The 55,453-nt window shown below is 73.8% G+C and carries 54 protein-coding genes, 1 pseudogene and 1 riboswitch (1 of these 56 cut by a window edge); of the genes and pseudogenes, 38 read left to right on the forward strand and 17 right to left on the reverse strand.

Going from position 1 to position 55,453, the window contains the following annotated elements:
• Positions 1-194: 194 nt before the first annotated feature.
• The 9 genes from mltG (ACZ4UX_RS35125) (at position 195) to ACZ4UX_RS35165 (ending at position 10,120) form a co-directional block, all read left to right on the forward strand.
• Positions 195-1,451, forward strand: a complete 1,257-nt coding sequence (gene mltG, locus ACZ4UX_RS35125; protein ID WP_465709606.1) for an endolytic transglycosylase MltG — start codon at positions 195-197, stop codon at positions 1,449-1,451.
• A gap of 151 nt (positions 1,452-1,602) precedes the next feature.
• Positions 1,603-3,561 (forward strand): endolytic transglycosylase MltG, encoded by a 1,959-nt coding sequence (gene mltG / locus ACZ4UX_RS35130; protein ID WP_465709607.1) that lies wholly within the window; start codon positions 1,603-1,605, stop codon positions 3,559-3,561.
• A gap of 34 nt (positions 3,562-3,595) precedes the next feature.
• On the forward strand, positions 3,596-4,426 hold the full coding sequence (locus tag ACZ4UX_RS35135) for a shikimate dehydrogenase (protein WP_465709608.1): 831 nt from the start codon (positions 3,596-3,598) through the stop codon (positions 4,424-4,426).
• A gap of 393 nt (positions 4,427-4,819) precedes the next feature.
• Positions 4,820-6,004, forward strand: coding sequence for a chorismate synthase (aroC, locus tag ACZ4UX_RS35140; protein WP_329486794.1), 1,185 nt, complete (start codon positions 4,820-4,822; stop codon positions 6,002-6,004).
• Positions 6,001-6,522, forward strand: a complete 522-nt coding sequence (locus ACZ4UX_RS35145) for a shikimate kinase (RefSeq protein WP_352293308.1) — start codon at positions 6,001-6,003, stop codon at positions 6,520-6,522. The genes aroC and ACZ4UX_RS35145 overlap by 4 nt, the downstream gene beginning before the upstream one ends.
• On the forward strand, positions 6,515-7,603 hold the full coding sequence (aroB, locus tag ACZ4UX_RS35150; protein WP_329486792.1) for a 3-dehydroquinate synthase: 1,089 nt from the start codon (positions 6,515-6,517) through the stop codon (positions 7,601-7,603). Before ACZ4UX_RS35145 ends, aroB begins: the two co-directional genes overlap by 8 nt.
• An 8-nt stretch (positions 7,604-7,611) precedes the next feature.
• The gene (aroQ, locus tag ACZ4UX_RS35155) at positions 7,612-8,040 is read left to right on the forward strand and encodes a type II 3-dehydroquinate dehydratase (protein WP_329492047.1); all 429 of its coding nucleotides are present in this window, start codon (positions 7,612-7,614) and stop codon (positions 8,038-8,040) included.
• Between the two features lie 142 nt (positions 8,041-8,182).
• On the forward strand, positions 8,183-9,145 hold the full coding sequence (locus ACZ4UX_RS35160) for an AAA family ATPase (RefSeq protein ID WP_465709635.1): 963 nt from the start codon (positions 8,183-8,185) through the stop codon (positions 9,143-9,145).
• Positions 9,146-9,310: 165 nt separating this feature from the next.
• Positions 9,311-10,120, forward strand: coding sequence for an Fpg/Nei family DNA glycosylase (locus ACZ4UX_RS35165; RefSeq protein ID WP_465709609.1), 810 nt, complete (start codon positions 9,311-9,313; stop codon positions 10,118-10,120).
• Positions 10,121-10,193: 73 nt separating this feature from the next.
• Here ACZ4UX_RS35165 and ACZ4UX_RS35170 read toward each other — a convergent pair whose 3' ends face one another.
• Positions 10,194-10,646, reverse strand: a complete 453-nt coding sequence (locus ACZ4UX_RS35170; RefSeq protein ID WP_329486789.1) for a DUF3995 domain-containing protein — start codon at positions 10,644-10,646, stop codon at positions 10,194-10,196.
• Positions 10,647-10,785: 139 nt separating this feature from the next.
• Here ACZ4UX_RS35170 and ACZ4UX_RS35175 point away from each other — a divergent pair, with 139 nt between their 5' ends.
• Together ACZ4UX_RS35175 and ACZ4UX_RS35180 are read left to right on the forward strand one after the other, a co-directional pair.
• A complete protein-coding gene (locus ACZ4UX_RS35175; protein WP_329486788.1) occupies positions 10,786-11,304 on the forward strand; it encodes an RNA polymerase sigma factor in 519 nt (172 codons plus the stop codon).
• On the forward strand, positions 11,301-11,792 hold the full coding sequence (locus tag ACZ4UX_RS35180) for an SRPBCC family protein (RefSeq protein WP_465709610.1): 492 nt from the start codon (positions 11,301-11,303) through the stop codon (positions 11,790-11,792). The genes ACZ4UX_RS35175 and ACZ4UX_RS35180 overlap by 4 nt, the downstream gene beginning before the upstream one ends.
• Before the next feature lie 173 nt (positions 11,793-11,965).
• On the opposite strand, the pseudogene ACZ4UX_RS35185 reads toward ACZ4UX_RS35180, so the two are convergent.
• Positions 11,966-12,304, reverse strand: a pseudogene (locus ACZ4UX_RS35185) (ArsR/SmtB family transcription factor); the annotation flags it as partial.
• A gap of 81 nt (positions 12,305-12,385) precedes the next feature.
• A riboswitch (cobalamin riboswitch) is annotated at positions 12,386-12,577 on the forward strand.
• A gap of 33 nt (positions 12,578-12,610) precedes the next feature.
• Between ACZ4UX_RS35185 and nicT the strand changes: the two are divergent.
• Complete coding sequence (gene nicT / locus ACZ4UX_RS35190; RefSeq protein ID WP_465709611.1) at positions 12,611-13,783, forward strand: Nickel transporter NicT; 1,173 nt, start codon at positions 12,611-12,613, stop codon at positions 13,781-13,783.
• A gap of 113 nt (positions 13,784-13,896) precedes the next feature.
• Here nicT and rpmG read toward each other — a convergent pair whose 3' ends face one another.
• Positions 13,897-14,061, reverse strand: a complete 165-nt coding sequence (gene rpmG, locus ACZ4UX_RS35195) for a 50S ribosomal protein L33 (RefSeq protein WP_329486785.1) — start codon at positions 14,059-14,061, stop codon at positions 13,897-13,899.
• A gap of 381 nt (positions 14,062-14,442) precedes the next feature.
• On the opposite strand from rpmG, the gene ACZ4UX_RS35200 reads away from it, so the two are divergent.
• The 5 genes from ACZ4UX_RS35200 to ACZ4UX_RS35220 all read left to right on the forward strand — a co-directional run bounded on the left by ACZ4UX_RS35200 (position 14,443) and on the right by ACZ4UX_RS35220 (position 18,774).
• Positions 14,443-15,549: a M24 family metallopeptidase gene (locus ACZ4UX_RS35200; protein WP_329486784.1), complete on the forward strand. Its 1,107-nt coding sequence runs from the start codon at positions 14,443-14,445 to the stop codon at positions 15,547-15,549.
• Between the two features lie 82 nt (positions 15,550-15,631).
• A complete protein-coding gene (efp, locus tag ACZ4UX_RS35205) occupies positions 15,632-16,195 on the forward strand; it encodes an elongation factor P (RefSeq protein ID WP_329486783.1) in 564 nt (187 codons plus the stop codon).
• Positions 16,196-16,199: 4 nt separating this feature from the next.
• On the forward strand, positions 16,200-16,637 hold the full coding sequence (nusB, locus tag ACZ4UX_RS35210; protein WP_329486782.1) for a transcription antitermination factor NusB: 438 nt from the start codon (positions 16,200-16,202) through the stop codon (positions 16,635-16,637).
• A gap of 158 nt (positions 16,638-16,795) precedes the next feature.
• Positions 16,796-17,623, forward strand: coding sequence for a thioesterase family protein (locus ACZ4UX_RS35215; RefSeq protein ID WP_465709612.1), 828 nt, complete (start codon positions 16,796-16,798; stop codon positions 17,621-17,623).
• A gap of 206 nt (positions 17,624-17,829) precedes the next feature.
• Entirely contained in the window at positions 17,830-18,774 is a 945-nt protein-coding gene (locus tag ACZ4UX_RS35220; RefSeq protein WP_465709613.1) for a hypothetical protein, read from the forward strand.
• Positions 18,775-18,931: 157 nt separating this feature from the next.
• Here ACZ4UX_RS35220 and bldD read toward each other — a convergent pair whose 3' ends face one another.
• Positions 18,932-19,435, reverse strand: a complete 504-nt coding sequence (bldD, locus tag ACZ4UX_RS35225) for a transcriptional regulator BldD (protein ID WP_031072501.1) — start codon at positions 19,433-19,435, stop codon at positions 18,932-18,934.
• Between the two features lie 328 nt (positions 19,436-19,763).
• On the opposite strand from bldD, the gene pyrR reads away from it, so the two are divergent.
• From pyrR to ACZ4UX_RS35295, 14 genes are all read left to right on the forward strand, one after another.
• The gene (pyrR, locus tag ACZ4UX_RS35230; RefSeq protein WP_329486779.1) at positions 19,764-20,411 is read left to right on the forward strand and encodes a bifunctional pyr operon transcriptional regulator/uracil phosphoribosyltransferase PyrR; all 648 of its coding nucleotides are present in this window, start codon (positions 19,764-19,766) and stop codon (positions 20,409-20,411) included.
• A gap of 5 nt (positions 20,412-20,416) precedes the next feature.
• Complete coding sequence (locus tag ACZ4UX_RS35235) at positions 20,417-21,397, forward strand: aspartate carbamoyltransferase catalytic subunit (RefSeq protein ID WP_329486778.1); 981 nt, start codon at positions 20,417-20,419, stop codon at positions 21,395-21,397.
• A complete protein-coding gene (locus ACZ4UX_RS35240) occupies positions 21,394-22,698 on the forward strand; it encodes a dihydroorotase (RefSeq protein ID WP_329486777.1) in 1,305 nt (434 codons plus the stop codon). The genes ACZ4UX_RS35235 and ACZ4UX_RS35240 overlap by 4 nt, the downstream gene beginning before the upstream one ends.
• Positions 22,695-23,261 carry a PH-like domain-containing protein gene (locus ACZ4UX_RS35245; protein WP_329486776.1) on the forward strand — a complete coding sequence of 189 codons (567 nt, stop codon included), beginning with the start codon at positions 22,695-22,697 and terminating at the stop codon, positions 23,259-23,261. The genes ACZ4UX_RS35240 and ACZ4UX_RS35245 overlap by 4 nt, the downstream gene beginning before the upstream one ends.
• Entirely contained in the window at positions 23,258-24,448 is a 1,191-nt protein-coding gene (gene carA, locus ACZ4UX_RS35250; RefSeq protein WP_465709614.1) for a glutamine-hydrolyzing carbamoyl-phosphate synthase small subunit, read from the forward strand. The genes ACZ4UX_RS35245 and carA overlap by 4 nt, the downstream gene beginning before the upstream one ends.
• Positions 24,441-27,752: a carbamoyl-phosphate synthase large subunit gene (gene carB / locus ACZ4UX_RS35255; protein ID WP_329486774.1), complete on the forward strand. Its 3,312-nt coding sequence runs from the start codon at positions 24,441-24,443 to the stop codon at positions 27,750-27,752. Before carA ends, carB begins: the two co-directional genes overlap by 8 nt.
• 115 nt (positions 27,753-27,867) lie before the next feature.
• Positions 27,868-28,968, forward strand: a complete 1,101-nt coding sequence (locus ACZ4UX_RS35260; RefSeq protein ID WP_465709615.1) for a quinone-dependent dihydroorotate dehydrogenase — start codon at positions 27,868-27,870, stop codon at positions 28,966-28,968.
• A 47-nt stretch (positions 28,969-29,015) separates the two neighbouring features.
• The gene (gene pyrF / locus ACZ4UX_RS35265) at positions 29,016-29,849 is read left to right on the forward strand and encodes an orotidine-5'-phosphate decarboxylase (protein WP_465709616.1); all 834 of its coding nucleotides are present in this window, start codon (positions 29,016-29,018) and stop codon (positions 29,847-29,849) included.
• 374 nt (positions 29,850-30,223) lie between these two features.
• Positions 30,224-30,550 (forward strand): integration host factor, actinobacterial type, encoded by a 327-nt coding sequence (gene mihF, locus ACZ4UX_RS35270; protein WP_030056187.1) that lies wholly within the window; start codon positions 30,224-30,226, stop codon positions 30,548-30,550.
• 49 nt (positions 30,551-30,599) lie between these two features.
• Positions 30,600-31,157, forward strand: coding sequence for a guanylate kinase (gene gmk / locus ACZ4UX_RS35275; RefSeq protein WP_352290776.1), 558 nt, complete (start codon positions 30,600-30,602; stop codon positions 31,155-31,157).
• A 36-nt stretch (positions 31,158-31,193) separates the two neighbouring features.
• Positions 31,194-31,460 (forward strand): DNA-directed RNA polymerase subunit omega, encoded by a 267-nt coding sequence (gene rpoZ / locus ACZ4UX_RS35280; RefSeq protein ID WP_030056185.1) that lies wholly within the window; start codon positions 31,194-31,196, stop codon positions 31,458-31,460.
• A gap of 152 nt (positions 31,461-31,612) precedes the next feature.
• Positions 31,613-32,848 (forward strand): bifunctional phosphopantothenoylcysteine decarboxylase/phosphopantothenate--cysteine ligase CoaBC, encoded by a 1,236-nt coding sequence (coaBC, locus tag ACZ4UX_RS35285; protein WP_352290777.1) that lies wholly within the window; start codon positions 31,613-31,615, stop codon positions 32,846-32,848.
• Positions 32,849-32,998: 150 nt separating this feature from the next.
• A complete protein-coding gene (gene metK, locus ACZ4UX_RS35290; RefSeq protein ID WP_329486768.1) occupies positions 32,999-34,207 on the forward strand; it encodes a methionine adenosyltransferase in 1,209 nt (402 codons plus the stop codon).
• Positions 34,208-34,340: 133 nt separating this feature from the next.
• Positions 34,341-36,431 (forward strand): primosomal protein N', encoded by a 2,091-nt coding sequence (locus ACZ4UX_RS35295; protein WP_465709617.1) that lies wholly within the window; start codon positions 34,341-34,343, stop codon positions 36,429-36,431.
• Positions 36,432-36,614: 183 nt separating this feature from the next.
• On the opposite strand, the gene ACZ4UX_RS35300 is transcribed toward ACZ4UX_RS35295, so the two are convergent.
• Positions 36,615-37,226, reverse strand: coding sequence for a hypothetical protein (locus ACZ4UX_RS35300; protein WP_329486766.1), 612 nt, complete (start codon positions 37,224-37,226; stop codon positions 36,615-36,617).
• A 393-nt stretch (positions 37,227-37,619) separates the two neighbouring features.
• Between ACZ4UX_RS35300 and def the strand changes: the two genes are divergently transcribed.
• The 3 genes from def to ACZ4UX_RS35315 all read left to right on the forward strand — a co-directional run bounded on the left by def (position 37,620) and on the right by ACZ4UX_RS35315 (position 40,858).
• Entirely contained in the window at positions 37,620-38,165 is a 546-nt protein-coding gene (gene def, locus ACZ4UX_RS35305) for a peptide deformylase (protein WP_352290778.1), read from the forward strand.
• Positions 38,166-38,218: 53 nt separating this feature from the next.
• Positions 38,219-39,166, forward strand: coding sequence for a methionyl-tRNA formyltransferase (gene fmt, locus ACZ4UX_RS35310; RefSeq protein WP_465709618.1), 948 nt, complete (start codon positions 38,219-38,221; stop codon positions 39,164-39,166).
• 258 nt (positions 39,167-39,424) lie between these two features.
• Complete coding sequence (locus tag ACZ4UX_RS35315) at positions 39,425-40,858, forward strand: RsmB/NOP family class I SAM-dependent RNA methyltransferase (RefSeq protein WP_329486763.1); 1,434 nt, start codon at positions 39,425-39,427, stop codon at positions 40,856-40,858.
• Between the two features lie 71 nt (positions 40,859-40,929).
• On the opposite strand, the gene ACZ4UX_RS35320 is transcribed toward ACZ4UX_RS35315, so the two are convergent.
• The 11 genes from ACZ4UX_RS35320 to ACZ4UX_RS35370 all read right to left on the reverse strand — a co-directional run bounded on the left by ACZ4UX_RS35320 (position 40,930) and on the right by ACZ4UX_RS35370 (position 51,143).
• Positions 40,930-41,394, reverse strand: a complete 465-nt coding sequence (locus tag ACZ4UX_RS35320; RefSeq protein ID WP_380382588.1) for a hypothetical protein — start codon at positions 41,392-41,394, stop codon at positions 40,930-40,932.
• Positions 41,382-41,534 (reverse strand): hypothetical protein, encoded by a 153-nt coding sequence (locus ACZ4UX_RS35325; RefSeq protein ID WP_465709619.1) that lies wholly within the window; start codon positions 41,532-41,534, stop codon positions 41,382-41,384. Before ACZ4UX_RS35325 ends, ACZ4UX_RS35320 begins: the two co-directional genes overlap by 13 nt.
• A gap of 7 nt (positions 41,535-41,541) precedes the next feature.
• On the reverse strand, positions 41,542-42,015 hold the full coding sequence (locus tag ACZ4UX_RS35330) for a MarR family winged helix-turn-helix transcriptional regulator (RefSeq protein WP_329486761.1): 474 nt from the start codon (positions 42,013-42,015) through the stop codon (positions 41,542-41,544).
• A gap of 89 nt (positions 42,016-42,104) precedes the next feature.
• The gene (locus ACZ4UX_RS35335; protein WP_359809638.1) at positions 42,105-42,458 is read right to left on the reverse strand and encodes a DUF6204 family protein; all 354 of its coding nucleotides are present in this window, start codon (positions 42,456-42,458) and stop codon (positions 42,105-42,107) included.
• A gap of 121 nt (positions 42,459-42,579) precedes the next feature.
• Entirely contained in the window at positions 42,580-43,842 is a 1,263-nt protein-coding gene (locus ACZ4UX_RS35340) for an MFS transporter (protein WP_465709636.1), read from the reverse strand.
• A gap of 2 nt (positions 43,843-43,844) precedes the next feature.
• The gene (locus ACZ4UX_RS35345) at positions 43,845-44,492 is read right to left on the reverse strand and encodes a GNAT family N-acetyltransferase (protein WP_465603803.1); all 648 of its coding nucleotides are present in this window, start codon (positions 44,490-44,492) and stop codon (positions 43,845-43,847) included.
• Positions 44,489-45,736 (reverse strand): type III PLP-dependent enzyme, encoded by a 1,248-nt coding sequence (locus ACZ4UX_RS35350; RefSeq protein WP_465709620.1) that lies wholly within the window; start codon positions 45,734-45,736, stop codon positions 44,489-44,491. The genes ACZ4UX_RS35345 and ACZ4UX_RS35350 overlap by 4 nt, the downstream gene beginning before the upstream one ends.
• A gap of 21 nt (positions 45,737-45,757) precedes the next feature.
• Positions 45,758-47,071, reverse strand: a complete 1,314-nt coding sequence (locus ACZ4UX_RS35355; RefSeq protein ID WP_465709637.1) for a DUF6271 family protein — start codon at positions 47,069-47,071, stop codon at positions 45,758-45,760.
• A 14-nt stretch (positions 47,072-47,085) separates the two neighbouring features.
• On the reverse strand, positions 47,086-48,192 hold the full coding sequence (locus tag ACZ4UX_RS35360) for a phytanoyl-CoA dioxygenase family protein (protein ID WP_465709621.1): 1,107 nt from the start codon (positions 48,190-48,192) through the stop codon (positions 47,086-47,088).
• 881 nt (positions 48,193-49,073) lie between these two features.
• On the reverse strand, positions 49,074-50,009 hold the full coding sequence (locus ACZ4UX_RS35365) for a helix-turn-helix transcriptional regulator (RefSeq protein ID WP_465709622.1): 936 nt from the start codon (positions 50,007-50,009) through the stop codon (positions 49,074-49,076).
• A gap of 42 nt (positions 50,010-50,051) precedes the next feature.
• Positions 50,052-51,143, reverse strand: a complete 1,092-nt coding sequence (locus ACZ4UX_RS35370) for a GlxA family transcriptional regulator (RefSeq protein WP_465709623.1) — start codon at positions 51,141-51,143, stop codon at positions 50,052-50,054.
• Positions 51,144-51,305: 162 nt separating this feature from the next.
• Between ACZ4UX_RS35370 and ACZ4UX_RS35375 the strand changes: the two genes are divergently transcribed.
• From ACZ4UX_RS35375 to ACZ4UX_RS35385, 3 genes are all read left to right on the forward strand, one after another.
• Positions 51,306-52,142: a S1 family peptidase gene (locus tag ACZ4UX_RS35375; RefSeq protein ID WP_352290788.1), complete on the forward strand. Its 837-nt coding sequence runs from the start codon at positions 51,306-51,308 to the stop codon at positions 52,140-52,142.
• Between the two features lie 109 nt (positions 52,143-52,251).
• Positions 52,252-52,722, forward strand: coding sequence for an NUDIX domain-containing protein (locus ACZ4UX_RS35380; protein WP_465709624.1), 471 nt, complete (start codon positions 52,252-52,254; stop codon positions 52,720-52,722).
• Between the two features lie 49 nt (positions 52,723-52,771).
• Positions 52,772-53,749, forward strand: coding sequence for a GlxA family transcriptional regulator (locus ACZ4UX_RS35385; protein WP_465709625.1), 978 nt, complete (start codon positions 52,772-52,774; stop codon positions 53,747-53,749).
• Here ACZ4UX_RS35385 and ACZ4UX_RS35390 read toward each other — a convergent pair.
• Positions 53,739-54,641 (reverse strand): phosphotransferase, encoded by a 903-nt coding sequence (locus tag ACZ4UX_RS35390; protein ID WP_465709626.1) that lies wholly within the window; start codon positions 54,639-54,641, stop codon positions 53,739-53,741. The genes ACZ4UX_RS35385 and ACZ4UX_RS35390 overlap by 11 nt on opposite strands.
• A 427-nt stretch (positions 54,642-55,068) precedes the next feature.
• Between ACZ4UX_RS35390 and ACZ4UX_RS35395 the strand changes: the two genes are divergently transcribed.
• Positions 55,069-55,453 carry the 5' portion of a beta-class carbonic anhydrase gene (locus tag ACZ4UX_RS35395; protein WP_465709627.1) on the forward strand. Its footprint extends 119 nt past the window's final position, so 385 of the gene's 504 nt are visible here — the first part of the coding sequence; its start codon is at positions 55,069-55,071; its stop codon lies beyond the right edge, outside the window.

The raw sequence follows: 55,453 nt of genomic DNA on the forward strand, positions 1-55,453 counted from the left end.
CCCACACCTACCGGTACGTAAGCGCCACCCCCCCCCCCCCCCCCCTCCCGCCCCCCCCCCCCCCCCCCTCCCCCCCCCCTCTCCCCCCCCCCTCCCCCCCCCCCCCCCCCCCCCCCCCACGGGGGGGGCCGCCCCCCCCCCCCCCCCCCCCCCCGGGCCCCTTCTGCTCGTTCCGGGACCGCCGAGGGGGCGCAATGACCGACCAGGACTTCACGCCCGGGCTCACACCCGGCCACCTCGGTGCGCCGGTGCTCGAACCCGAGGGCCGTCCGCCGGGCGCGCCCCGTCCTCGCCACGATGCGCCGGATCCGCACCGCCGGCGCAACGGGCTCGCCTGCGGGCTGACCGCGCTCGCCCTGGTGGTCGTCTTCGGCGGGGCCGGTCTGACCGGGTACACCTGGCTGCAGGGACAGCAGAAGCCGCCGGCCGCCGCCGACTACCACGGGGCGGGCACCGGCGACGTCCAGGTCTCGGTGCCCGAGGGCGCCGGGCTCACCCAGATCGCCTCCGCGCTGGTGCGCAACGGCGTGGTGGCCAGCTCGCTGGCCTTCACCCGGGCGGCCAAGGGCAGCGCGGCCGCCGCCGGGCGGATCCAGCCCGGCACCTACACGCTGAAGCAGAAGATGTCGGCGGCCGCCGCGCTGGCGATCCTGGTCGACCCCGCCAACGCCAACGGCCTGACCATCCCCGAGGGCTGGCGCGGCAACCAGATCTACGCGGCGATCGACAAGAAGCTGGACCTGCCCGAGGGCACCACGCAACGGGCCGCCCAGGAGCAGGGCGCCGAGCTGGGGCTGCCGGAGTTCGCCAAGGGCAGCCCGGAGGGGTACCTCTTCCCCGCGACGTACAGCGTGACCGACGGGACCACCGCGGTGGACCTGCTGAAGCAGATGGTGGAGCGGGCCGGCAAGGAGTTCGCCCGGGACGACGCGGAGGTCGTCGCGCAGAACCTCGGGCAGAGCCTGTACGGGCTGGTGACCATCGCCAGCATGGTGCAGGGCGAGGCGGACAACACCGAGGACATGGCCAAGGTGGCCCGGGTGATCTACAACCGGCTGGCCAAGAACATGCCGCTGCAACTGGACTCCACCATCAACTACGCGCTCGGGCGCTCGACGCTGAACACCACCGTCACGGAGACCAAGCTGGACTCCCCGTACAACACGTACCTGCACACCGGACTGCCGCCGACGCCGATCGGCAACCCCGGGCGGCAGGCGATCATGGCGGCGGTGGACCCGGCGCAGGGGGACTGGCTCTACTTCGTCACCGTGAAGCCGGGGGACACCCGGTTCACCGACAGTTTCGACGTGCAGCAGCGCAACGTGGCCGAGTTCAACGCCGCCCGGGCCGCGCAGCCGAGCCCGTCGGCGAGCGGTTCGGGCGGTGCCTCCGCGGGGGCGAGCGGCAGTCAGCCGACGGGTGCGCCGACCGCTCCGGGCGGGCAGTGAGGGCACATCGCCCCTGCCGGAGGCCAGGCTGCGGTACGGTAACGTCTCCCTCCAGGCGCTGCAGTAGCACGCCGGTTCGAGAATCAGCCGGGACGCCGTCCCGGACGGCCGGTCCGATCCTCCGGCCGTCTCCGTCGGTGTAAGGGGATCAATGACCGATCTGGGTCGGGGCTACGGCCCCCAGGGCTCCGAGCCGTGGCACCCCGGTGACCCCGGGTACGGCGGCCAGCAGCCGGTCCCCGGGCCGACGGACGACCAGTGGCAGCAGCCCCAGCAGTACGGCGGTCAGGCTTTCGTCGACCAGCAGGGGTACCCGCAGCAGATGCAGCAGGCGGCGCAGCAGCAGGGTTACCCCCAGCAGGGCTACCCGCAGCAGGCGTACCCGGGCGGCCAGCCCCAGCAGCCCCAGCAGTACGGGGGACAGCAGTTCGCGCAGGGACAGCAGCAGGCCCAGCAGTACGGCGGTCAGGCCTTCGGCGACCAGCAGGGGTACCCGCAGCAGGGGCACGGCGGGGGTCAGGGCTTCCCGGGTGGGCAGGGGTACCAGGACCAGCAGCAGGGATACCCGCAGCAGGGGTTCCCCGGGCAGCAGCAGAGCGCTCCCGGGTACCAGGGGCAGCAGCAGGGGTACTCGCAGCAGGGCATGCCGCAGCAGGGCATGCCGCAGTCGGGTATGAACCAGCAGGGCGCGCCCCAGCCCGGGATGCCGCAGCAGCCCGGTCAGCAGCGGGTGCCGGGCGAGCAGGCTCCGGGCGGGCAGGTGCCGGGCGGGCGGGCCTCGCGACGCCGGCGGCCCGAGCCCGAGCGGCCCGCCGGTCCCGGCCCGGACGGCATCGACTGGGAGGCGGAGGCCGCCGCGCTGGAGGCCGGCGGCCGGCCGGCGGAGGCCGAGCCCGAGCAGGCCGAGGCCGAGTGGGACGAGCACCAGGACGACTACGCCGAGGACGGCGGGGACGACCAGAACGGTTTCCTCGGCGAGGAGGACAACTCCCGCGAGGGCAAGAAGAAGCGCAAGGAGAAGGGCAAGAAGTCCGGCCGCCGCAACGGTGGCGCCTGCCTGCTGGTCGCGCTGGTGATGGTCGGCGGCGTGGCCGGCGCGGGCTGGTGGGGGTACGGCTTCTACCAGGACCACTTCGGGCCGCCCCCGGACTTCACCGGCCAGGGCAGCGGCTCGGTCATGGTGGAGATCAAGAAGGGTGCCGTCGGGGCCGAGATGGGCAAGACGCTCAAGGAGGCCGGCGTGGTCAAGAGCATCGAGGCCTTCACCCAGGCGTGCGGGAAGAACCCGAAGTGCACCACCATCCAGTACGGCACTTACACCATGCCCAAGGAGATGTCGGCCGAGGCCGCCGTCACCAACCTGGTGGAGGCGAACGGCGGTGAGAAGCTGATCGTCCAGGAGGGGCTGACGGCCGCCGCCACCTACGCCAAGATCGACGACAAGCTGCAGCTGGCCAAGGGCACCACGGCCGAGGTGGCCAAGGCGCAGCTGGGCAGCCTCGGTCTGCCCGCGTACGCCAACGGCAACATCGAGGGCTTCCTCTGGCCGGCCCGCTACTCGATCGCCTCGGGCATGAAGCCCGAGGACCTGCTCAAGCAGATGGTGAAGAACGCCGTCGACCGCTACGCGGGGCTGGACGCGGAGGCCGCCAAGATCGGCCTCAAGACCGGCTACGAGGTGGTCATCGAGGCGAGCATCCTCCAGGCCGAGGGCAACAACCCCGACGACTTCGCCAAGATGGCCCGGACGATCCAGAACCGGCTGGCCGACACGGGCAAGATCGACGGCAAGCTCGGCATGGACACCACGCTGCAGTACTCGCTGGGCCGCAAGGTGCTGGACAAGAAGGACATCAACGACGCCTCCAACAAGTACAACACCTACATCAACGCGGGCCTGCCGCCCGGGCCGATCTCCAACCCGGGTGACGCGGCGCTCAAGGCGGTGCTGAACCCGGCGGACGGCAAGTGGCTGTACTTCATCGCGATGGACCCGAAGAACACCCGCTTCTCGGAGACGGACAAGCAGTTCGCGGCCGATGTCGAGGAGTACTGCAAGGCGGCCGGCCAGGGCTTCGACAAGGTGGCCGTCCACTGCACCACCAAGTAGCCCTGACGGGCCAGTAGTTCACGGAGCAACAGCGTTGACCAGCAAGCACCGGGCCGCCGTCCTCGGCTCGCCGATCGCCCACTCGCTCTCGCCGCACCTGCACCGCGCCGCCTTCGCGGCGCTCGGGCTGGACGGTTGGCGCTACGACGCCTTCGAGGTGGACGAGGCCGGGCTGCCCGGCTTCCTCGCCGGGCTGGACGCGGAGCGGTGGGCGGGCCTGTCGCTCACCATGCCGCTGAAGCGGGCGGTCATCCCGCTGCTCGACGAGGTGAGCGCGACCGCGCGCTCGGTCGACGCGGTGAACACGGTGGTCTTCACCGCCGACGGGCGGCGCACCGGGGACAACACCGACATCCCGGGCCTCGTCAACGCCCTGCGCGAGCGCGGCATCACCGAAGTGGCGGGGGCGGCGGTGCTGGGTGCCGGGGCCACCGCCTCGTCGGCGCTGGCGGCGCTGGCCCAGATCTGCACCGGCGAGGTGACGGTCTACGTCCGCAGCGCCGAGCGGGCCCGGGAGATGGCCGAGCTGGGTGAGCGCCTGGGGGTGACCGTGCGCACCGCCGACTGGGAGCGGGGCGCCGAGGCGCTCGCGCAGCCGCTCACCGTGTCGACCACGCCCGCGGGAGCGACGGACGCGTTCGCCGCCGGGCTGCCCGCCGTGCCCGGCGCGCTGTTCGACGTGCTCTACCACCCGTGGCCCACGGCGCTGGCCGCCGCCTGCGCCGAGCGCGGCGCCGCCGTGCTGGGCGGCCTGGACCTGCTCGTCCACCAGGCGGTCCTGCAGAACGAGCGGTTCACCGGCCGCGCGCCCGGGCCGCTGGCGGCCATCCGGGCCGCGGGTGAGGCGGCGCTCGCCGGCCGCTGACGCGGTGCGCGCGGGGCGGCGGGCGGTGCCGCCCGGGCATGTCGTGCCGGGGTGGCGTGTCGTGCCGGATCGGCACGCTGTGTCATGTCGGCGTGTCGTGCCGCAAGGGCGTGTTATGGCACCCTGGCGCGTCGTGCCGGCTCGACCTGGCATGCCCGTCCCGCGTGTCGTGCCACCCCGGCGTGCCGTGCCGCGGCGAGGGGTCCGGCCGTGCTCCCGGCGGGGCCCGGGTGCTCCGCCGGCCACCGCGTCCGAGGGTCGACCGGTTGCTGTCCGTCACCCGGACTCTGCTCCCGGGCATGCCGACGGCATGAAAGGATCCAGGGACAGAGGAAGCACGCCCGGGCGGGTCATGGCAAGTGCCGTGACCGGTCCGCTGATGAAGGAGCTCCGTTGGGTACGTTGCGCTGGCTGACGGCGGGGGAGTCGCACGGTCCGGCACTGGTCGCGACGCTGGAGGGCCTGCCCGCCGGTGTTCCGGTGACCACCGCGGTGGTGGCCGAGGCGCTGGCGCGCCGACGGCTGGGCTACGGCCGTGGCGCCCGGATGAAGTTCGAGCAGGACGAGGTGACCTTCCTCGGCGGCGTGCGGCACGGCGAGACCATGGGCAGCCCGGTGGCCGTGATGGTCGGCAACACCGAGTGGCCGAAGTGGGAGCAGGTCATGTCGGCCGATCCGGTCGACCCGGAGGTGCTGGCGGGGCTGGCCCGCAACGAGGCGCTGACCCGCCCCCGGCCGGGCCACGCGGACCTGGCGGGCATGCAGAAGTACTCGATCGAGGAGGCCCGGCCGATCCTGGAGCGCGCGAGCGCCCGGGAGACGGCGGCCCGGGTCGCGCTGGGCGCGGTCGCGCGCGCCTACCTCAAGGAGACCTGCGGGATCGAGATCGTCAGCCATGTGGTGGAGCTGGCGGGCGCGAAGGCCCCCGCCGGGGTGCTGCCGCTGCCCTCCGACGAGGCGCGCCTCGACGAGGACCCGGTGCGCTGCCTGGACGCCGACGCGTCGAAGGCGATGGTCGCGGAGATCGACCAGGCCCACAAGGACGGCGACACCCTGGGCGGGGTCGTCGAGGTGCTGGCCTACGGCGTGCCGGTCGGCCTCGGCTCGCACGTGCATTGGGACCGCCGGCTGGACGCGCGGCTGGCCGCCGCGCTGATGGGGATCCAGGCGATCAAGGGCGTCGAGGTCGGCGACGGCTTCGAGCTGGCCCGGGTGCCGGGTTCGCAGGCGCACGACGAGATCGTGCCGACCCCGGAGGGCGTCAAGCGGACGTCGGGCCGGTCGGGCGGTACCGAGGGCGGCCTGTCGACGGGTGAGTTGCTCCGGGTGCGGGCGGCGATGAAGCCGATCGCGACCGTGCCGCGCGCGCTGCAGACGCTGGACGTGCGGACGGGCGAGCCGGCCAAGGCCCACCACCAGCGCTCCGACGTGTGCGCGGTGCCCGCGGCGGGGATCGTCGCCGAGGCGATGGTCGCGCTGGTGCTGGCGGACGCGGTGAACGAGAAGTTCGGTGGCGACCACGTCAGCGAGACCCGCCGCAACGTCCAGGGGTACCTGGACAACCTGATCGTCCGATGAGCGCGCCCCTGGTGGTGCTGGTCGGCCCGCCCGGCAGTGGCAAGTCCACCGTCGGACGGGACCTCGCCGAGCGCCTGGGCGTCGCCTTCCGGGACACCGACGCCGATGTCGAACGGTCGGCCGGCAAGCCGATCCCGGAGATCTTCATCGACGAGGGCGAGCCGCACTTCCGCGAACTGGAGGCGGCCGCCGTGCGCAGCGCCGCCCGGGACCACGACGGCGTGCTGGCGCTGGGGGGCGGTGCGGTGATGGCCGAGGCCACCAGGGCGCTGCTGCGCGAGCTGCCGGTGGTGTTCCTGGAGGTCCCGCCGGCGGACGCCGTCCGGAGGGTGGGGCTGGACGCGCCGCGGCCGCTGCTCGCGGTCAACCCGCGGGCGCGTTGGCGTGAGTTGATGGAGGCGCGTCGGCCCCTGTACCTGGAGGTGGCCACCGCCGTCGTCGACACCGCGGGCCGCACCCCCGGGCAGGTCGCGGACGCCGTAATGGAAGCACTGGAGCTGAAGACCCCCCATGAGTGACATCGTCAGGATTCACGTCGGCGGCAGCGCGGGCCACGACCCGTACGACGTGCTGATCGGACACCAGCTGCTCGGCGAGTTGGGGCAGCTGATCGGGACCCGCGCCAAGCGGGTCGCGCTGATCCACCCCGAAGGACTGGCCGCCACGGCCGACGCCATCCGCGAGGACCTGCTGGGCGAGGGCTACGAGGCGATCGTGCTCCAGGTGCCCAACGCCGAGGACGCCAAGAGCGCCGAGGTCGCCGCGTACTGCTGGTCGGTGCTCGGCCAGACCGGCTTCACCCGCAGCGACGTGATCGTCGGCCTCGGCGGCGGCACCACCACCGACCTGGCCGGCTTCGTCGCGGCCACCTGGCTGCGCGGGGTGCGCTGGGTGTCCATGCCCACCACGCTGCTCGGCATGGTGGACGCGGCGGTCGGCGGCAAGACCGGCATCAACATCGCCGAGGGCAAGAACATGGTCGGCGCCTTCCACCCGCCGGTGGGCGTGCTGGCGGACCTCGACACCCTGGAGACGGTGCCCCGGCACGACTACGTCTCCGGTCTCGCCGAGGTCATCAAGTGCGGTTTCATCGCCGACCCGGTCATCCTGGACCTCATCGAGGCGGACCCGGAGGGCGCCAGGAGCCCCGCCGGGCCGCACACCGTCGAGCTGATCCGGCGGGCCGTCCAGGTCAAGGCCGACGTGGTCTCCGGGGACCTCAAGGAGTCCGGCCAGCGCGAGATCCTCAACTACGGCCACACCCTCGGCCACGCCATCGAGCGCAACGAGCGTTACAAGTGGCGGCACGGCGCGGCGATCTCGATCGGGATGGTCTTCGCCGCCGAACTCGGCCGCCTGGCCGGCCGGCTGGACGACGAGACGGCCGACCGGCACCGCACCGTGCTGGCCTCGGTCGGCCTGCCGCTGAGCTACCGCGCGGACGCCTGGCCGAAGCTGCTGGACGCCATGAAGATCGACAAGAAGTCGCGCGGCGACCTGCTGCGCTTCATCGTCCTGGACGGCCTCGGCCGGACCTCCATGCTGGAGGGCCCCGACCCGTCCCTGCTGGTCGCCGCCTACGCGGAGGTCTCCTCGTGACCCGGGTGATGGTGCTCAACGGCCCCAACCTCGGCCGGCTGGGCAGCCGCGAGCCGGACGTCTACGGCGCCACCTCCTACGCCGGGCTGGTCGAGCGCTGCACCGTGCTCGGCAAGGAGCTCGGCTTCGAGGTCGAGGTGCACGAGACCAACTCCGAGCAGCAGATGGTGGAGTGGCTGCACGAGGCGGCCGACGGCGGGGTGCCCGTGGTGATCAACCCGGGGGCCTTCACCCACTACTCGTACGCGATGCGCGACGCCGCCGCCCAGCGGACCGCGCCGCTGATCGAGGTGCACATCTCCAACCCGTACGCCCGGGAGACCTTCCGGCACACCTCGGTGATCGCCGCGGTCGCCTCCGGCACCATCGCCGGATTCGGCCTGGGCTCGTACGAGCTGGCACTGCGGGCGCTCGGCGGGCAGCTCACCGCACGCTGACACCCGGGCCGGGGTACCGGATCGGCGCGGCCCCGGCCGGCCCGATCCGGTACCCCGGCCCTCGTCAGCGGCCCGGCGGCGGACTGTGCCCGCTGCGGGACCGCCGTGTAGTGTCCCCGCTGAAAGAAGTCGGGAGGTGACCGTGACGCAGTACGCCGGGGGTGGACAAGTCCCCCCACGTCCCGTCGCTCCGCCGGCCCCGCCGTACTCCGGCAGTGCCACCGTCGCACCGCCCGCCGGTGGCGCGCCGGGCGCGTCCCGGGGAGTGCCGCGGGCGGCGGCCCACGCCGAATCCGTCCGCCACGGCGCGGACCGGTCCGCGCGCGAGCCCGCCGGTCGGCCCCCGTACGCCGGTCGCCCGGTCGTGCCGCCGGCCGGTACCCCGGCGGCCCCCGTCGCACCGCCCGCGCCGGCGCGGCCCGTGCCGCCGTCGGCTCCCACCGCCGCGGCGCCCGCGCCGGTTCCGGCCGGCGGCACCGGGCACTTCCTGCTGCCGTCCGGCGCGCCCGTCCAGCTCCCGGTCCACCCCGCGCAGCCGCACCTGCCGTCCGGGCCACTCGCCGTGCTGCTGATCGGACCGGCCGGCGCGGGCAAGACCACCGTCGCCCGGCACTGGGCCGAGCGGCGGCCCACGCCCACCGCCCACATCAGCCTCGACGACGTCCGCGAGTGGGTGCAGTCCGGCTTCGCCAACCCGCAGTCCGGCTGGAACAACGCCTCCGAGGCGCAGTACCGGCTGGCCCGCCGCACCTGCGGCTTCGCCTGCCGCAACTACCTGGCCAACGGCATCTCCTGCATCATCGACGACGCGGTCTTCCCGGACCGCCCGGCGATCGGCCTCGGCGGCTGGAAGCGGCACATCGGCCCGGGGATGATCCCGGTCGTGCTGCTGCCCAGCCTGGACTCCGTGCTGAGCCGCAACGCCCGGCGCAGTGGCAACCGGCGGCTGAGCGACGAGGAGGTGGCCCGGATCCACGGCCGGATGGCCGGCTGGTACAACTCCGGGCTGCCGATCATCGACAACTCCCAGCTGGACGTCGCGGCCACCGCCGCCGAGCTGGACCGGGTGATCCTGGCCCGGCTGATGGGCATCCCGGTCCGCTGAGGCCCGGGCCGCCCGGGGCTGTTCCGGGCGGCTCCGGCGCTGCCCCGCGCGCGGATTCGGTACCGCCTGCCGGGAGCCCGCGACGGCCGGCGGCCCGGCCGGGCCTGTCGGTGCGGGCTGCGATGATGGGGGCATCCTGTCGCACACCCGGGGGAGCTGACGCCCGTGCCGGAAGGCCACATCATCCACCGCCTCGCCGCCGAGAACGCCAGGGCCTTCGGCGGCCGCCCGGTCCGTGCGAGCAGCCCGCAGGGCCGGTTCGCGGACGGCGCGAAGCTGGTCGACGGGCAGGTGCTGACCGGGGCGGAGGCCATCGGCAAGCACCTCTTCCTCGGCTTCGAGGACGAGGCCTGGGTGCACATCCACCTCGGCCTCTACGGTGGGTTCGCCTTCGGCGAGGGCCCCGCGCCCGAGCCGGTCGGCCTGGTCCGGCTGCGCCTGGCGAACGACGACGCCTACGCCGATCTGCGCGGTCCCAACACCTGTGCGCTGATCACCGATGCCGAGAAGGCCGCCGTCGCGGCGCGCCTCGGCCCCGACCCGCTGCGGGCCGACGCCGATCCGGAGCCGGCCTGGCGGCGGATATCCGGCAGCCGGACGACGATCGCGGCACTGCTGATGGACCAGAAGGTGCTGGCCGGCGTGGGCAACGTCTACCGCGCCGAGGTGCTGTTCCGGCACGGCATCGACCCGCACCGGGCCGGGCGCGACCTCGGCCGGGCCGAGTGGGACGCCGTCTGGGCCGACCTGGTCGCGCTGATGCGCGAGGGCGTCGGCGCGGGGCGGATCGACACCGTCCGCCCCGAGCACACCCCCGAGGCGATGGGCCGCCCGCCGCGGGTGGACGACCACGGCGGCGAGGTCTACGTCTACCGCCGGGCCGGCATGCCCTGCCTGGTCTGCGGCACCGAGGTCCGGACCGAGGCGCACGCCGCGCGCAACCTCTTCTGGTGCCCCACCTGCCAGCGGGCCTGAGGCGGCGCCGGCTGCCCGGCGCCGCCCGGGCAGCACCGCGGGCGGTCGCGGGGCTGCCGGGGGAGGGGCGCGGTCAGCCGTCCGCCCCGGTACGGGCGACCGCCAGGGCGGCGGCCGCGGCGGCCAGGCAGAGCGGGGTGTAGAACGCCAGGTTGAGCCGGTAGAAGGCCGAGCCGGTGTCGACGCCGACCCCGGTGGCCCAGAGCAGCCCGGCCAGCCCGCGGGCGAGCAGTCCGGCGGCCACCGCGCGCGGCCCCCAGCGCAGTGCCACCGCCGGCAGCCGGCGGGCCGCGCCGTCCAACAGGCCGCCGCGGGCGAGCACCAGGGCCGAGCCGGAGAACAACAGCGCCGCGAGCGGCAGGACGACCGGCGGGGTGAACGGCACCTCGGCGTTGAGCACCGCCCGGGAGAGTGACGCCGGGTCGGCGGCCGGCCAGGTGCGGCCGGTGGCCCAGTAGACGTGCAGCAGGGCGTCGGCGGCGAGCAGGCCGGCGACGGCGAGGGCGGCGGTACGGCGACGGTTCACGGTGGTCCTCCGGGGGTTCCGACGGTGGGTCACCCCGCAGGAGCGGCCCGCCCGGCCGGACGTTCCCGTGACGAGCGTCACAGCGGGAAGTCGGGGGAGGGAGGGAACGTCCGGCCGGTCCGGCGCCTCTGATGCGGGTGTGGATGGTCCCGACACCCGAACCGCCGACCGGCTCGCCGGCCTGGTCCGTGCCGCCCAGCGCGGCGACCAGCTGGCCGTCAGCGAGCTGCTGGAGCTGGTCGCGCCCTATGTCCGCCGGCTCTGCGGTCCGATCGCGCTGGACGACGGCCCCGACGCGACGCAGGAGGCGCTGATCGCCGTCTTCCGCAAGCTGGGCCAGCTCCAGGACCCGGCCGCGCTGTTCGGCTGGGTCCGCTCGATCGCCGTGCGGGAGGCCGTCCGGCACGTCCGGCGGGTCGCCCGCTGCGTCCCGGCCGACCTCTCCGAGCTGCCCCGCCCCGGCGACCCGCAGCTGGCCACCGACATCCAGGACGTCCTCGCCCGGCTGACGCCGGAGCACCGCGCCGTGCTGGTGCTGCGCGACCTGGAGGGGCTCGACGAGCGGTCCACCGCAGAACTGCTGGGCGTGGCCCCCGGCACCGTGAAGTCCCGGCTCTCCCGGGCCCGGCTCGGCTTTCGAAGGGCGTGGCAGCAGTGAGCGCACCGATTCCCTGGCCGACGGCGGCCTTCGACCCGGTTCGCCGGCTGCATGTGATCGCCGCCGTCACCCCCGGCGCCGCCGTCCGGGAGGCGCTGCTCGACGCGCCGTTCGAGCGGGTCTGGGCGGCCGCGGCCGACCTGGAGGAGGGGCTCCCGCGCTGGCTGCCGGACATCCGGTCGGTCCGCGTGGCCGGGAGCCCGGCGGGCGGTCGCACCGAGGCGCTGGTGACCGGCCACACCCGGCTGCGGGCCCGTTTCGACGTCGAGCTGACGCCCGGGTGGTGCCTGATGCGCAGCCGCTTCCTGCTGGGCGGGATGGCGGCCCGCCCCGAGGCCGGAGGCACCCGCTTCGCCTTCCTCGGCGCGTTCCGGCTCCCCGGCGCGGGCCTGCTCGACCGGGCCCTGCGGCCCGCGACGGACCCGCTGGCCCGGCGCTCGCTGGAGCGCTTCGAACAGCTGGTGCGGGAGGGGGTGCGGGAGGGGTGAGGCGGGCCCCGGGCGCGACGGCCCGGGGCGCCGGGTCGGTGTTCCGCGGGCGGAGCCGGTCGGCCGGGAGCCGGTCAGCCGGCCGCGGCGGCCCGGGGTGCGGAGGGCTCGCCGCCGGTGGCGTCGCTCCCGGTGGCGGGCTCGCCGTGCTCGTGGTGGTCCGCGGCGGCGCACTCGTCGAGGAGGGGGCGCAGGGCCTCGTCCACGAGCCGGTAGCGCACCACGCGGCCGTCCTTGTCGCCGGTGACCACACCCGCGGTGCGCAGCAGCCGCAGCGCCTGCGAGACGGCCGGGTCGCGCATGCCGGTGGCGACGGCCAGGTCGGTGACGGCGAGCGGCCCGGCCCGGTGCAGGGCGAGCAGCAGGGCGAGCCGCCCCGGGTCGGCGAGCAGCGAGAACCGCTCGGCCCAGGACCGGACGTGCCCGGGGTCGCCGATCGCGGCGATGGCCTCGCAGACCCGGTGCCCGTCGATGGTGCGGTGGCCCGCGCGGTCGGCCGGTACGAGATGCATGCGGACATTGTTGCAGCCCGTGGCTGTGATCCTGGACACCTGCGCAGGTGCGCAGCCTTGCAAGGGTGAGGTGCGGCCCCCTACGGTGTTGCCCGCCGTGGTGTTCGGGAAGACCGGTGACGGACCCTCAGGGTCCGGAGTCCGGAGCGGCCCTCGCCACTGTGATCGGGGGAGTCGTCCGTATCCACGACGCCACTGGGCGCCTCGCGCGCCTGGGAAGGCGGATCCGGAAGCCCCGTCAGCCAGGAGACCGGCCACGGCATCTCACGAACGTCTTTCCACGAGGTGCTGGAGCGTGATCCGAAGATGACCCTGCCCGAAACCGCCGCTGTTCCCGCGGCGTCCTCCGCCCTGCCGAGCTTCCGCTGGCGGCGCGAGGACACCCTCCGCACGGCCGGGTTGATGGGGGTGATCCTGGCCATGCACGTAGTGGCGTTCGGGACGCTGATCTTCCTGGTCGCCCCGGAGAAGTACGAGGTCGGTACCCAGGTCTTCGGGGTGGGCCTGGGCATCACCGCCTACACCCTCGGCATGCGGCACGCCTTCGACGCCGACCACATCGCGGTGATCGACAACACCACCCGCAAGCTCATGGCGGACGGCAAGCGGCCCGTCTCGGTGGGCTTCTGGTTCGCGCTCGGCCACTCCTCGATGGTGGTCCTGATGGCCGCCCTGGTGGCGGGCGGCGCCCAGCTGGCCAGCACGCTGATGGACGACGAGTCCACCACGCACCAGTGGCTCGGCGTGGTCGGCACCTCCGCGTCCGGTGTCTTCCTCTACCTGATCGGCGCGCTCAACCTGGCGGCGCTGTTCGGCATCCTCAAGGTGTTCCGGTCGATGCGGGCCGGTCGGTTCGACGAGGCCGAGCTGGAGGAGCACCTCAACTCGCGCGGTCTGATGGCCCGGGTGCTGAACCGGGCGACCCGCTCGATCACCCGGCCCGGCCAGATGTTCCCGGTCGGCATGGTGCTCGGTCTCGGCTTCGACACCGCGACCGAGGTGACCCTGATGGTGATGGCCGGCTCCGGCGCGGCCGCCGGGCTGCCCTGGTACGCGATCGTCTGCCTGCCGCTGCTGTTCGCGTCCGGGATGAGCCTGTTCGACACGCTGGACGGGACGTTCATGAACTTCGCGTACCAGTGGGCGTTCTCCAACCCGGTGCGCAAGGTGTACTACAACCTGACCATCACCGGGCTGTCGATCGCGGTGGCGTTCATCATCGGCACCATCGAGCTGGTCGCCGTGCTGCACGAGAAGCTGGACCTCACCGACCCGGTCAGCGGCTGGATCGCGGACATCTCGCTGGACAACGTCGGCTACGCGATCGTCGGGCTGTTCGTGGTGGTCTGGGGGGCGGCGATCGCCTACTGGCGCCTCGCCGGCGTCGAACAGCGCTGGAGCCCGAAGCCGGTGGTACCGGCCGACGGGGTGCCCGCCCAGGGGGCGGCGGCCGACGAGGCCGCCGGGGTCACCACGTAGTCGGCCCCGACGGCCCGCGGCACCGCGGTGTCACGAGGCGGGGCCCACCCGGTCCGTTCGGGTGGGCGCCGCCTCGCCGTGGTCCGCGGGTCCTGCCGGGCCCACGGGGGAGGTCAGCGCTCCTCGCGGAAGTCGACGTGCCGGCGCGCGACCGGGTCGTACTTGCGCAGCACCAGCCGGTCGGCGTCGGTGCGGCGGTTCTTGCGGGTCACATAGGTGAAGCCGGTCTCGGCCGTGGACCTGAGCTTGACGACGGGGCGCAGTTCGCTGCGGGCCATGGTTCTCCTCCTCCGAGGGGTGGGCGGTCGGGAAACGGCCTCCACCGAAATGGAAGTCGTTTTCACCGGGTCCAACACGGCCTCCGCCCCGCCCATTCCCCGGCGGGCGGTGGCGGCCCTGGTCGGCCGCGCGACCGCGTACGCGCCGGGGCTCGTCGGGCGGCGCGCGCTCCCGCCGGCGGCTCCGGTCGTTCCGGTCCGCCGCCCGCACCGTCCGTTCGGGTGCGCGGCCGGTCGACCGGCCTTGGCGCCCCGGCGCCGGGGCGGCGCCGGGGCCCGACGCCGCACCGGCGGACCGGCCGGGTGTCCGGCCAGGGCCGTCCTGGTCCGGTCGGATCCGCTCGGCGGGCGGATCGGAGTGGGGCTCCGTAGGCTCGACGCATGTCTGATGCGTACGCGGTCCGGCGGGAGCGTCTGAGGGAGCACGGCAGTGCGGCCGGGGCCGATGCGGCGCTGATCACCCGGGCGGCGAACGTGCGGTACCTGACCGGTTGCCCGCCGTGCGGCGCGACGCTGCTGCTCACCCGGGAGCGGGCGCTGCTGGCGCTGCCGGACGACCTGCCGCCGGACGACACCGGTGAGCACCTGATCGTCGAGGACGTCACCCGGGTGCCGGTGGCGGCGGGCGCCGACACCGCGCTGGCGGCCGCCGCGGCCGCGGCCCGGCTGGGGGTGGCCGACCTGGCGGTGGAGGAGCACGACCTGACCGTCGCCCGGCACCGCGCCGTGGCGGGTCTGGCGGAGGGCGTCCGGCTGGCCGACCTCGGCCGGGCGGTCGAACAGCTGCGGGTGATCAAGGACGAGCACGAGATCGCGGACCTGCGGATCGCCGCCGAGATCGCCGACCAGGCGCTCGGCGAACTGCTGGAGTCGATCCTGGTCGGCCGGACCGAGCGGCACCTGGCGATGGAGCTGGAACGCCGGATGATCGACCACGGCGCGGACCGGGCGGCCTTCCCGGTCTCGGTCGGCACCGGCAGCCACTCCGGCCAGCAGTCCCACCAGCCCACCGACCGGCGGGTGGAGGAGGGTGACTTCCTCACCGTCGTCCTGGGTGCCCAGTACCGCGGGTACGGCGTCTCGACCGCCCGGACCTTCGTGATCGGCGCGGCCCCCGCGCCCTGGCAGGTCGAACTGCACCGCCTGGTGTTCCGGGCCCAGCGGGCCGGGCGGGAGGCGCTCGGTCCGGGCGTCGAACAGTACGTGCCCGACCAGGCCGCCCGGGAGATCCTCCACGCGGCCGGGCACACCGAGAGCTCGCCGCACCCCGTCGGTCACGGCATCGGGCTGGAGATCCGGGAGGCCCCGCGCCTCGGGCCGTCGGACATGGGTAAACTGGACAGCCGCGTGCCGGTCACCGTCGGTCCAGGGGTTCACCTCCCGGGGCGGGGCGGTGTCCGGATCGAGGACACGCTCGTGGTGCGCCCCCTCGAAGAGGGCGGGCCCGAGCTGCTCACCATCACCACCAAGGAGCTCCTCGCCCTGTGACCCGCGACCGCCCGAGGCGGCCGGGGGCGGCAGGACGCACCCCTTGGTTCCTTGACAGCTATATCCAGGAGTAAGTGCGCCCGTGGCTTCCACGAACGATCTCAAGAACGGCATGGTTCTCAAGCTGGAGGGCGGCAAGCTCTGGTCCGTCGTCGAGTTCCAGCACGTCAAGCCCGGTAAGGGCCCGGCCTTCGTGCGCACCAAGCTCAAGGAGGTCCTGACGGGCAAGGTCGTCGACAAGACCTTCAACGCCGGCACCAAGGTCGAGACCGCCAACGTCGACAAGCGTGGCATGCAGTTCTCGTACAAGGACGGCGAGAACTTCGTGTTCATGGACACGGACACCTACGACCAGACCACGATCGAGCCCGCCGTCGTCGGCGACGCCGCGAAGTACCTGCTGGAGGGCTTCGAGGCCCTGGTCGCCATGTACGAGGGTGCCCCCCTGTACATCGAGCTCCCGGCCTCGGTCGAGCTGACCATCTCCCACACCGAGCCGGGCGTCCAGGGCGACCGCTCCACCGGTGGCTCCAAGCCGGCCACCCTGGAGACCGGCGCCGAGATCGCCGTGCCGCTGTTCATCGTGACCGGTGAGAAGATCAAGGTCGACACCCGCGACGGCAGCTACCTCGGCCGGGTGAAGTAAGTCCGTGTCGGCCGCACGCAGCAAGGCCCGTACGCGAGCCTTCCAGATCCTCTTCGAGGCCGACCACCGCGGGGTCGACCCGCAGCGGGTCCTCGCCGACTGGGTGGCCCGTGCCCGGGAGCCCAAGCCGGACGAGGGCACCCCGCAGGTCGGTGAGTACACCATGGAGCTGATCGAGGGGTACGTCCAGCACGCCCGCCGGATCGACGACCTCATCTCCGAGTACGCGGTGGGCTGGACGCTCGACCGGATGCCGATCGTGGACCGCAACGTCCTGCGGCTCGGTGCGTACGAGCTGATCTGGGAGGACGGCGTCCCGGACGCGGTCGTCCTGGACGAGGCCGTCGAGATCGCCAAGGAGTTCTCCACGGACGACTCCCCGGCCTTCGTCAACGGCCTGCTCGCCCGCTTCCTGGAGCTCAAGCCGAGCATCCGCCGGTAGGCGGCACTCCGACGCACGGCCGCCGGACCCGACAGGGTCCGGCGGCCGTCGTGCGTTGGGGCAGGGTGGCGTATGTTGGGACCCTACTCGCCAGTAACCTGGTGCTCCGGTGACCCACGCGCACCGGTGACCCCGCAGCGAAGGGCAGGCCACCCCCCATGACCACGGCGATCCGCAGCGAGTTCGACCAGGGCATCGCCCTCACCAGGCACCCGGCCGAGCCGGGCCGCTACGACGGCGAACTGGGCGCCGGCTGGCAGATCGGCGGCGGCGTCAACGGCGGGCTGCTGCTCGCGATGGCGGGCCACGCCCTCTCGCTGGAGCATGGCGACCACGCCGACCCGGTCTCGATCAGCGGTTACTACCTCTCCGCCTCCCACCCCGGCCCGGTCACCGTCCGTACCGAGGTGCTCCGCACCGGCCGCTCGCTCTCCACCGGCACCGCCTCGCTCAGCCAGGACGGCGTGGAGCGGCTGCGCGTGGTGGCCACCCACGGCGACCTCGCCGACGCCGGCGGCGACGTGCGGACCACCGCCCAGCCGCCGCAGCTGCCGCCGCCGGACCAGTGCGTGGGCGTGGAGCACGCCCCCAAGCAGCTGATCGAGCAGGCCGCCCTCCTGGAGCGGTTCGACCTGCGGCTCGACCCGGCGACCATCGGCTGGGCGCTCGGGCAGCCCTCCGGCAACGGCCGGATCCAGGGCTGGTTCCGGCTCGCCGACGGCCGGGAGCCCGACCCGCTGCTGCTCCTGCTGGTCGCCGACGCGCTGCCGCCGGTCACCTTCGACCTCGGGATGCCCGGCTGGGCCCCCACCATCGAGCTGACCGTCCACCTGCGGGCGAAGCCGGCGCCCGGCTGGCTGCGCGTCACCCACGCCACCCGCAACGTGGCCGGCGGCTACTTCGAGGAGGACGCCGAGGTCTGGGACGAGTCTGGCCGCCTGGTCGCCCAGTCGCGTCAGCTCGCCCGGGTGCCGCGGCAGGCCTGACCGCCGCCGTCCCGCGGCCCGCCGCGCCCGGCCGCCCGCCGGGTACGGCGCGGTCCGGCGGGTTGCGCCGACCGGGTGACGTGCCTCGCCTCACGGTCGGTTACATTCCTGTGACACGCCGTACGTGTGCGACACCCGGGGCTGGGGAGGACAACGGTCGGCGGCACCCCTGCCGCCGCCGACCGCCACCGCCCCAGGAGCCTCCGATGAGCCGCAACGGCCGCGCCCGCCGCACCCCCGACTGCTCCGCCGCCGGCCCCCGCCCCCGCGCGCGGCTGCGGCACGAGCGGCGCCGGGCGGACGGCGCGGGGCAGGCCTTCGTCATCGGGGTGCTGACCAGCGCCGCCGACTTCGAGCGCGCCGCCGCCTGGCGCCTCTGCGACGCCCCGGACTACGAGACCTACCTGCGGGACACCGCCGACCTGCTCGCCGAGGCCCGGCGCGGCTTCGACACCGTCCGGGCCCGGATGTTCCACCCGCAGGACTTCGAGGAGTTCTGCCTGCTGCACGGCCTCGACCCGGCCGAGCCGGGCGCCCGCGACCGCTACCTGGTCAATCCGCCGCTGCAGACCCAGCTCCTCGCCTACCAGGGCGAGGACCTCGCCGGGGACTTCCTGCCCCGGCTGGTCCGGGCCCGCGAGAACGGGCTGACGCTGCGCCACGCGGACCTGCTGCTGGACGGCGGGCTCTACGAGGAGCACGGCCGGGCCGTCCGGGAGGCCTACCAGCGCGGCGCCGAGGTGTTCCGGCGGATGCTGGTCGGCGCGGGCAGCGGGGTCTACGAGCTGCGCCTCGCGGTGGACGCCCCCGGTGGCCGGCTGACGGCCGCGGCCCGGGTGCTCCAGTGGGAGGACGGCGTGGTGCGGATCAACGACGAGGACCTGGAGCTGGTTTGCGCGGTGCTCTGCGCGGGGCTGGCCCGGGAGCTGCCGGGGCTGGCGGTGCTGCACGGCACGCAGGGCTCGGCGGCGGCCTGCGGAGCCGGTGACGGGGCTGCCGGCCCCACCGGTGACGGAACCACCGACCGGTCCTTCCGTGGGGCGGCCTGGGCCTGGTCCAGCGCTGGGCAGGGCTGGGCGCCGACCGCGGCCGCGGTGCGGCTGGAGGGCGTGGCGGCCGAGCCCGGCTACAGCCTGGGCACGGTCCGCTGAGGCCGCCGGAGCGGCCCGGGCGGCCCGGGCCGGCTTCGGCCCGGGGCCGGACGCGCGACGGCGCGGCCCCCGTTCCGGGGCACCGCGCCGTGACGTTTCTGCTTGGCCCTGCCCGTTCCTGCTGGTGGGAGGCGGTGGGAGCCGGTGGGGGCGAGCCTCAGCTCGCCTCCTCCTCGCGCACCGCACGGCGCGCGTCGGGGTTCAGCACGCCCCAGGAGATCAGCTGCTCGGTCAGGATCGACGGCGACTGGTCGTAGATCACGGCCAGCGTGCGCAGGTCGTCCTGGCGGATCGAGAGCACCTTGCCGTTGTAGTCACCGCGCTGGCTCTGGATGGTCGCCGCGTAGCGCTGCAGCGGACCGGCCTTCTCGGACGGGACCTGGGTCAGTCTCTCCAGGTCCAGCACGAGGCGCGGCGGCGGCTCGGCCGCACCACCGGGCGTACCGCCGGGCAGCAGCTCCTGGACCGGAACGCCGTAGAACTCCGCCAGCTCGGCCAGCCGCTGCACGGTGACCGCACGGTCACCGCGCTCGTACGAGCCGACGACGACTGCCTTCCAGCGCCCCTGGGACTTCTCCTCGACACCGTGCAGGGAGAGCCCCTGCTGAGTGCGGATCGCTCGGAGTTTTCCTCCGAGTTGCTTCGCGTAGTCGCTGGACATTGGTCTCCCCGGACGAGATTGCTTCGCGTTCAGTGGTGGGTCACGGGCGATTGTCGACGTCGTTACCGGTGGGTTCGACGCCAGTCTCGTAACTCACTGTGAGGTTACGTAGAGTGAGGTAGCTGCGTCAAGCCGAATGGGGCAGTCGTGCGAATGGCCCGCGTCCGCGGTGCGTCGCGGACGTTAACCCGGTGAAGCGGAATGATGGACGCCGGTTTGCCGTCGGGCGCGCTGGTACGATGGCGGGAGCCCGCGCCGCGTCGGCGGGGGCGTTCCAGACATCCTTTAAGGCCCGTCCAGTGAGGCGGGGAAGGAGGTCCGCTTCGGCATGACCACACATCACGAACCGACGCCGCGCCCGCCGCACCAGGTGCTGGACGGCACGGACATCGCCCGGGTGATCACCCGGATAGCGCACGAGATCGTCGAGCGCGCCAAGGGCGCGGAGGACGTCGTGCTGCTCGGCATCCACACCAGGGGCGTGCACCTCGCCCGCCGGCTGCGCGACCGGCTGACCCAGATCACCGGCCGGGAGATCCCGTTCGGGACGCTGGACATCACCATGTACCGGGACGACCTGCGGCTGAAGCCCGCCCGGGCCCTGGAGCACACCGAGATCCCGGCCGGCGGCATCGACGGCAGGCTCGTCGTCCTGGTCGACGACGTGCTCTTCTCGGGCCGCACCATCCGCGCCGCGCTCGACGCGCTCAGCGACATCGGCCGCCCGCGCGCCGTCCAGCTCGCCGTCCTGGTCGACCGCGGCCACCGCGAGCTGCCGATCCGCGCCGACTACGTGGGCAAGAACCTCCCCACCTCGCTGCGCGAGGCCGTGCAGGTCCGCCTCGCGGACAGCGACGGCGTGGACGCCGTGCTGGTCGGCGACCGCGACCACGCGGACGCGTCGCGCCCCCCGCGCAGTGAGCGCAGCTCGCAGGCCCTGGCCGCCCGGCCGTCCGAACCGCACCTCCCGGAGTAACCCGCGTGAAGCGCCACCTCGTCTCCGCCGCCGATCTCACCCGCGACGACGCGCTGCTGATCCTGGACACCGCCGAGGAGCTGGCCCAGCTCTCCGGACGGGCCGTCAAGAAGCTGCCTACGCTCCGTGGTCGAACGGTCGTCAACCTCTTCTTCGAAGACTCCACCCGCACCAAGACCTCCTTCGAGGTCGCCGAGAAGCGGCTCTCCGCCGACGTCATCAACTTCTCCGCCAAGGGCTCCTCGGTCTCCAAGGGCGAGAGCCTCAAGGACACCGCGCTGACCCTCCAGGCGATGGGCGCCGACGCGGTCGTCATCCGGCACCACGCCTCCGGCGCGCCGGCCCGGCTGGCCCAGTCCGACTGGCTGCACGGCAGCGTCATCAACGCCGGCGACGGCACCCACGAGCACCCCACCCAGGCGCTGCTCGACGCCTTCACCATGCGCCGCCACCTCAACGCCGGCCTCGGCCGCGACCTCGCCGGCCGGCGGGTGACCATCGTCGGCGACATCCTGCACAGCCGGGTGGCCCGCTCCAACGTCCACCTGCTCACCACCCTCGGCGCCCAGGTCACCTTCGTGGCCCCGCCGACGCTGCTGCCGATCGGCATCGAGAACTGGCCCTGCGAGGTCAGCTACGACCTGGAGAGCGTGCTCCCCAAGACGGACGCGCTGATGATGCTCCGGGTGCAGCGCGAGCGGATGAACGCCGCCTTCTTCCCGACCGAGCGCGAGTACAGCCGCCGCTACGGCCTGGACGGCAGCCGGATGGCGCAGCTGCCCGAGCACGCCATCGTGATGCACCCCGGCCCGATGGTCCGCGGCATGGAGATCACCGCCGAGGTCGCCGACTCGCCGCGCTGCACCGTGGTCGAGCAGGTCGCCAACGGCGTCTCCGTCCGGATGGCCGTCCTGTACCTGCTGCTCGGCGGCGCCACGCTCGCCGACGCCGCCCCCCGCACCGACTCCGTGGAGACCGCTCAGTGACCACCTACCTGATCCGCAACGCCCAGATCCTCGGCGGCGCCCCGCAGGACCTCCACCTCGCCGACGGCGTGGTCAAGGAGATCGGCACCGGCCTGGCGGTCGAGGCGGACATCGAGATCGACGCCTCCGGCCTGATCGTCCTGCCGGGCCTGGTCGACCTGCACACCCACCTGCGCGAGCCCGGCCGCGAGGACGCCGAGACGGTGCTCACCGGCACCCGGGCCGCCGCGATGGGCGGCTTCACCGCCGTGCACGCGATGGCCAACACCTTCCCGGTGGCCGACACCGCCGGCGTGGTCGAGCAGGTCTGGCGGCTCGGCCAGGAGTCCGGCTTCTGCGACGTGCGCCCGGTCGGCGCCGTCACCGTCGGCCTGGAGGGCAAGAAGCTCGCCGAGCTGGGCGCGATGCACGACTCGGCCGCCGAGGTGCGGGTCTTCTCCGACGACGGCAAGTGCGTCGACGACGCGGTGATCATGCGCCGGGCGCTGGAGTACGTGAAGGCCTTCGACGGGGTCGTCGCCCAGCACGCCCAGGAGCCCCGGCTCACCGAGGGCGCCCAGATGAACGAGGGCCAGGTCTCCGGCGAGCTCGGGCTGGGCGGCTGGCCGGCCGTCGCCGAGGAGGCGATCATCGCCCGCGACGTGCTGCTCGCCGCGCACGTCGGCTCGCGCCTGCACGTCTGCCACGTCTCGACGGCCGGCTCGGTGGAGATCATCCGCTGGGCCAAGGCCAAGGGCTGGAACGTCACCGCCGAGGTCACCCCGCACCACCTGCTGCTCACCGACGAGCTGGTCCGCTCCTACGACCCGGTGTACAAGGTGAACCCGCCGCTGCGCACCGCGGCCGACGTCCAGGCGCTGCGCAAGGCGCTCGCGGACGGCACCATCGACGCCGTCGCGACGGACCACGCGCCGCACCCGTCCGAGGACAAGGACTGCGAGTGGGCCGTGGCCGCGATGGGCATGGTCGGCCTGGAGACGGCGCTCTCGGTGGTGCAGCAGACCATGGTCGACACGGGCCTGCTGAACTGGGAGGGAGTCGCGGACCGGATGTCGCACCGACCGGCCCGGATCGGTCGCCTCACCGGCCACGGACGACCCGTCTCGGTCGGTGAGCCCGCCAACCTGGTGCTGTTCGATCCCGCGTACCGTGGTGCCGTGAACCCCGACAGCTTCGCCACCCGCAGTCGCAACACCCCCTACCGTGGCCTCGACCTGCCCGGCCGGGTGCACGCCACCTTCCTGCGCGGCACCGCCACGGTGCTCGCCGGCGAGCTGGTCGAGCAGGGCGGGCTCGCGTGAGCGCCTTCACCGGGCTCGCCCAGGAGCAGGCCAGGGTCACCGACTGGCCCGGGTACATCGGCTGGGCCATCGGCCTGCTGCTGGTGATCGGGCTGGTCTACTGGCTGATGCGCCAGGGCTGGAACTGGCGGCGCACCCTGCAGTCCGGCATCCCGCCGCTGCCCGCCGTGCCGGCCCGGGCCGGCCGGACCATCCTGGAGACCAGCGGCCGGTACCACGGCACCACCACCGCCGGGAACTGGCTGGACCGGGTCGTCGCGCACGGCCTGGGCACCCGCAGCCGGGCCGACCTGACCCTCGGCGCGGACGGCCTGCTGGTGCAGCGCCCCGGCGACGTCGACTTCTGGATCCCGGCCGAGCAGCTGACCGGGGCGCGGACGGACTCCGGGATCGCCGGCAAGGTCGTGCCGTCCGGACTGCTCGTCGTCACCTGGACGCACGAGGGCACCGCGCTGGACTCCGGGTTCCGGGCCGACCACCCCGGCGAGCACGCCGCCTGGGTCGAGGCGATCGCCCACCTCGCAACACGTACGCAGACGAAGACGGAAGAGGCCGCTCAATGACCGCACCTGCCCCCACCACGCAGCGCCAACGGCGGGACCGCGTCCCCGCCGTGCTCGTCCTGGAGGACGGCCGGATCTTCCGTGGCCAGGCCTACGGCGCGATCGGCGAGACCTTCGGCGAGGCCGTCTTCAACACCGGCATGTCCGGCTACCAGGAGACCCTGACCGACCCGTCGTACCACCGCCAGGTGGTCGCGATGACCGCTCCGCAGATCGGCAACACCGGCTGGAACGACGAGGACGACGAGTCCGGCCGGATCTGGGTCGCCGGCTACATCGTGCGCGACCCCGCCCGGGTGACGTCCAACTGGCGCTCGCGCCGCCCGCTCGACGAGGAGCTCGTCAACCAGGGCGTCGTCGGCATAAGCGGCATCGACACCCGCGCCCTCACCCGCCACCTGCGCGAGCGCGGCGCGATGCGCTGCGGCATCTTCTCCGGCCCGGCGCTGGCGGACGACGCCGCGCTGCTGGCCCGGGTGCAGCAGTCGCCCGAGATGAAGGGCGCCGACCTCTGCCCCGAGGTCGCCACCACCGAGCCGTACGTGGTGCCCGCCGTCGGCGAGAAGAAGTTCACCGTCGCCGCGCTGGACCTCGGCATCAAGGCGATGACCCCGCAGCGGATGGCCGAGCGCGGCATCGAGGTGCACGTGCTGCCGGCGAACTCCACGCTGGAGGACATCTACGCCGTCGACCCGGACGGCGTCTTCTTCTCCAACGGCCCGGGCGACCCGGCCACCGCCGACCACCAGGTCGCCGTGGCGCAGGGCGTGCTGGAGCGCCGGACCCCGTTCTTCGGGATCTGCTTCGGCAACCAGATCCTCGGCCGGGCGCTGGGCTTCGGCACCTACAAGCTCAAGTACGGCCACCGCGGCATCAACCAGCCGGTGCAGGACCGCACCACCGGCAAGGTCGAGGTGACCGCGCACAACCACGGCTTCGCCGTGAACGCGCCGCTGGACAAGGTGAGCGACACGCCGTTCGGCCGGGTCGAGGTCTCCCACGTCTGCCTCAACGACGATGTGGTCGAGGGCCTCCAGGCGCTGGACGTGCCCGCCTTCAGCGTGCAGTACCACCCGGAGGCGGCGGCCGGCCCGCACGACGCGGCGTACCTCTTCGACCGGTTCGTCGAGCTCATGCGAGGCGACGACAACGACAGTGTTGAGCTCATGGAGGGCCAGCGTGCCTAAGCGCACCGACATCAAGTCCGTCCTGGTCATCGGCTCCGGCCCGATCGTCATCGGCCAGGCCGCGGAGTTCGACTACTCGGGCACGCAGGCCTGCCGGGTGCTCAAGGCCGAGGGCCTGCGGGTCATCCTGGTCAACTCCAACCCGGCCACGATCATGACCGACCCGGAGATCGCCGACGCCACCTACGTCGAGCCGATCACCCCGGAGTTCGTCGAGAAGATCATCGCCAAGGAGCGCCCGGACGCCCTGCTGCCGACCCTGGGCGGGCAGACCGCGCTCAACACGGCGATCGCGCTGGACGCCAACGGCGTGCTGGCCAAGTACAACGTGGAGCTGATCGGCGCCAAGGTCGACTCGATCCACAAGGGCGAGGACCGCGAGCTCTTCAAGGGCGTCGTCGAGGCCGTCAACGCCAAGATCGGCCACGGCGAGTCCGCCCGCTCGGTGATCTGCCACACCATGGACGACGTGCTGGCCGGCGTCGACACGCTCGGCGGCTACCCGGTCGTGGTCCGCCCCTCCTTCACCATGGGCGGCGCCGGCTCGGGCTTCGCGCACAACGAGGAGGACCTGCGCCGCATCGCCGGCCAGGGCCTGACCCTCTCGCCGACCACCGAGGTGCTCCTGGAGGAGTCCATCCTCGGCTGGAAGGAGTACGAGCTGGAGCTGATGCGCGACAAGAACGACAACGTCGTGGTCGTCTGCTCGATCGAGAACTTCGACCCGATGGGCGTGCACACCGGTGACTCGATCACCGTCGCCCCGGCGATGACGCTGACCGACCGCGAGTACCAGATCCTGCGCGACATCGGCATCGCCGTCATCCGAGAGGTCGGCGTCGACACCGGCGGCTGCAACATCCAGTTCGCGGTCGACCCCGCGGACGGCCGGGTCATCGTCATCGAGATGAACCCGCGCGTCTCGCGCTCCTCGGCGCTGGCCTCGAAGGCGACCGGCTTCCCGATCGCCAAGATCGCGGCGAAGCTCGCCGTCGGCTACACCCTGGACGAGATCCCCAACGACATCACCGAGCAGACGCCGGCGTCGTTCGAGCCGACCCTCGACTACGTCGTGGTGAAGGTCCCGCGGTTCGCGTTCGAGAAGTTCCCGAGCGCCGACGCCACGCTGACCACCACCATGAAGTCGGTCGGCGAGGCCATGGCCATGGGCCGCAACTTCCCCGAGGCGCTCAACAAGGCGCTCCGCTCGCTGGAGAAGAAGGGCTCCCAGTTCACCTGGGCCGGCCCGGTCGGTGACAAGACCGCGCTGCTGGAGAAGGCCGTGGTCCCCACCGACGGCCGGATCAACACCGTCATGGAGGCCATCCGGGCCGGCGCCACCGCGGAGGAGGTGTTCGAGTACACCAAGATCGACCCGTGGTTCGTCGACCAGCTCTTCCTGCTGGACGAGATCGCCGACGAGCTGGCCGAGGCCGCCGAGCTCACCCCCGAGCTGCTGCGCCACGCCAAGCGGCACGGCTTCTCCGACCTGCAGATCGGTGAGATCCGCGGCCTGCGGACCGACGTGGTCCGCGAGGTCCGGCACGCGCTCGGCATCCGCCCGGTGTTCAAGACCGTCGACACCTGCGCCGCCGAGTTCGCCGCCAAGACCCCGTACTTCTACTCGTCCTACGACGAGGAGAACGAGGTCGCCCCGCGCACCAAGCCCGCGGTGATCATCCTCGGCTCGGGCCCGAACCGCATCGGCCAGGGCATCGAGTTCGACTACTCGTGCGTCCACGCCTCCTTCGCGCTGGCCGACGCCGGGTACGAGACCGTGATGGTCAACTGCAACCCGGAGACCGTCTCCACCGACTACGACACCTCCGACCGGCTCTACTTCGAGCCGCTCACCCTGGAGGACGTGCTGGAGATCGTCCACGCCGAGCAGCAGGCCGGACCGCTCGCGGGCGTGATCGTCCAGCTCGGCGGCCAGACCCCGCTCGGCCTGGCCCAGGCGCTCAAGGACAACGGCGTGCCGATCGTCGGCACCCAGCCCGAGGCGATCGACCTCGCCGAGGAGCGCGGCGCCTTCGGCCGCGTGCTGCGCGACGCCGGCCTGCCCGCCCCCAAGCACGGCACCGCCTTCTCCTTCGAGGAGGCCAAGGCGATCGCTGACGAGATCGGCTACCCCGTGCTGGCCCGCCCGTCCTACGTGCTCGGCGGCCGCGGCATGGAGATCGTCTACGACGAGGCCTCGCTCGCCTCCTACCTGGAGCGGCACGCCGGTCTGATCTCCGAGCACCCGGTGCTGATCGACCGCTTCCTCGACGACGCGGTGGAGATCGACGTCGACGCGCTCTACGACGGCACCGAGCTCTACCTCGGCGGCGTCATGGAGCACATCGAGGAGGCCGGCATCCACTCCGGCGACTCCGCCTGCGCGCTGCCCCCGATCACCCTCGGCGGCTACGACATCAAGCGGCTGCGCACCTCCACCGAGGCGATCGCCCGCGGCGTCGGCGTCCGCGGCCTGATCAACATCCAGTTCGCCCTCTCCGGCGACATCCTGTACGTGCTGGAGGCCAACCCCCGCGCCTCCCGCACCGTGCCGTTCACCTCCAAGGCCACGGCGGTGCCGCTGGCCAAGGCCGCCGCCCGGATCTCGCTCGGCGCCACCGTCGCCGAGCTGCGCGCCGAGGGCCTGCTCCCGGCCGAGGGCGACGGCGGCACCCTGCCCGCCGACTGCCCGATCTCCGTCAAGGAGGCCGTGATGCCGTGGAGCCGCTTCCGCGACATCTACGGCCGCGGCGTGGACACCGTGCTCGGCCCGGAGATGCGCTCCACCGGCGAGGTCATGGGCATCGACAAGGTCTTCGGCACGGCGTACGCCAAGTCGCAGGCCGGTGCCTACGGCGCGCTGCCGACCAAGGGCAAGGTCTTCGTCTCCGTCGCCAACCGGGACAAGCGCAACCTGGTCTTCCCGGCCCGCGCGCTGGTCGGCCTCGGGTTCGAGCTGCTCGCCACCGCCGGCACCGCCGAGGTGCTGCAGCGCGGCGGCATCCCCGCCACCGTGGTGCGCAAGCACAGCGAGGGCGAGGGCCCGAACGGCGAGCGGACCATCGTCCAGCTGATCCACGACGGTGAGGTCGACCTCATCATCAACACGCCGTACGGCACCGGCGGCCGTCTCGACGGCTACGAGATCCGCACCGCCGCCGTCGCCCGTTCGGTGCCCTGCCTGACCACCGTCCAGGCGATGGGCGCCGCCGTCCAGGGCATCGACGCGCTGCTGCGCGACGAGGTCGGGGTGATGTCGCTCCAGGAGCACGCCCAGCTGATCAACGCCGGCCGCGCGAAGTAGCACCACCGCAGTGGGGGGCACCGACCGCCGGGTGCCCCCCACTGCCATGCCCACCCGTCGCCCGCCGCCGCCCCTCGCCCGACGGGCCGCGCCCGATCCTCTGTTGGGACCCGCTGTGTACAAGCTCCTGTTCGACCTCGTCTTCAAGAAGATGGACCCCGAGAAGGCCCACCACCTGGCCTTCTTCTGGGTCCGGCTGGCCTCCTCGGTGCCCGGCCTGCGCACCCTCGTCCGGCTGGTGCTCGCCCCGCGCGACCGGGCGCTGCGCACCACCGCCCTCGGCCTCGACCTGCCCGGCCCGTTCGGCCTGGCGGCCGGCTTCGACAAGAACGGCGTCGGCATCGACGGCCTGTCGATGCTCGGCTTCGACTACGTCGAGATCGGCACCGTCACCGGTGAGCCGCAGCCGGGCAACCCGGCGCCGCGGCTGTTCCGCCTGGTCGAGGACCGGGCGCTGATCAACCGGATGGGCTTCAACAACCAGGGCTCGGCCCGGGTCGCCGCCCGGCTGGCCGCACGCCCGCACACCAGCTCCACACCGGTCGTCGGCGTCAACATCGGCAAGACCAAGGTGGTCGAGGAGGCCGACGCGATCGCCGACTACGTGAAGTCCACCGAGCGGCTCGCCCAGTACGCCGACTACCTGGTGGTCAACGTCAGCTCGCCGAACACCCCGGGCCTGCGCAACCTCCAGGCCGTCTCGCACCTCGGCCCGCTGCTGGCCGCCGTCCGCGAGGCCGCCGACCGCTCCACCGCGCACCACGTGCCGCTGCTGGTCAAGATCGCCCCCGACCTGGCCGACGAGGACGTCGACGCGGTCGCCGACCTCGCCCTGGAGCTGGGCCTGGACGGCATCATCGCCACCAACACCACGATCGGCCGCGAGGGCCTGCGCGCGAGCGCCGCCCGGATCGAGGAGATCGGCATGGGCGGCCTCTCCGGCGCCCCGCTCAAGGCCCGCGCGCTGGAGGTGCTGCAGCGCCTGCGCGCCCGGACCGAGGGCCGGCTGGTCCTGGTCTCGGTCGGCGGCATCGAGACCGCCGAGGACGCCTGGCAGCGCATCGTGCACGGCGCCGACCTGGTCCAGGGCTACAGCGCCTTCATCTACCAGGGCCCGTTCTGGTGCCGGCGCATCCACCAGGGCCTCTCCGCCCGCGTCCGGGCCGGCGGCTTCCGCGACCTGGCGGCCGCCGTCGGCAGCGCCAAGGCCTCCTGACCCCCGCCGGACCCCCTCACCCCCGTGCTACGCCCTGGAAGGACGTCATGACCCTCGCCCCCTTCGGTGCCCGCCTGCGGCACGCCCTCGACACCCGCGGCCAGCTCTGCGTGGGCATCGACCCGCACGCCTCCCTGCTCGCCGCCTGGGGGCTGGAGGACTCCGTGGCGGGCCTGGAGACCTTCAGCCGCACCGTGGTCGAGGCCCTGGCCGACCGGGTGGCCGTGCTCAAGCCCCAGGCCGCCTTCTTCGAGCGGTTCGGCTCCCGGGGCGTCGCGGTGCTGGAGCGGTCCGTCGAGGAGGCCCGGGCGGCCGGCGCGCTCGTCCTGATGGACGCCAAGCGCGGCGACATCGGCTCCACCATGGCCGCGTACGCGGAGGCCTTCCTGGCGCCCGGCAGCCCGCTCTTCTCGGACGCCGTCACCGTCAGCCCGTACCTGGGCTTCGGCTCGCTGCGGCCGGCGCTCGACCTGGCGGCGGCAGGCGGCACCGGGGTGTTCGCGCTGGCCCTCACCTCCAACCCGGAGGGCGCCGAGGTGCAGCGCGCGACCGGCGCGGACGGCGAGCCGGTGGCGGCCGCGGTGCTGCGGCAGCTGGCCGCCGAGAACGCCGGCGCGGAGCCGCTCGGCTCGTTCGGCGCGGTGGTCGGTGCGACGCTGGCCGACGCGGGCGTCGACCTGGCGATCAACGGCCCGCTGCTGGCCCCGGGGATCGGCGCCCAGGGCGCCACGATGGCGGACCTGCCGCGGGTGTTCGGCGCCTCGGTGCGCAACGTGGTGCCGAGCGTCAGCCGCGACGTCCTGCGGCACGGCCCGTCGCCGGCGGCCCTGCGGGAGGCGGCGGACCGCTTCGTCCAGGAGTACGCGGACGCGGTGAAGTAGCGGGCGCCGCAGCGCTTTCGGGGGCACCCGAAGCGTCGCCGCGGAGGTGGCGTGATGTGCCGCGATGGCGTGACGGGGTGGCGCGGGGTCTCACGACTTGACGTGAGCGCCGTCACATCGGTGGTGCCAAAGGTCCGCAATCGCGGTCATTTTGCCCGGGAAAGTCCTGGTCGGCCTTGGCTGACCAGGACTTTTCGTGTTCTTTTCCTGACGTGGCGCCGCAATCCGGGTAGTGTCCGGCGATAGGTCATCGAAGAGCGGCGATTCCCGTTGCTCTCGCAGGTCAGAGCCGTGAGGTTCCCCTGCGGCCGGTGTCCTGGGAACCAAACCAGTCATAGCTCAATCCCTTCCTTCCACACCCTGAGGTGAACGGCGTGGCTCTTCCGCCCCTTACCCCTGAACAGCGCACCGCCGCGCTCGCCAAGGCCGCCGAGGCTCGCCGGGAGCGCGCCGAGGTCAAGAATCGGCTCAAGCACTCCGGCGCCTCCCTGCACGAGGTGATCAAGGCCGGCAAGGCCGACAACGACGTGATCGGCAAGATGAAGGTCTCCGCGCTCCTGGAGTCCCTCCCCGGCGTGGGCAAGGTCCGCGCCAAGCAGATCATGGAGCGCCTCGGCATCAGCGAGAGCCGTCGTGTCCGTGGCCTCGGCACGAACCAGATCGCCTCCCTGGAGCGGGAGTTCGGCGGCGGTGCCGCCTGACCGTGCCCCCGTGGTCCCGGGAGCGTCCGCGATCCGGGATAATCGGTGCATGAGTGAGCGTCCGCGGCTGACCGTGCTCTCCGGCCCCTCGGGGGTCGGCAAGAGCACGGTCGTCGCTCATATGAGGAAGCAGCACCCCGAAGTCTGGCTCTCGGTGTCGGCGACGACCCGCCACCCGAGGCCCGGCGAGCAGCACGGGGTCCAGTACCACTTCGTCGACAACGACGAGTTCGACAAGCTGATCGCCAACGGTGAGCTGCTGGAGTGGGCCGTGTTCGCGGGCAACCGCTACGGCACCCCGCGCCAGGCCGTACTGGAGAAGCTGGAAGCCGGCGTGCCGGTCCTGCTGGAGATCGACCTGCAGGGCGCCCGTCAGGTGCGCGAGTCGATGCCCGAGGCGCAGCTGGTCTTCCTGGCTCCGCCGAGCTGGGAGGAGCTGGTCCGCCGGCTCACCGGCCGGGGCACCGAGCCGCAGGACGTCATCGAGAAGCGGCTGGAGGCGGCCAAGGTCGAGCTGGCCGCCGAGACGGAGTTCGACACGAGCCTTGTCAACACCTCGGTCGAGCAGGTAGCGGCCGAACTGCTAGCCTTGCTCGGTGTAGTCTGACCTGTCTGTCTTTTCCACCTTTCGGAAGGTTTTCGCGTGTCCTCTTCCATGACCGCGCCCGAGGGCATCATCAACCCGCCGATCGACGAGCTGCTTGAGGCCACCGACTCCAAGTACAGCCTCGTGATCTACGCCGCCAAGCGCGCGCGTCAGATCAACGCGTACTACTCGCAGCTCGGTGAGGGCCTGCTGGAGTACGTCGGCCCGCTGGTGGACACCCACGTGCACGAGAAGCCGCTGTCGATCGCGCTGCGCGAGATCAACGCCGGCATGCTCACCGCCGAGGCGGTCGAGGCGGCCTGAGCCGGTCTCCCTGTCTGTTCTGTCGAAGGGCCCGTCGGATCCGTTCCGGCGGGCCCTTCGGCGTGCCCGGGGGCGGTGCGGGGTGCACCGTGCCGCCGGCCGGCGGGGGGTCGTAGGGTGAGCACGTCCCGAGCGAGGAGAGAGTGGGAAGCATGAGCGCGAGCACGGACCGGTCGGACGCACCGCGCGTCGTCCTCGGTGTCAGCGGCGGCATCGCCGCCTACAAGGCGTGCGAGGTGCTGCGGCGGTTCACCGAATCCGGCCACCAGGTGACCGTGGTGCCCACCGAGGCCGCGCTGCACTTCGTCGGCGAGGCCACCTGGGCCGCGCTCTCCGGCCGTCCCGCCGCCACCGAGACCTGGGAGCGGGTCCACGAGGTGCCGCACGTGCGGATCGGGCAGAGCGCCGACCTCGTCGTGGTCGCCCCCGCGACCGCCGACCTGATGGCCAAGGCGGCCCACGGCCTCGCCGACGACCTGCTCACCAACACCCTGCTGACCGCGCGCTGCCCGGTGGTCCTGGCGCCGGCGATGCACACCGAGATGTGGGAGCACCCGGCGACCCGGGAGAACGTGGCCACGCTGCGCCGCCGGGGCGTCGTGGTGCTGGAGCCCGCCGTCGGGCGGCTGACCGGCAAGGACACCGGCAAGGGGCGGCTGCCCGAGCCGTCCGCGATCTTCGACGCCTGCCGGGCGCTGCTGCGCCGGGGCGCGGCCGCGGCCGACCTGGCCGGCCGGCACGTGGTGGTCTCGGCCGGCGGTACCCGTGAGCCGCTGGACCCGGTGCGCTACCTCGGCAACCGGTCCTCCGGCAAGCAGGGCTACGCGCTGGCCGCGACCGCCGCGGCGCGCGGCGCCCGGGTGACGTTGCTCTCGGCCAACGCGGAGCTGCCCGACCCGGCCGGGGTCGACGTGGTGCACGTCTCGACCGCGCTGGAGCTGCGGGAGGCCGCGACGAAGGCGGCGGCGGACGCCGACGCGGTGGTGATGGCCGCCGCGGTGGCCGACTTCCGCCCGGCGGAGTACGCCAGCGGCAAGATCAAGAAGGTCGAGGGGGTCGAGCCGGCCCCGGTCGCGCTGGTCCGCAACCCGGACATCCTGGCCGAGCTCTCCGCCCACCGGCCCCGTTCGGGTCAACTGGTGGTGGGTTTCGCGGCGGAGACCGACGACGTGCTGGCGAACGGGCGCGCGAAGCTCGCCCGCAAGGGCTGCGACCTGCTGGTGGTGAACGAGGTCGGCAACGGCAAGGCCTTCGGCACGGACGTCAACGAGGCCGTGATTCTGGGCTCGGACGGCAGTGAGACGGGGGTGCCGGTGGGGCCGAAGGAGGCGCTCGCCGACGTGGTCTGGGACCTGGTCGCGAAGCGGTGGCAACCGGTCGCCGAGTGATCTCAAGAGGTGAGCAACCGGTCTCCTTTTCCGGAATCGAGTCCCGATAGCCGGTAGCTGACCGTTACACTCCAGGAATCAAGTCTTTCCGGATGTCCCCGGTCCGCCGGGGGCCTTCAGTCAGCAGCCGCTGCAACCCCAGGGAGCGCTGTGTCTCGCCGCCTGTTCACCTCGGAATCCGTGACCGAGGGACACCCCGACAAGATCGCTGACCAGATCAGCGACACCATCCTTGACGCTCTCCTGCGAGAGGACCCGACGTCCCGGGTCGCCGTGGAGACGCTCATCACCACCGGCCAGGTGCACGTGGCCGGCGAGGTGACCACCAAGGCTTACGCGCCGATCGCGCAGCTCGTCCGGGACAAGATCCTGGAGATCGGCTACGACAGCTCCAAGAAGGGCTTCGACGGCGCCTCCTGCGGCGTCTCGGTGTCCATCGGTGCCCAGTCGCCCGACATCGCACAGGGTGTCGACACGGCGTACGAGGCCCGGGTGGAGGGTGACGAGGACGACCTGGACAAGCAGGGCGCCGGTGACCAGGGCCTGATGTTCGGCTACGCGTCCGACGAGACGCCCGAGCTCATGCCGCTGCCGATCACCCTGGCGCACCGCCTCTCGCGTCGCCTCTCCGAGGTCCGCAAGAACGGGACGATCCCGTACCTGCGCCCCGACGGCAAGACCCAGGTCACCATCGAGTACGACGGCGACAAGGCCGTCCGCCTCGACACCGTGGTCGTCTCCTCGCAGCACGCGAGCGACATCGACCTCGACTCGCTGCTCACCCCGGACATCCGCGAGTTCGTCGTGGAGCCGGAGCTCAAGGCGCTCGCCGAGCAGGGCATCAAGCTGGTGACCGAGGGCTACCGCCTGCTGGTCAACCCGACCGGGCGCTTCGAGATCGGCGGCCCGATGGGCGACGCCGGCCTCACCGGCCGCAAGATCATCATCGACACCTACGGCGGCTTCGCCCGGCACGGCGGCGGCGCCTTCTCCGGCAAGGACCCGTCCAAGGTGGACCGCTCGGCCGCCTACGCGATGCGCTGGGTGGCGAAGAACATCGTCGCCGCCGGCCTCGCCAGCCGCGCCGAGGTGCAGGTCGCGTACGCGATCGGCAAGGCCGAGCCGGTCGGCCTCTTCGTGGAGACCTTCGGCACCGAGACCGTGCCGGTGCTCACCATCCAGAAGGCCGTCACCGACGTGTTCGACCTTCGCCCGGCCGCGATCATCCGCGACCTGGACCTGCTCCGCCCGATCTACTCGCAGACCGCCGCGTACGGCCACTTCGGCCGTGAGCTGCCGGACTTCACCTGGGAGCGGACCGACCGGGTCGAGCAGCTGAAGAAGGCCGTACAGGACTGACCCGCGGTCGGCCCGACCGATCGGACCGCAGGCGGCGGCCGCCCCGACACGGGGGCGGCCGCCGCCTGCGGCGTTCCCCGGTCGGGGGCCGGTGCGGGCGTCATGTCGGTGTGACCTGGTAGTACTGGGAGCGATGAGCAGCACGCAGGGGAGTGACGAGGCAGGGGCGGCGCCGGAGCAGCTTGCCTTCATCCGGGAGACGGTCCGCCGGGCCAAGCCCCGGACCTGGCACGGCGCCAAGCGGGCCGAGCACCTGCCGGTGGCCCGGGTGGTGGTCGACAAGGGCGTCCTGACCATCGACAAGTTCTTCGACTACGAGGTGCCCGCCGCGATGGCGGAGGACGCCCGGCCCGGCGTCCGGGTGCGGGTGCGTTTCGGGGCGCGGGTGGTGAAGGGCCAGCGCGAGGGCGGGGAGCTGCACGACGGGTTCATCGTCGAGCGGCTGGAGAAGAGCGACTTCCCCGGTCCGCTGGCGCCGCTCGCCCAGGTGCTCTCGCCCGAACCGGTCCTCACCCCGCAGCTGCTCCGGCTCTGCCGCACCGTCGCCGACCGGTACGCCGGCACCCTGGCGGACGTCCTCCAGCTGGCCGTACCGCCCCGGCACGCCAAGGCCGAGGCCGAGCCCTCGCCGCCGCCCGGCCCGCTGCCCGGGGCACCGCAGCCCGGCGGCTGGTCCCGCTACCCCGCCGGGCCCGACTTCCTCGCCGCGCTGGCCGCCGGCGGCCAGCCGCGCGCGGTCTGGACGGCGCTGCCCGGTCCCGGCTGGCCCTACGAGATCGCCCGGGCGGTCGCCGCCACGCTGGCGAGCGGGCGGGGCGCGCTGGTCGTGCTGCCGGAGGGCCGGTCGGTGGCGCGGGTCGACCAGGCACTGACCGAGCTGCTGGGCGAGGGCATGCACGCGACCCTGGCGGCCGACCTCGGCCCCCGCGAGCGCTACCGGCGCTGGCTCACGGTGAGCCGCGGCTCGGTGCGCGCCGCCATCGGCACCCGCGCCGCCATGTTCGCGCCGGTGCACGACCTGGGGCTGGTGGTCGTCTGGTCGGACGGCGACAGCAGCCACAGCGATCCGCGCAGCCCGCACCCGCACGTGCGGGAGGTCGCGCTGCTGCGCGCGGCGGAGGAGGGCGCCGGTGTCCTGCTCGGCGGGCACGCCGTCACGGTCGAGGGCGCGCAGCTGGTCAGCACCGGCTGGGCCCGGCCGCTGGTGGCCGACCGGGAGACCGTCCGCCAGGTGGCGCCGAGGGTCCGTACCGTCACCGACCAGGACCAGCACCGGGACGCCGCCGCCCAGGCCGCCCGGCTGCCCTCGGTGGCCTGGGAGGTGGCCCGGGAGGCCCTGGCGAGCGGCGGCCCCGTGCTCATCCAGGTACCGCGCCGCGGCTACGTGCCCCGGCTGTCCTGCGGGAACTGCCGCACGCCCGCGCGCTGCCGCCGCTGCGAGGGCCCGCTGGAGGCCTCGGCCGCCGACGCGCCGCTGCACTGCGGGTGGTGCGGGGAGGGCGCGGCCGACTGGCACTGCCAGGAGTGCGGCTCGTTCCGGCTGCGGGCCCAGGTGATCGGCGCCCGGCGCACGGCGGAGGAGCTGGGCAAGGCGTTCCCGCGCATCCCGGTCCGGACCTCCGGACGGGACGCGGTGCTGGCGACCGTCCCGGCCGAGCCCGCCCTGGTGATCTCCACCCCGGGCGCCGAGCCGGTGGTGGAGGGCGGCAGCGGCTACGCGGCCGCCCTGCTGCTGGACGGCTGGGCACTGCTCGGCCGCCCGGACCTGCGGGCCGGCGAGGAGACGCTGCGGCTCTGGCTGACCGCCGCCGCGCTGGTGAAGCCGTCGACGGAGGGCGGCGCGGTGGTCGTGGTGGCCGAGCCGACCGCGCGGCCGGTGCAGGCGCTGGTCCGCTGGGACCCGCTCGGCCACGCCGGGATGGAGCTGGAGGAGCGGGCGCAGCTGCACTTCCCCCCGGTGTCGCGGATGGCCTCGGTCAGTGGCAGTCCGGCGGCGGTGGCGGATCTGCTCGGGCTGATCCGGCTGCCCTCCGAGGCGGATGTGCTGGGGCCGGTGCCGGCGCCCGCGCTGCGGGGGGAGGAGCAGGAGCGTGCGCTGTTGCGGGTGCCGCCCGGGCAGGGCGCGGCGCTGGCGACGGCGCTGAAGGCGGCGCAGATCGCGCGGATCGCGCTGCGGACGCCGGAGGCGGTGAAGGTGCGGATCGATCCGACGGACATCGGGTGAGGTCCGGGGGGCGGTCGGGTGGTCCGGAGGGTGTGGGCCGGGGTCTCGGGTGGCTTCGGCGGGTGTGGGCCGGTGGTTCGGGTGGTGTCGGGCCGGGGTGTCGGGTGGTTTCGGTGGGCGTCGGCCGGGCGGGGCCCGTGCGGTTCGGCGTGATCGGCCGGACCGCACGGGCTGCCGTCGGGCTCAGCCGCGCAGGGGGATGCCGGGGCGGTCCAGGGCGCCCCGGTCGTGGGTAGGGCGGTCGTGCGCCGCCGCGCGCTCCAGTACGGCCCGGTCGAGGGCGCTGCGGTCCAGGCCGCCCTGGCGGGCCGCCGGGACGGTCGCGGCCAGTCCGGTCGGGGCGGGTGCGGCGGCCGGCAGCTCCTCGGAGCGGTCCGGCCGGGTCGGACCGGGCACCCCCGGGACGCCGCCGGCCGGCACCCCGCCGGCCGCCAGCAGCTCGCTGGTCGGCCGGCGCATCCCGTAGCGCCGGTGCACCGCCTGCTTGGTGACCCCGAGGGCCGAGCCCACCGAGTCCCAGGAGAAACCCAGCGCGCGGTCGAACTCGACCGCCGCCGCGACCAGCGTCTCCACGCTCTCGCGCAGCTCCTGCGCCAGCCGCACCGTCGGCGCGGGCGCCCGCCCGTACACCACGAACCCGGCCGAGGTACTGGGGCGGCGCGGACGGTAGACGTTGCCCAGCTGGGCGGTGAGCGTCCGCAGCGCGTCGACCTGCCGCCGGACCCGCTCGATGTCCCGCACCAGCAGGTGCAGGCTCGCCCGCGCCCGGGCGTCGTGATTGATCTGCTCGGCCATGGCCTACGTGCCACCTTCCGTACGGTTCAGCTCGGCCGGAACGTGATGTCCCGCGCGTTCCGGCCCCGGTCAATCTCACTTGACCAACGCCGGACCGCCCGCCGGGGTCACGCAGCCGGGCCGACTCGGGATATGCCAGAACACGGTGCCGGGAGCCGAAGGCCTGCGCGGGAGCGGTACGGAGGGGCGGGCGGTGCCGCGATCCGATTGCATAGACTTGGCCGGTGGTCGGCCCGTCGGGCGGTCGTGGGCGGGTCGGTGACCGGTCCGTGGTCCGGACTCCCCGGGGCCCGTCCGTGGCACGCCGAACGCCCGAAACCCGAACGCCGAAGTCCCGCACCTCCCGCACCTCCCGCACTCCTCAACTCCCCGACGGACAGGAGCCCGTACGCCGTGGCGATCCAGCCGATCCGCATCTTCGGTGACCCCGTCCTGCGGGCCACCGCCCAGCCGGTGACCACCTTCGACAAGGAACTGCGCAACCTCGTCCGGGATCTCACCGAGACCATGCTCGACGCCCCCGGCGCCGGTCTGGCAGCTCCCCAACTCGGCGTCTCCCTGCGGGTGTTCACCTATCACGTGGACGGCGTCACCGGTCACCTGATCAACCCCGACCTGTCGCTGACCGAGGAGGAGCAGGACGGCCCCGAGGGCTGCCTCTCGCTGCCCGGCCTGCGCTACGACACCAGGCGCGCGTACGGCGTGGTCGCCAAGGGCTTCACCATGTACGGCGATCCGGTCACGGTCGAGGGCACCGAGCTGCTCGCCCGCTGCATCCAGCACGAGACCGACCACCTCGACGGCATCATCTTCATCGACCGCCTCGACCGTGAGCGGCGCAAGGAAGCGCTGAAGGCGATCCGCGAGGCGGACTGGGGCGAGGGCCCCGCGCCCGTCGTCCGGGTCTCCCCGCACAGCACCTTCGGCTCCGCGCGCTGACCACCACCCCGGTTGCCGCTCCTACGGAATTCCCGCTACCAGAAAGGCCCTTGATGCGCCTCGTGTTCGCCGGCACCCCCGAGGTCGCCGTTCCCGCCCTGGACGCCCTGCTCGCCTCCGACCGGCACGAGGTCGTCGCGGTGGTCACCCGCCCCGACGCCCCCGCCGGACGCGGGCGCAAGCTGGTCGCCAGCCCCGTCGCCCAGCGCGCCGAGGAGGCCGGGATCGAGGTCCTCAAGCCGGTGAAGCCCAGCGACCCGGAGTTCATCGCCCGCCTCACCGAACTCGCCCCCGACTGCTGCCCGGTGGTCGCGTACGGCGCGCTACTGCGCCCCGGCGCGCTGGAGATCCCCAAGCACGGCTGGGTCAACCTGCACTTCTCGCTGCTCCCGGCCTGGCGCGGCGCCGCCCCCGTGCAGCACGCGGTGCTGGCCGGCGACGAGGTCACCGGCGCGTCCACCTTCCTGATCGAGCAGGGCCTGGACTCCGGTCCGGTCTACGGCGTCATCACCGAGGAGATCCGCCCGGCCGACACCAGCGGCGAGCTGCTCGACCGGCTCGCGCACTCCGGCGCCCGGCTGCTCGCCGCCACCATGGACGGGATCGCCGACGGCTCGCTGCACGCCGTCCCGCAGCCCGCCGAGGGCATCACGCTCGCGCCGAAGCTCACCGTCGAGGACGCCCGGATCGACTGGGCCCACCCCGCCCTGCGGATCGACCGCGTGGTCCGCGGCTGCGCCCCCGCCCCCGGCGCCTGGACGCTGTTCCGCGGTGAGCGGCTCAAGGTCTCCGGCCCGGTGAAGCTGGTGGCGGACGCCTCCGCGCTCGCCCCCGGGGAGCTGGCCGTCGGCAAGAACAGCATCCGGGTCGGCACCGGCAGCCACGAGATCGAGCTGGGCGAGGTGCAGCCGCAGGGCAAGAAGCCGATGCGCGCGGCCGACTGGGCCCGGGGGGCGCGGATCGAGTCCGGCGAGCGCTTCGAGGACGCCGCGCGCCCGTAGGACGGCGCTTCCGCCGGACAGCGCTTTCGCAGGACAGCGTTTCCATGCCGGATGCCGTGTCGCCGGATGCCGTGCCGCCGGTCCCGCCTCGCCCGGGCGGGGCGGGACCGGCGCGGGAGCGGTGCGGCGCCGGTCCGGGGCCCGGCACGGGCCGGGGCCGGGGTGTACCTTCGGACGAGTCTCCCCGGGCGACGAGTCTCCCCGGACCATGGGGAATACTGTTCGTTCGATAACCACCGCAGCACTTTGAGGCACCTTTTGAGCACTCCCAGCGCCGGCCGCGCGCCCCGTCCGCACCGTCGTCCCAAGAAGGACCCGGCGCGCATCGTCGCGTTCCGCGCCCTGCGGGCCGTCGACGAGCGCGACGCCTACGCCAACCTGATCCTGCCGTCCCTCCTGCGCGAAGCCGAGCAGAAGGGCATGGACCGGCGCGACGCCGCCCTCGCCACCGAGCTGGTCTACGGCACGCTGCGCCTCCAGGGCACCTACGACGCCGTCATCGCCGCCTGCATCGACCGGCCGCTCAGCAAGGTCGATCCGCCGGTCCTGGACGTCCTGTCGCTCGGCGCCCACCAGCTGCTCACCACCCGCATCCCCAGCCACGCCGCCGTCTCGGCGACCGTCGAGCTGGCCCGGGTGGTCCTGGGCGACGGCAAGGCCAAGTTCGTCAACGCCGTCCTGCGCCGGATCAGCGCCCACGACCTGGACGCCTGGATCGCCAAGGTCGCCCCGCCGTACGAGAAGGACGCCGAGGACCACCTCGCCGTCGTCCACTCGCACCCCCGCTGGGTGGTCGCCGCCCTCTGGGACTCGCTCGGCCGCTGGCAGCCCGACGCCTCCGACCGCACCGCGATCGAGGAGCTGCTGCGCGCCGACAACGAGCGCCCCGAGGTCACCCTGGTCGCCCGCCCCGGCCGGATCGCCGTCGCCGACCTCGCCGAGGCGCTGCCCGAGGCCGAGCCCGGCCGCTGGTCCCCGTTCGCGCTCCGGCTCGCCGAGGGCGGCGACCCGGGCGCGCTCCCGGCCGTCCAGGAGAACCGCGCCGGCGTCCAGGACGAGGGCAGCCAGCTGGTCGCGCTCGCCCTGGCCGCCGCGCCGCTCGACGGCCCGGACCGGGTCTGGCTGGACGGCTGCGCCGGCCCCGGCGGCAAGGCCGCGATGCTCGCCGCCCTGGCCGCCCAGCGCGGCGCCGCCCTGGTGGCCAGTGAGAAGCAGCCGCACCGGGCCCGGCTGGTGGCCCGCACGCTGGAGGGCAACCCCGGCCCGTACACCGTGATCGCCGCCGACGGCACCCGCCCCGCGTGGCGCGCCGACAGCTTCGACCGGGTGCTCGTGGACGTCCCCTGCTCCGGCCTCGGCGCGCTGCGCCGCCGCCCCGAGGCGCGCTGGCGCCGCCGGCCGGCGGACGTCGCCGCCTTCGGCCCGCTCCAGCGCGACCTGCTGCGCGGCGCCATCGACGCCACCCGGATCGGCGGCGTCGTCGGCTACGCGACCTGCTCGCCGCACCTCGCCGAGACCCGGGCCGTGGTGAACGACGTGCTGCGCGAGCAGGGCGGCCGGGTCGAGTGGATCGACGCCCGCCCGCTGCTGCCCGGTGTGCCGTCGCTGGGCGAGGGCCCGGACGTCCAGCTCTGGCCGCACCTGCACGGCACCGACGCGATGTACCTGGCGCTGCTGCGCCGGACGGCGTAGCCGGGAGGCGGGGCAAGGAGGGCCGGTCGCGGGTGCGGCCGGCCCTCCGGCGTCTGCCGGGGGCCGGTTCGTCAGGGCGTCGCGAGTGCGGCGAGGAGTGCGGCGGCCTGGTGGCGGAGCCGGTCGAGCGGGAGGTCGTCGCAGTACAGGTCCGCACCGGGAACGCTGAAGGAGCCGAACCGGTGCACCGCTTGGTAGGCGAGGTACGGGCGGTGGCCGGCGCGGAGGTCCAGGCCGCACGCGAGGGTGGCGAAGTGGCCCTGGTCGCCCTCGCTGTCGGGGGCGGCGAGGTACCACTCGGCCTCGAACGGCTCGGGGCCGGACGGCAGCTCCACGAGGGCTCGGGCCAGCGCGCGGACGTCGTCGGCCGTGTCGAACAGCAGCGACTCGGACACGTACGGGGAGGCCGCGAGCAACTCCCATCCGGCAGGGGTGCGGTGGACGGCGAGCGTGGAGGTGCCCTCGGCGGACGTCCAGTGGCAGAGCAGTGGCGGGTCGGTCAGGTCCATCCGGTCCGTCCGGTCTACTCGGTCCATCGGGGGCCTCCGGGGCGGGGCGGTGCGGCGCGGGTGAGGACGGCGGTGCCGTGGGCGCCGGGTGCGCCGGTCAGGAAGGGGCCCGACTGGGGCAGCAGGTCGGCGATCCCGGTGCCCAACAGATGGGACGACCCGGTCATGATCCGCTCAGGCGGACGGCGGCGGGTCGGTGGTCAGGGGGCGGTCGGTGAGGCCGGTGCCGCCGAGGCGGGTGGTCAGGCCGGCGAACAGGGCGATGTCGTCCGGGCTCCAGGAGGGTGCGGCGAACAGCTCGTCGGCGACGCGTTCGGCGGTGGCGCGGATGTCCCGGAGCAGGGTGCGGCCGGTGTCGGTGAGCGCCGCGTAGGCGACCCGGGCGTCCCGGGCGTCCGGCTCGCGGGTCACCAGGCCGATGCGCTCCAGCGGGGCGAGCCCCCGGGTGACGCCGGAGGCGGTGAGGCCGAGCGCCTCGGCGAGGTCCACCCGGCGCATCCGGCCGCCGGGCGCCTGGCCCAGCCGGAGCAGCAGGGTGAAATCGGCCAGGCTGACCCCGTGCAGGCCGCTCAGGCTCGCGTCGAACCGCCGTACCAGGGCCGCCTGCGCCCGGACCAGGCGCAGGGCCGCGTCCAATGTGGAACTCATTGCCACCTCCTTGACTGCTCAAGTATAGCTGCGGACTGAGCCGTCGAGGAGGTGGCGGAGCGGGGGGTGCGGGACCGTGCGGGGTGGGATCAGGCGGTGCGGGCGGCTCGGCGCTGGCGCTTGCCCACGGCGGCCTGGGAGAGGTCCTCGGCCTGCGACCGGAGGTTCTTGTAGCCGTAGCCGTGTTCGTCGAGCCAGGCCTTCGCCGCCCCCTCGGCCCGGTCGGCGGCCTCCAGGATGTCCTCCTCCGCCTCGCCCGAGTCCAGGAAGCGGAAGGTGAAGGCGGGGCGCGAGGCGAGGTCGTAGCTGAGGTGCCCCTCGGGCGTGAACGACGCGTACAGCACGTCGTGTTCGGCCGCGCGGGCGAGGAGTTCGGCGTGCTGGTCGGCGTCGAGGCCGTCGAAGGAGCCGCGGACGGTGACGCGGAAGGTGCGAGTGGTCATCCCTCGACCCTAGCCATCGGGGCCGGTCCGGTTCCACCGCGTTTCGCCGGTGGGCGGCCCCGGGGTAGCCGGTGGTCGGGCCCGGGACACCGGGGGGATCCCACCCGGTGCCCCGGCGGGCTCAGGCCTCGCGCAGGGCGGCCTCGGCCGGCGCGGTGCCGTCGGGGCCGGCGGGGGCCGGCGCGGCGGGCTCCGCGTCGTCCGCGCCGGCCAGCGCGGGCCAGCGGATCTGCGTCGCGCAGAGCGAGACGACGGCGGCGGACGCGGCCACCGCGGCCATGCCCCACACCAGGCTGCTGCCGTTGGCGATGAAGCCGATCACCGCCGGCCCCGCGAGCAGGCCCGTCGTCCCGGTGGCGGCGACCAGCGCCAGCGCGTCCGAGCCCTGCCGGGCGGCGGCCACGTAGATGCACGGGGTCACGGCCGCGACACCCAGCCCCACGCAGGCGAACCCGAGCAGCGTCGGCACGACGCCGCCGGCCAGCAGCGCGAGCGCCAGGCCGCCACCCGCCAGCAGGCTGCCGAAGCGGACGATCCGCCCGTCGCCGAAGCGGGTGCGCCAGCCGTCGGCGAAGATCCGGGCCGCGACCATCATGACCGAGACGACGGCGATGCCCAGCGGGGCCAGCTGGGGCGCCGCGTTGACGACGTCCTTCAGGTAGAGGGCCGACCAGTCGTTCATGGCGCCCTCGGTGATGGTGCCGAACACCATCGCCAGGCCCATCCAGATCGTCACCCGCGAGGGCAGCGTCAGCCCGCGTCGCTTCTTCGGCGCCTGCGGCTCGGCGGCCTCCGGTGCTTCCGCGGCCGCCTTCTGGTCATCCGTCAGCATGCCCGTCTGGGCGAGCCCGAGGAGCAGCAGGAGGACGACGGCGGCGAGGCCGAAGTGCACGGACAGGGTGGTGGTGAAGGCGTTGACGCCGGAGGCGAGCAGGGCGGCGAGCAGCGAGCCGGCGCTGAAGGTGGCATGCAGCCTGGACATCGCCGTCCGCCGGTACTTGACCTCCAGGGCGGCGCCCTGCGCGTTCATCGCGACGTTCAGGCAGCCGACCGCGATGCCGTCGAAGCAGGCCACCACCAGGGTCACCGGGTAGTTGGGCGCCACGGTGAGTCCGAGCAGCACCAGGCCCAGGGCGAGCGCCGACAGGGTGGCGAGCAACCGTGAACCGAGCCGCTTCATCAGCGCCGCGACCAGCGGGAAGGACACCGCCGCGCCCACCCCGCAGACCATCAGCAGCAGGCCGAGTTCGGCCTCGCTCAGGTCCAGCCGGCTCTTCAGCGCGGGCAGGCGGGAGACCCACGTCGCGTACTGGAAGCCGAGGAAGCAGAACAGGGCCGCGATGGCCAGTTGGGCTCGGCGGTAGTCGTCGCGCAGGCGGAGCATGTTCATCGAACCACTTCGTCTTTCAGGGGCGACCCGGGGAACGGGCCGTGGGGGTGCCGCGGCGCCCCGGAGCCGGCTGCGGCGAGCAGGGCCGTGGGGGTGGGAGCCGCCGGGAGGGGAGGCGCGGCGGGGGGAGCCGTGCGCAGGGACATCGACATGTAGACCGCCTGGGGGCCGTAGCTCGCCGGGAGTTCGACCTCCGGCTCGGCGCGGTAGCCCAGCGGGGCCCAGAGGACCTCGCTGCCCCGGACGGCCACCAGCGAGATGGTCTCGAACCGCCGCAGCCGGGCCGTTCGCGCGAGGTGGCCGAGCACCAGGGGCGCGAGCCCCCGGCCGCGCAGCTCCTCGGCGATCACCAGGTCGTGCGCGTGCATGTTGGTGGACCGGACGCCGGCGGCCTCCGGCCGGCTCAGGTCCGGGCACGCGTGGAGCGGGTAGGGCAGGGCGAGCAGGTAGCCGCCGAGGCGCCCCCGGTGCTCCACCGCGAAGCAGGTGGTGGGCGAGGCCCGGCCCCGGGACTCCAGCGCCGCCCGCCCCTCGGACAGGCCGCTCGCGCTGTAGGCGCGGGCCTCCAGTGCCACGACCTCGTCCCAGTCGTCGGCGGCCAGCAGTCGGACGCGGACGCCCTCGGCGATCTCGTCGGCCATCATGCGGGACCTCCCTCGGAGACGGGAACGGGGGTGGGGATAGGGGCGGGGCGGCCGGTGCCGTCGGTCCGGCGGACGCAGGTGTACGGGAGCGGCTCGAATCCGTTGAAGCCCTGGGTGGTGTACGCCGTGGCGTAGGCGCCGCAGGAGAAGATCCAGACCGGATCCCCGGAGGCGGCGGCCGCCGGTACCGCGACGAGGCCGTCGTCGTCGGTGTACGCGTCGTCGCTGTCGCAGGTCGGGCCCGCGACGACGGCCGGAAGGTAGCCGCCCTCGGTGGCGGAGTCCCGCGGGTGGGTGGGGAACTCCATCCGGTACTGCAGTTCGTCCATCTCGTACAGGCCGTTGAACTTGCCGCAGCCCAGGTAGAGCCAGTGCTGCCGCTCGCCGTCGAGCTGCTGCCGGGAGGTCAGCCGGGCGACCTGGGTCCGGATGGCGCCGTGGTCCGCGACCAGGTGGCGCCCCGGCTCCAGGAGGAAGTCCAGCGGCGCCGCCGACACCTCCCGGAGTCGCTGCATGCCCTCCCGGAGTACGGCGAACATCTTGTCCACCGGAGGGTCGAGCGGCCGGCCCCGCTTGTCGAGGACGCCGAGGGCGGGCAGGCCGCCGCCGAGGTTGACGTGGTCCAGCAGGATGCCCCGCCGGTCCAGCTCCTCGACCACGGCGGTGAGCGAGTCCAGCGCGCTCTGCCAGGCGTCGGAGGTCATCTGCTGCGACCCGACGTGGACGGAGAGCCCCGACGGGGTCAGCCCCGCCGCGCGCGCCGCCTCCAGGACCAGGACGGCGTCCGCCGGTGAGCAGCCGAACTTCCGGCTCAGGCCCCAGAGCGCGCCGTCCCCGGTGGTGGCGACCCGGCAGAACACCCGGGCACCCGGGGCGTGGACGGCGAGCGCCGCGACGTCCTCCAGGCTGTCCGTCGCGAAGTCCCGGACGCCGAGCCGGTACGCCTCGGCGATGTTGCGGTCGGACTTGATGGTGTTGCCGTAGTGGATCCGCTCGACCGGGACGCCGGTGCGCAGGGCCTGGGCGATCTCCTGCGGGCCGGCCGCGTCGAAGCCGGCGCCCAGCTCCGCCAGGTGGGCGAGGACCTCGTCCACCGGGCACGCCTTCATGGCGAAGCGGACGGCGATGCCCGGCAGTTCGCGCAGCAGCGCCGTGTACTGGCCCTCGATCCCGTCCAGGTCGTAGTAGATCCGGTCGTCGGTCGCGGCCGCCAGGGCGGCGCGCAGAAGTGTGTTCTCAGACATCGTCGATAGCTCCAGGCCCGGTCAGCGGGCCAGCTGCTCGGGGCCGGTGGCCTTGCACGCCCGCACCAGCGGACCCCACGCCCCGATCAGCAGTGCGAAGTCCTCGGTGTCCGCCTGTGCCTCGTCGAGCAGGCGGTCCCGCAGGGTGAGCAGATGGTCGGCGAACTCGGCGTACTTGCCGCCGAGTCGGCGGTAGGCGCCGTCCAGGACGGACAGCCGGCGGACGTTCTCCGCCCGGTCCGTCCCGATGCTGCGCCGGACGGAGTCGGCGATCACGGCGACCCGTACGCGGTGCTCGTCGTCGAGCAGCGCACCGCCCGCCGCCTCCATGTCGAAGTACACCGGGTAGAGGTAGAGCATCGACAGCAGGAACTTGGTGAACCGCAGCTGGTAGGCGGTGAATCCGGCGCCCGTGCGGCGCTCGGGGGTGTAGTAGTTCACGATGTGCCGGTTGTGCACCACACCGGGCAGGGTGGCGTCGCGCACCACGTGCAGGAGGAAGTAGTCGCTGCCGATGGTGTCGGTCGCGGACGGCAGCGGCAGGCGCTCGTACACCGCGTGGTCGAAGCCGATGTTGCACATGTCGACCCGCCAGATGTCCGGGAGGTCCAGGACGGCGCGGTCCTCGGTGAACGGGTCGGTGCCGCCGCCGACGAAGGAGTCGTCGACGAGCTCCTGCTTCTCCTGCTCCGACGCCCCGGCCGGCGCCCAGAGCGCGACGACCTCGTCGTAGACGGCCGGGTTCAGCTCGCGGATCTCGCCGATGTCGACGGAGAGTTCACCGACGAAGGAGCCGCCGACCATCGCCACCGGCTTCTCGGCGTGCGCCGGGTCGAGGGCGTTCTCGGTGACGCCGGCCGCCGCGTCGGCCGCCCGCTTCCCGAGGGACAGCAGCTCGTGGTGGATCGGGAAGACCGGCTTCCCGTCCAGGACCTGGTAGTGGCTGTCGGAGTCCCGGCGGTGGACGGAGCGGCAGCCGAGGGCGGCGGCGATCAGGAACGCCCGGTTGGTGCAGGCACCGTAGGAGACGGCGTCCGGCAGCATCAGGTCGAGCACCCGGGCCGGCTCGGCGACCGCGGCGGCGTCGATCACCCGCCGCAGGAACGTCCGCTGTCGGGCTTCGTCGAGGTGGTGCACGACCACGCCCGCCGCCCCGGGCAGCGCGTCCACGGCCTTGGCGTGGACGGCGAACGTCGGCTCGTCGGAGGAGTCCAGCACCAGCAGGTGCACCTCGACGCCGAACTGAGCGGCGGCGTAGGCGGCTTCCTCGCCGATGGACGCGATGGTGTCGGCGCAGGCCCGGTTGGTGGGGAGGGTCAGGCAGATCCTGTCCACGCCGGCGGCCCGGTTCACGCGTCGCCGTCCGGGGTGCCGCGTCGGACGGTGTGCTGCGCGGTGTTCGGTTCGGCGTTCTGCTCGGCCCCAGGTTCGGTGCGCTGCCCGGCGTGCCAGGACTCCAGGCCCAGCAGCTTGGCGCCGAGGTCGCTCAGCCCGGCCTTGCCGTAGCGCAGCGACTCGTGCTTCCGCGGGTCGCCCACCAGCGTCTTGTTCCACGTCGGGGTGGAGAGGTCGCGCCAGGAGGCGATCCGCGAGGCCTTGAGCTCCTCGTGCTCCTCCAGGGCCGGCATCATCGAGAGGTACTGGACCGCCCGGACGCCCTGCTCCGAGGTGTTGCGGGCCACGCCGTGGGCGAGCAGGCCGTTCCAGATCAGCAGGTCGCCGGCCTTCAACTCGGGCCGCACGACCGGGAACTCCGCACGGTCGACGGCGGGCCTGATCGGGTCGCGGTCGGCCGGCTGAGCGGCCTGCCACTGGTTGAACCGCCGGAACAGCTCGGGGTTGCACTGGAAGCCGCCGTGGTCCGGCCGGGTGTCGTTGAGCGCGATGATCCCCTGGACGCGCTGCGGCAGGATGCCGAGCGTGGTGTCGACGTCCCAGTGCAGCTCGATGTCGAAGCCCTTGTCCGTCGCCTCGATCAGCGCGCGGTCACGGTTGCCGACGTTCGGCGGGTTGAGGTTGAGCCGGTCCAGCGTCACCCAGAGCTCTTCGCAGTCCCAGACGTCGACGAACGCGTCGTAGACCCGCTGCGCCTGGCGGCTGTCCCAGATCAGCTGGTGCTGGTAGGCCTCGACGAAGCCGTAGATGTGCAGGTGCTGGGCCAGTTCGTCGGCGAACTCCCGCTCCTCGTACCAGGTCTCCGGCCGCTCCGGGTCCAGGCCCTGGAAGTCCCAGGCGAAGTCCAGCAGCCGCTTCGCCGCCTCGGCCGGGATCGCCTCCCGGACGACGACGTAGCCGTACGTCTGCCAGAACGAGTAGTCCTCCTCGGAGAGCACGCGCAGCGGCCGCGCCTTCTCGATGTCCTTCAGCGGTGTCCTGGCGAGGTAGGTCTCGCCGTCGTTGCTGAAGTACGGGGTGTCGGAGGCGGCCCGATACAGGTATCCGTCAGGCTTCGGCATGCAATCACTCCAGAGGTCGGGAAACTACTGCGGCCGGGACGCGGCGCCGGTTCACGGGGCGGCTCCTGCGCCCGTACGCTCCGCCGTTCCCGTGCCGCCGCGCGCACGGCGGCATCGCCGCAGGGCGGCGTCGGAGGACGGCCGACCGGCGGCAACGCGTGCTCGGGCGCGGACGGTTCGGGGCGCGGTGGCCACGAACGGCCGGCGGCGGACGGCTCCTGGGAGAGCGCGGCCGAAGGCGCCGGTCGGGTGAAGGTGAAGGTGAAGGGGGAGAGGGCGGAGGGTGGTTGATCGGGGTGAAGGGCGACGGGGCTTCGGACAGTGGGGAGGTTGCGGGTCTCGCGGTTCCCGGCGGCGCTCAGCGCGCGTGCGGTTCCTGCGGGGGTGGCGGGCCCGGTCGGGCCCTCGGGGCTGTCGCATCCAGGGACGGACCGCCCGTTTCCCGCGGGGACGGGGCCGGGATTCCTTCCTCCTTCTTGTGTTCGAAGCCCTCGACGCGTCGTTGACGCCCTCGGTGGACATGCGGCGGCGTCGGCCAACTCGCGTGTCCGGCACGGGGCATCGCCAGGACTTCCCACCTCGTCAAACTTGCTTCCCCTACGGTGGACTAGACCAACTTGTGGTGTCAACCCTTCTCCGGAGGAGGCTCGCCGCCGCCGTCGCGATCCGTGGGAACGGGCGGTGACCAGGCCGGAGTTGCGGCGGAGGAACGGCTAGCGCGGCCGGTGGCGACCCCTGCCCGAAGGCGCCGGGCGGTTGCCCTTTCGGGCAACCGGGGCATGAGCGGCCGCCGGGTCGGCGTTGGTGACGGGGACGGCGACGGCGCTGGAGCCAGTGGCGGGCCTGGGTGGGGGCGGGCCGGGAGCCGGCCTGTCCGGTGCCTAGCGGGCGTGGTCCTCGTGCCGGGCGTGGCCGTCCGACGGGCGGCCCTGGGCGGTGCCGGTCGGTGGCGCCGGGTGGCCGGCCGGGGTCTGCTGCGCCGTCCAGGCCAGCAGCAGTCGCAGGGCGTCCTCGGACGGGCTGCCGGGCTCGGGCGCGTAGGTGATCAGCGCCTGGGCCGGGTCGTCGGCCGCCCGCAGGGTCTCGTAGGTCAATTCGAGCGTGCCGACCACCGGGTGGTGGAAGCGCTTGACTCCGGACGTCTTGTCCCGCACCGGGTGTTCGGCCCACCAGGTGCGGAACTCCCGGCTCTTCATCGCGAGTTCACCGATCAGCTCGCGCAGTCGGGGGTCATCGGGCCGGCGGCCCGCCTCCATGCCCAGATGCGCCACGTTCCCCCGCGCGCACTCGTCCCAGTCCGCGTACAGGGAGCGGGACTCGGGATGCAGGAAGGTGATCCTGGCGATGTTGCGCGCGGCGGGTTCCAGGGCCGCGAAGTCGCCGAGCAGCGCGCTCGCCGCCCGGTTCCAGGCCAGCACGTCCATCCGCTGCCCCATCACCAGCGCGGGCAGCTCCGGGAGGGACCGCAGGAGGGTCCGCAGCATCGGCCGGACGCGCTGCGGCTCCTCCGCCGCCGGCGCGGCCCGCCGCGTAAGGGCGGCCGGGCGGGCGATCCGGTGCAGGTGCCGGGTCTCCTGCTCCTCCAGGCGCAGCGCCCGGGCCAGCGCGTCGAGCACCGCGGGCGAGGCGTTGCGGACCCGGCCCTGTTCCATCCTGGTGTAGTAGTCGACGCTGACCCCGGCGAGTTCGGCGATCTCCTCGCGGCGCAGGCCGGCGACCCGCCGCCGGGCGCCCGCGCCGGGCAGGCCGACCTCCTGGGGCAGCAGCCGGGCGCGGCGGGATCGCAGGAAGACGCCGAGGGCGGTCGGGGAACTCATGTGCCGATTCTGGCCGACGCGCCGCCGTCGTGCCTGGTCCTGTCAGGACCAGGCACGACGATCGGCCGGGGTGGGGCGGTCGTGCGGGGGAACCGGTCGGTCGGCCCGGTCCGCTGCCGGGGCGTCGCCGGCCGGGCGGCCGTCGGCCCAGGTCAGGGTGGAGACGAGGGAGCGGAAGGCCGCCCGGTAGGTCCGGGGACTGGTCCCCGTGTGGTGCTGGAAGTGGTGGCGCAGGTTGGCGGGCGTGCCGAGCCCCGTGCGGGTGGCGATGCGTTCGACCGGCTCGTCGCCGCGCTCCAGCAGGCGCTGCGCGAGCTGGATGCGCGCGCGGAGCAGGTACTGCAGCGGCGGCAGCCCGGTCTCGGCCCGGAAGCGCCTGGTCAGGCCGCGGACGGTGAGTCCGGCGTGGTCGGCGAGGTCGTTCAGCGTCAGCGGCCGGTCGAGGTGGGCCTCCAGCCATCGGAGCGTCGGCCCGAGCCGGGAGCTCCCGGGACCCGGTGCGCGAGCGGTACCGGTGGTGGCCGCCGCCCCGCTGGAGGCCGCCGGCCCGGCAGGCTCGTGCAGCTCCAGGAAGACCTGCCGCTCCGTCTCGATGGCGACCGGCTCGCCGTGGTCCAGGGTGATCAGCCGCAGGCAGAGGTCGACCCCGCCGAGCACCCCCGCCGCGCTGTGGAACGGCGCCGCGTCCGTGACCGAGCCCTCCGGGTCGACCTCGATCCGGGGGTGGCGCCCGGCCAGTTCGGCGGCGTACCGGCGGCCGGTCGCCGCCCGCCGCCCGTCCAGCAGCCCGGTGGCGGCGAGGGTGAACGTCCCCGTCCCGATCGCACCGATCCGACTGCCCCCGGCCGCCGCGGCCCGCAGCGCGTCGACGACCCCGGGCGGCGGCTCCGCGCGGAAACCGTCGTGGCCGGGCACCAGCACGGTGTCCGCACCCGCCAGCCCCTCCAGGCCCCACGGTGTGTCCAGCCGGAACGGCGCCGGCGCCCCCGTCGTACGGAACCCGGGGCCCGCGCAGTACCGCACCTCGTACCCGACGTGCGGGTGGTGGCGCGCGGCGGCGCCGAAGGAGATCCCCGGCGCGGTGAGCTGGTGGCCCGGTACGCCGTCGAGGGCGAGGACAGCGATCACTGGCATGTCCAGAATTTAGCCGAGGGTGACATCGGGGCCGCTGTTCCGGGCGCGGGCCGGTGCGAAGGATGGGCGGTACGCGGCACCCGCACCGCCGGGGCGTCCGCCCCACTCCTGATCCGAACACCCCGAAGCGCGCTCACGCGCACCCCGAACGAAGGACCTGCCATGCCCGCTTTCAGCTCCCTGGCCCGCCGAGCGGCCCGCGTCGCCACCGTCGCCCTGGCCGCGACGGTGTGCGCCACCGCCATGACCGGCAGCGCCGGAGCCATCGTCAACGGGACGGACGCCACCGGGCGCTACCCGTACATGGCCTCGATCCCGCTGACGGCCCCGACGCACGGCCTGCTCGACGGCGTCTGCGGGGCGACGCTGATCCACCCCCGGTGGGTGCTGACGGCGGGCCACTGCGTGGACACCCGGCCCGAGGTCGGCGTCGTCCTGGACGGCACCGTCCGGATCGGCTCGGACCGGCGCACGTCCGGCGGCACCGTGCGCACCATCGAGCGGACGATCACCCACCCCGGCTACGGGATCGGCACCGGCGGCGGCGGAGCCAACCAGGACGACCTCGCGCTGATCCGGCTGGACCGCCCGGTGAGCGAGCAGCCCGTCCGGATCGCCGACCGCGTGGCCCGGCCCGGTACGCCGACCCGGCTGCTCGGCTTCGGCAGCGTCGCCGACGTGGACACCCCGCAGCGGGCCGAGTTCGCGAACCGGCTCCAGCAGTTGGAGACCCGCCGGGGAGCCGTCGACGAGTGCGCCCCCGGCCGGGCGGGGTGGCTGCGCCTCTGCACGGTCAGCCAGGTGCCGGGCGCGATGGCCTGCTTCGGGGACTCCGGCGGCCCGCAGCTCCAGAAGGGCCGGGGCGGGCGCTGGGAACTCGTCGGCACCACCTCGGGGGACGGCGACACCGACCCGACCTGTTCGACCGGCCCGGGCCTCTACACCAGCGTTCCGGCGTACGCGGACTGGATCCGGCAGACGATCCACCAGAACAGCTGACTCCCGGCGGCGGCAGCGCCCGGCGCTGCCGCCGCCCGGCCCCCGGCCGCCAGGGCAGTATGGGAATGCCGCCCCACCGGTCGCCGAAGAGTCGAGGAGAGCCGACCACGTGGCACGAACCGAGTTCTACGACGATCCCGGCGCGCCGGAGCCGAACCGGCTGGTGGCGGCGGCGTCGGCCGTGGTGACCGACGAGGACGGGCGCGTGCTGCTCCAACGGCGCGCCGACAACGGCCTGTACGCGCTGCCGGGCGGCACGATGGACCTCGGTGAGTCGCTTCCCGGCGCCGCGGTCCGGGAGGTCCGCGAGGAGACCGGGCTCGTCGTCGAGATCACCGGGCTGGTCGGCACCTACACCGACCCCCGGCACGTGATCGCCTACTCCGACGGCGAGGTGCGGCAGCAGTTCAACGTCTGCTTCACCGCCCGCGTCACGGGCGGGGAGCTCCGGATCTCCGACGAGTCGACCGACCTGCGGTTCGTGGCTCCGGACGACATCGGGGACCTGCCGATGCACCACACGCAGCGGCTCCGGCTCCGGCACTACCTCGACCACCGGGCGACGCCCTACCTGGGGTGACCGCCGGGACGGTGGCCAGGCCGCCCCGGGCTTCGGGTACATTCCGGGTATGTCGGTCATCGCCGTCCTCGTGCCCGACGGGCTGCCCGGACACCACCTCACCACGCCGGGGCTGGTGTTCGGGACGGCGGCGCGTGAGCACCCGGGAGTCGCCTACGAGGTGCGGCTGTGTGCCGCGCCCGGGCCGGTCGGGATCGGGCTGCCGGCGCCACTGGGCATCACCGTCCCGCACGGGCTGGAGGGCCTCGCCGACGCCGACATCGTGCTGCTGGCCGGGCGTGACGGCGCCCCGGCGGAGCCGCCGTCCGAGGTCCTCGACGTGCTGCGGGCCGTCGCCGCGCGGGGCGGCCGGATCGGCGCGATCGGCACCGGGGTGTTCACCCTCGCGGCCACCGGCCTGCTCGACGGCCGGCGCGCCACCACCGGTTGGCGGCACACCGCGGAACTGGCCCGGCGGCACCCCCGGATCGAGGTCGACCCGGTCGGCGCGGCGGTGGCCGACGGCCGCTTCCTCACCTCGGCCGGGATCTTCGGGGGGATGGACGTCTGCCTGTACCTGCTGGCCCAGGACCACGGGGAGCGGACGGCCGGCGAGACCTCGCGGGAGCTCCTCACCCCCCTGCTGCGGCACGCGGACCGCGTCCAGGAGGGCATCGACCGCGAACTCGCCGACAGCGCGGGCCTCGAACCGACCCTGCGCTGGCTGAAGGCCCGCCTCCACCTCCCGCTGACCCCCGCCGACGTCGCCGCGCACGCCGGGATCAGCGTCAGCAGCCTCAACCGCCGGTTCCGCGCCCAGGCCGGTGTCAGCCCGCCGCAGTACCTGCTCCGGCTGCGCCTGGACCGCGCCCGCGAGCTGCTCACGGAGACCGACGAGCCGGTGGAACGGGTGGCGGCGCTGGCCGGTTTCGCGTCGGCCGCGAGCCTGCGGCAGCACTTCGCCCGGCTGACCGGCACCACGCCGCGCTCCTACCGCGCGCGGCACCGGGCGGCTGCCGGGTCGCCCGCCCCCGGGTCTACCCGGTAGCCAGGACCCGCGCGAGCGCCGTCCGCCCGGCCGGACCCCAGGTCCGCTGCCCACCGGGGAGGCCGCGCTCCCCGGCCAGGCCGATGCCGATCAGGGAGAGGCAGCGCAGCAGCGCCCAGCCCCGGGCGCGCAGCACCGTCGCCGTGTCCACCTCGGCCGCGGTGGCCTCGGCGTAGGCGTCGAAGAAGCCGTCCGCCGCGCCTTCGGGCAGGAGCAGCCAGGCCGCCGCGAGGTCCGCCGCCGGGTCGCCGGCGCAGAGTTCGCCGAAGTCGAGCACGCCGGACAGCGTCCTGTCCGTGACGACGACGTTCGCCGGGTGGAGGTCGCCGTGCAGCCAGCGCGGCGGGCCCTCCCGTTCGGGCGCGGCGACGGCCTCCGCCCAGACCCGCCGGACGTCTGCCGCGACGTCGGCGGCGACGAGGTGGAACTGCTGCTCGAAGCCGCCGGCGGCCGCCCTGGGCGGAGCGCCCCGGTTCGAACCGGGGAACGCCCCGGCGGGCGCCTCCCGGTGGAGCGCCGCGAGGAACTCCGCGAGCACGCCCGCCGCGTGGTCGCCACGCTCGATCGGCGCCCGGTCGGCCGGCTCGCCCGGTACCCAGCGCACCACGCTCCACGGCCGGGGGAGGAGCGCGGACGGCTCACCGGCCCGAACGTGGACCGGGATCGGCAGGGGCAGCCGCAGGGCCAGCACGGACAGCCACTCCCGCTCCTTGCGCAGCAGCTCCGGCGCCCGTTCCGTGCGGGGGATCCGTACGGCCAACTCCTCGCCGAGCCGCCACTGCTGGTTGTCCCACCCGGCGTCCACCCGGCGGATGTCCAGCCCCGCGAGGTCCGGGTGCTGCTCCCGCAGGAGTTCCCGCACCAAGGTCTCGTCGATCGCGAAGTCGGTCATGCGCGGCCCCGGGTTCCTGTGCTGTGAGGGTCATTGTGCCCCGGGCGGGGGGAGTCCGATTGCCTCGTTCGGGTGGTGTCGGGTCGATTCCCTGGCGGAGGTGGCGAGTTGGGTATTACCGTGCGGCCATGACCGAGCTCGTCCGCCGTCGTCACGTCGACTACGGCCGCCTGTCCAGCGCGAGTTGTCCGCTCGACCGCTGACGTACGGCCTTCCGCGCGCGCCTCTCCCGTGCCCCGCGCTGTCGCCGTCCGGTCCCCGCCGGTCTCCGTGAGCCGGCCCGATGTCCCGAAGCGCCCGAGGCGGCCATGCCGTTCCGGCGTACCCGTCGGTGCCCCGCGCCCGGGCGCCTCCCGCGGTGAACCCCTGTCCTCGCATGTCCTCGAATGTCCTGGAACGTCCTCGAACGTCCTCGAAGGAGACAGTCATGACCGAAGCCGGTGCCGCCACCGAGCACTACCTCCGCAACAACGCCGCCTACGCGGTCGACTTCCAGGGGCCGCTGCCGCTCCCGCCGGGCCGCCGGAGTGCCGTCCTGGCCTGCATGGACGCGCGGCTCGACGTCTACGCGGCGCTCGGGCTCGACGAGGGCGACTCGCACGTGATCCGCAACGCCGGCGGCGTCGCCACGGACGACGCGATCCGCTCGCTGGCGATCAGTCAGCGGCTGCTGGGCACGCAGGAGATCATGCTGATCCACCACACCGACTGCGGCATGCTGACCTTCGGCGACGACGCCTTCCGGGAGTCGATCCGGGAGGAGACGGGCATCAAGCCGCCCTGGGCGGCCGAGGCCTTCGCCGACCTGGAGG

It is taken from the genome of Kitasatospora sp. NPDC028961, assembly GCF_055564815.1.

Bases quoted from the DNA above. Each gene is read 5' to 3' on its own strand.
- mltG (WP_465709606.1), top strand. From the start codon at position 195: ATGACCGACCAGGACTTCACGCCCGGGCTCACACCCGGCCACCTCGGT.
- mltG (WP_465709607.1), top strand. From the start codon at position 1,603: ATGACCGATCTGGGTCGGGGCTACGGCCCCCAGGGCTCCGAGCCGTGG.
- ACZ4UX_RS35145 (WP_352293308.1), top strand. From the start codon at position 6,001: ATGAGCGCGCCCCTGGTGGTGCTGGTCGGCCCGCCCGGCAGTGGCAAG.
- aroB (WP_329486792.1), top strand. From the start codon at position 6,515: ATGAGTGACATCGTCAGGATTCACGTCGGCGGCAGCGCGGGCCACGAC.
- aroQ (WP_329492047.1), top strand. From the start codon at position 7,612: ATGGTGCTCAACGGCCCCAACCTCGGCCGGCTGGGCAGCCGCGAGCCG.
- nicT (WP_465709611.1), top strand. From the start codon at position 12,611: ATGACCCTGCCCGAAACCGCCGCTGTTCCCGCGGCGTCCTCCGCCCTG.
- rpmG (WP_329486785.1), bottom strand. From the start codon at position 14,061: ATGGCCCGCAGCGAACTGCGCCCCGTCGTCAAGCTCAGGTCCACGGCC.
- ACZ4UX_RS35200 (WP_329486784.1), top strand. From the start codon at position 14,443: ATGTCTGATGCGTACGCGGTCCGGCGGGAGCGTCTGAGGGAGCACGGC.
- ACZ4UX_RS35215 (WP_465709612.1), top strand. From the start codon at position 16,796: ATGACCACGGCGATCCGCAGCGAGTTCGACCAGGGCATCGCCCTCACC.
- ACZ4UX_RS35220 (WP_465709613.1), top strand. From the start codon at position 17,830: ATGAGCCGCAACGGCCGCGCCCGCCGCACCCCCGACTGCTCCGCCGCC.
- bldD (WP_031072501.1), bottom strand. From the start codon at position 19,435: ATGTCCAGCGACTACGCGAAGCAACTCGGAGGAAAACTCCGAGCGATC.
- pyrR (WP_329486779.1), top strand. From the start codon at position 19,764: ATGACCACACATCACGAACCGACGCCGCGCCCGCCGCACCAGGTGCTG.
- carA (WP_465709614.1), top strand. From the start codon at position 23,258: ATGACCGCACCTGCCCCCACCACGCAGCGCCAACGGCGGGACCGCGTC.
- pyrF (WP_465709616.1), top strand. From the start codon at position 29,016: ATGACCCTCGCCCCCTTCGGTGCCCGCCTGCGGCACGCCCTCGACACC.
- gmk (WP_352290776.1), top strand. From the start codon at position 30,600: ATGAGTGAGCGTCCGCGGCTGACCGTGCTCTCCGGCCCCTCGGGGGTC.
- coaBC (WP_352290777.1), top strand. From the start codon at position 31,613: ATGAGCGCGAGCACGGACCGGTCGGACGCACCGCGCGTCGTCCTCGGT.
- ACZ4UX_RS35295 (WP_465709617.1), top strand. From the start codon at position 34,341: ATGAGCAGCACGCAGGGGAGTGACGAGGCAGGGGCGGCGCCGGAGCAG.
- ACZ4UX_RS35300 (WP_329486766.1), bottom strand. From the start codon at position 37,226: ATGGCCGAGCAGATCAATCACGACGCCCGGGCGCGGGCGAGCCTGCAC.
- fmt (WP_465709618.1), top strand. From the start codon at position 38,219: ATGCGCCTCGTGTTCGCCGGCACCCCCGAGGTCGCCGTTCCCGCCCTG.
- ACZ4UX_RS35320 (WP_380382588.1), bottom strand. From the start codon at position 41,394: ATGGACCGAGTAGACCGGACGGACCGGATGGACCTGACCGACCCGCCA.
- ACZ4UX_RS35325 (WP_465709619.1), bottom strand. From the start codon at position 41,534: ATGACCGGGTCGTCCCATCTGTTGGGCACCGGGATCGCCGACCTGCTG.
- ACZ4UX_RS35330 (WP_329486761.1), bottom strand. From the start codon at position 42,015: ATGAGTTCCACATTGGACGCGGCCCTGCGCCTGGTCCGGGCGCAGGCG.
- ACZ4UX_RS35335 (WP_359809638.1), bottom strand. From the start codon at position 42,458: ATGACCACTCGCACCTTCCGCGTCACCGTCCGCGGCTCCTTCGACGGC.
- ACZ4UX_RS35340 (WP_465709636.1), bottom strand. From the start codon at position 43,842: ATGCTCCGCCTGCGCGACGACTACCGCCGAGCCCAACTGGCCATCGCG.
- ACZ4UX_RS35345 (WP_465603803.1), bottom strand. From the start codon at position 44,492: ATGATGGCCGACGAGATCGCCGAGGGCGTCCGCGTCCGACTGCTGGCC.
- ACZ4UX_RS35350 (WP_465709620.1), bottom strand. From the start codon at position 45,736: ATGTCTGAGAACACACTTCTGCGCGCCGCCCTGGCGGCCGCGACCGAC.
- ACZ4UX_RS35360 (WP_465709621.1), bottom strand. From the start codon at position 48,192: ATGCCGAAGCCTGACGGATACCTGTATCGGGCCGCCTCCGACACCCCG.
- ACZ4UX_RS35365 (WP_465709622.1), bottom strand. From the start codon at position 50,009: ATGAGTTCCCCGACCGCCCTCGGCGTCTTCCTGCGATCCCGCCGCGCC.
- ACZ4UX_RS35370 (WP_465709623.1), bottom strand. From the start codon at position 51,143: ATGCCAGTGATCGCTGTCCTCGCCCTCGACGGCGTACCGGGCCACCAG.
- ACZ4UX_RS35375 (WP_352290788.1), top strand. From the start codon at position 51,306: ATGCCCGCTTTCAGCTCCCTGGCCCGCCGAGCGGCCCGCGTCGCCACC.
- ACZ4UX_RS35385 (WP_465709625.1), top strand. From the start codon at position 52,772: ATGTCGGTCATCGCCGTCCTCGTGCCCGACGGGCTGCCCGGACACCAC.
- ACZ4UX_RS35390 (WP_465709626.1), bottom strand. From the start codon at position 54,641: ATGACCGACTTCGCGATCGACGAGACCTTGGTGCGGGAACTCCTGCGG.